The sequence below is a fragment of the Flavobacterium sp. LHD-85 genome (genome assembly GCF_030929595.1).
GTDB lineage: Bacteria > Bacteroidota > Bacteroidia > Flavobacteriales > Flavobacteriaceae > Flavobacterium.
On record NZ_JAVFVR010000015.1, the window covers coordinates 173,015 to 230,685 of the forward strand.

Consider the following 57,671-nt stretch of genomic DNA (forward strand, 5'->3'; position numbering starts at 1 on the left):
TCATTTTAGACATCTGACTAATTTTATAGGATACAAACTTATAAAACATAAATCAGAAATTGCCGTTTGTAGTTTTAAATCTACAGCGTTGTAGGTGTATTGGTACATTCAGAATAGGCTCTATAAGGGTTTGTAACGCTATATTTGTTTAAAAGGTTAACAACAAAGTTCAAAACAGATGAGGATAGGAGTAATTGGTTTATGCAGTTTTACAATGAATTTTGTGAATAGGGCAGTAGAGGCTGGACATCAGGTATTATTAAGTTCCACCCGCGAAAATCGCCAGTTTCAGGACTTGGCTAAAAAAATGGGAGAAAATGTAAAATTGGTAAGCAGAAACGAAGCTGCAAAAGCCAGTATTTTGATATTATTTATTCCCCGTGAAGATGTTGGACTATTCCTAACGGACTTGCCCGATATGAATGAAAAAATAATAATTCACGAGAGCAATCCAATTTTTAGCTTAGAATGCTTGAGGCCAAATGCAAAATCTTCATCAGAAATAATTGCATCGCTATTGCCAGAATCTCATGTTATAAGGGTTCTTAATGTAGTTAATCCAGAAGTGCTTTCTATGATAAACCAAAAGCAGAATGGCAATGAAATATTTTATACAGGATTGGATAAACAGGCAAAAAATAAAGCAAAAGCATTTTTTAAAAGCCTAAATCTTGCTGGAATAGATTTTGAAGAATTGTACCAACTTCCAATGCATTCTTGTTTCATGAATTAGAAAATATATTACGAAACCAGCTTTGAATAATTAGAATTGTTCAATCCTAAATGTTCCCAGAAAAGCTAACTTTCTGGGGCATTTTTTTTGATTTAAATTGCGCAATAGATGGCTTTGCGTTAATTTAGTAATATGAAAATCGAACTGAAACAATCTTCTTTTCTTGATAAGGAAATCAACGAACCGTATTATAACATTTTGATGTTTGATGGGGTAGCCACTTTTTCTGTTGATTTAACCGATTACGAATGCAAAGGAAAAAGTCTTTTGTTTTTAACGCCGTATCAGTTATTGCAATGGAAAAGTTCGACAGCCCCTTTCATAAATATTCTCAGTTTTCATGGAGATTTTTATTGCATTGAATACCATAAAAAAGAAGTGGCTTGCAACGGAATTTTATTCAATGATATTTATAGCGAACCTTTCGTAATTGTTTCCGATTTTATTTACGAAGAAATCACGAGCATTATGGAAAGAATGAAAAGGGTAGAAGATTCTGAACAGGATTATGACAACTCGATTCTAAAATCCTATCTGCAAGTTATTCTCGCCTTGAGCAGTAAAGAAAAACAGCTCAAAATGTCACCTCAGATTCAGGAGTCTATTGGAAATGCCGATATCTTGAAGTTTCAGCATTTGTTAGACACGCATTTTCTAGAAGCAAAAGAAGTCGCTTTTTATGCCTCAAAATACAATTTGAGTGTGAATACTTTCAGTAAAAGAATCAAAAAACATTTCGGAAAATCGCCTTCTCAGCTTATTCAAGATCGCATTGTTTTGGAAGCTAAGAAACAGTTGCATTTAACAACTAAGACCATAAAAGAAATTGCAGACGATCTTAATTTTGAAGACGAATTTTATTTCAGCCGCTATTTCAAGAAAAGCGTAGGCATTTCGCCTAAAGAATTCAGAAAAGAAGTTGGCATTTCTATCGTGGCAAAATAGTCCATGAAAACTCCTTTACGTCCATTTTTATCCAGATAAGCATAAAGTAATTTTGATTTGTATTTAAAACATAATCAAAATGGAAAAATTTATACGATTTATTGCGGGTGGACAAAGCAACTTTATTCATTTTTTAAGAATTGCCATATTTGTTGTAATGGCATGGATTGGCGGATTAAAAGCCTTTAAATATGAAGCAGACGGAATAGTTCCGCTTGTAGCGAATAGTCCGTTTATGAGTTTCTTTTATAAAGATGCCAATAAACAGGTTGTGAATGATGAAGGTAAAACTGTAAAAGCCTACACACTTTACAAAAACGTTGAAGGTAAAACCGTTGAGAAAAACATTAAATGGCACGAAGCCAACGGAACTTATATTTTTTCTTACGGATTGGGAACTGTTATTGTTACAATTGGCTTGTTGGTTCTTTTGGGAATCTGGTTTCCTAAAATGGGTTTTTTGGGTGGACTTCTGACATTCGGAATGGCGTTTGTAACCTTATCATTTTTAATCACAACGCCAGAAGTTTACGTTCCAAATTTGGGCGGAGATTTTCCAACACCAGAGTTTGGGTTTCCGTATCTTTCTGTTGGAGGCCGTTTGGTTCTCAAAGACATTATCATGATGAGTGGCGGATTGATTGTCGCTTCAGACAATGCAAAGAAAATTTTAAACCGTTTTTACGCTTAATTTGTCTTGAAAAAGAAAGACTCAATTAGTAACATAAAATAAAATAGGAACAGAATTAATTCTGTTCCTATTCATTCTGCAGGAATGTCTGATTGGTAGATTTTTTTAATGGATTCACAGAACACGTTCCGTAGGAACGTTTGATTATCTTCACAACATTTATTCCGCAAAACGGGTGTCCCTACAGGACACTATGCAAATACGCAACTTTTTTTTCTACCAACGAGATATTCCTAACGGAATATAATTTTATAAAAAAAAACTGCGCAAGGGCTCAGACTTGCACAGCTTTTTACAAAAACTCAAAACTAATTATTCATATTTTAAATATTTCAGCACATTAATGCAAAGCATGTTAGGTAAGGTTAGTTTCACGCAGATTTTGCTGATTTGGGCAGATTATTTTAAATCTATAATATATCTGCCTAATCAGCTTAAATCTGTAAAATCTGCGTGAAAAAAAAACTAAAAAATGATTATTCATATTTTAAATATTTCAGCACATCTACTTTTGTTGCTTGATATGCTTTTGCTAAAACAATGCATAGCGTTAAAAACAATAAGAGCAAAAAGGAAAGTAGAAACGGCAGTATCGGAATTTGGATTCTAAAGGCAAAATTATTCAGCCATTTCTGCAATAAAACATAGGCAGGAAATACAGCAATAAGAAAACCTATTGCACAATACACTACATATTGTTTAGACAGTTCTTTCAGTAAGATATTGGTCTCTGCGCCCAAAGTTTTTCGAATCGCAATTTCTTTCATTCTTCTTTGAATAGAATAAGATGCGAGAGCAAAAAGTCCAAAAAGGGCAATAAGAATCACAATAATATTGAGCAGAGAAAACAAATTTTTCTGCTTTACATAAGACTCGTAAGTTCGTGCATATTCTTTATCGGCAAAATCATATTGAAAAGGATATTCGGTATCGACTTTTGATTTCCAGAATTTTTCAATTTCAGCAATAGAACTTTGAATTTGATCTGCTTTTAATTTTACGTAAATGCGATTCATTTCATTGGCCATATCTAGAGATTTTATATGATAAAAAGTAACAGGCGGAACATCGACTTCTGGGCTTAAAAGATTAAAATCTTTTACCACGCCAATAATCCTCATTTTCTGATTTCCAATTTTGATCTCTTTACCAATAGGATCTTTTATCTGCATTAAAGCCAATGATTTTTCATTAACTAAAACAGAATTTATAGTGTCTGAAGCTATGTTTGGAGTAAGATTTCTGCCTTTTATTACTTTTATATTTAGCAGATTTAGCATGTCATAATCAAGTCCGATTGCTTTTTGTTTGAAAAGCACATCTCGATACCAAATTGGCCATTGTGAATCATCTTCTCCATCAAAAGAAAGAAGACCAGTTGAAACTTTTTCAACGCCTTTAATTTTTGAAAGTTCCTGTTTTATAGTGTTATATCTTTCAAAAATATTCTTTCCAACATTTTCTCCCTGATAATAGGAAGACGGAAGATTTAACGAAATTGCCATAACCTGATCGCCTTTAAAACCAAGATCTTTATTATTTAAAAATTTAATTTGCTGATAGACAATTACAGAACCAATAATAAAAAAGGAAGCAATGGCAAATTGAAAAATCAGCATTCCATTTCTAAGCCAAATACCGCTTTTACTTCGAGCGTAATTGCCTCTTAAAACTTTTAAAGTCTCAAAATTAGCAACATATAAAGCAGGAAATATTCCAGCAAAAACAATGGTTATAATGAAAACTAGTATTAATTGAAGATAAAATTGACTTTCGATTATCCTTAAATTTTTCTCCAAAAAAGAATTGTAATAAGGAAGAGCAATTTCTACAATCATTAACGCTAATAAAACCGAAAAAGCAGTCATCAAAATGGTTTCAAAAATGAATTGCCAAACAATCTGTTTTTTGGAAGCGCCCAATATTTTACGAACCCCAACTTCTTTAGCTCTTTTAATTGAATTTGCCGTTGCCAAATTGATATAATTGACAATAGACAGAATAAGAATCAAAACAGACAAGCAAGCCATAATTACCAGAAACTGATAATTTCCTCTTCCTTCAGGATAACCGTCGGTTACAGAATGCAGTCTGGCAGATGAAAGCGGTTCCATCAAAACCTTGAAACTTCCCATTTTCTTGACCATTTCTGCTGGTGTAAAACCCGCTTGTTTGGCAGTTCTTACAATAACCTCGTCATAAAATACTTGATCAAGCATTTTCCGAGTTAAGTCTGCTTTGGATGGATCTTTTAATTTTACCAATACTTTTAAAACAAAAAGACCAGGGTTTTTGTCGGGATCTGCCAAGTCTTTCATGCGGTTTATCACTATGTTTGGTGCGATCGATGAATTTCCTGGAATGCGATAAACGCCCGCAATTGTAAACGTAGCATCCAAACATTTGATTTGTTTGCCTATTGGGTTTTTATTTCCAAAAAAACGTTCTGCAAGCTTCTCTGAAATGGCAATACTGTTTTCGTCTTTTATAGCCGATTTTGCATTTCCATGAATAAATTCAAAAGGAAAAAGAGAAAAGAAATCTTTTTCGGCATTTACGATTTTATCTACAAATTCCTTTTGGCCATTGTAAACAACTTTGTCTTTTTGATACCATTCATCTGCATAAACAACAGCTTCTACGTTGGGATCATTTTTTAAATGAGGTTTTAAGCGCACAGGATTATTTGCCGTTACAGGCATATCGCTTAATTGCGCTAAAACCTGATAAACTTTGTCTTTTTCTGGATTCCAAGCATTATAATTATGTTCGTCATTCCAATACAGAAGCGCGAAAATCAAGCCCGAAATTCCTATTGATAATCCGAGAATATTGAGAGCAGTAAATAATTTACTGTGTTTTATTTGATAGATAAATATATTGATCCAGTTTTTTAGCATTTTGTTGGTGGTTTAAATAATATAGAGCATCAGTTTATGCTATGCCTTATACTTAGTGAGGTTAGTTTCACGCAGATTTTACAGATTTTGGCAGATGCATTTTAAATCTAAAAATAGATCTGCCTTATCAGCTTAAATCTGTAAAATCTGCGTGAAATAAAAAAAACAAACTAATTATTCGTATTTCAAATATTTTAAAACGTCTACTTTGGTCACTTGATAGGCTTTCGCTAGAACAATTGTCAGCGTTAAAAATAACAGCGAAACAAAAGCAACTAAGAAAGGCAGAAACGGAATATCGATTCGAGAAGCAAAGTTTTCTAGCCATTTCTGCATTAGTAAATAAGCAGGAACAATTCCGATAAGAAAACCAATTATGCAGAAAAGGACATACTGTTTAGACAATTCTTTTAGCAAAATATTGGTTTCAGCGCCAAGCGTTTTTCTGATGGCAATTTCGCGCAATCTTCTTTCCATAGAAAAAGAAGCCAAAGCAAATAATCCGAAAACGGCAATTAATATTACCACAACATTCAGTAAAGCAAATAAATTTCTTTGGTCTTGATATTTTTTATAAGTTCGAGCAAAGTTTTTATCTACAAAACCATATTCAAAGGGATATTCCTGATCGACCTTAGATTTCCAGAATTTGTCTATAGCAGCGATTGTTTCAGGCATTTGATCGGTAGATATTTTAACCGAAATAAAGCGCATCTCGTTATCTATCCAGTCAAAAGCCTTAATATGGAAAAAAATCATTGGTGCAATATTATATTCCATTCCGATGTAATGGAAGTTTTTGACAATACCTACAACTTTAAATTTTTTTCCTCCAAAAGTGACATCTTGATTTACAGGATCCTTTACCTGAAGCGTTTTTGCAGCGGTTTCATTCAATAAAGCACTCGAAATGCTGTCGGTTGCCAATTCAGGATTCAAATCTTTTCCTTTGATTACTTGGATTCCTAAAAGATTTAATTGTCCAAAATCCATTGGCATTTGCTGTGTTATGACTTCTTTATTGGATTTATAATGAAGACCTTGCCAAGAATTTTCGTTGCTGCCAATAGAGAACATTCCAGCAGAAACAGCTTCAACGCCTTTAATTTTCAACAATTCTTGTTTAATGAGTTTATACCTTTCGTATTGACTTTTTCCTTTTTGAGGTTTAAAAGAAATATCCATAACCTGAGTACCGTTAAAACCTAAATCTTTATCCATCATAAAGTTTACCTGTTTGTAAACAATAAACGACCCGATAATGAAAAGTGTAGCAATAGAAAATTGTAAAACAAGCATTCCGTTACGAATCCAAACACCATTTTTACTTCTAGAAAAATTGCCTTTTAAGACTTTAAGCGTCTCAAAATTCGAAATATAAACTGCCGGAAAAACTCCCGAAACGATAATGACAAAAAAGAAAATTAGAATAAGCTGGGAGTAAAATTGAGTTCCAATTAGCATTAAGTTTTTGTTTAAAAAAGCATTATAAAACGGAAGCGAAAGTTCTACGATCACCATTGCCAACAAAACAGAAAACAAAGTGATGAGAGTGGTTTCAAAAACAAACTGCGTAACAATTTGTGATTTCGTAGCACCGACAATCTTGCGAACCCCAACTTCTTTAGCACGTCTTACCGCATTTGCAGTAGCCATATTGATGTAGTTTACAATCGAAAGTATTAAAATTAAGATAGATAAACCCACTACAATTTTTAAGAACTGCAAATTGGCGTTTTGTTCAGGAAAAGCATAATTTCCCTGATAAAGTCTTGCCTTTGTAAGCGGCAGAAGTCTTGATTTTATAGGATCTCCATATTGTTTTATAAACTGTTCAATAGATAATCCGTCTGCTTTTGCCTGTTTTTTGTAGTTGTCTTCAAGAAATATTTTATCTAAGTTTTGAATGACTGCCGTAGTATCGCTTTGTTTTTTCAGCTTAAGCATTAATCCGTAGCTAAAACCCCAGTTATCCTTATTTTTTTCTAGTTCATCTTCAACTACAGGAGTAATAACCGAAGGCATTATCGATGATTTTTCGGGTGTTTTGTAAATACCGCGAACGACAAAAATTCGATCAGCATATTTAACCTGTTTGCCCATAGGATTTTCATTCTTAAAAATGCGCGAAGCCGTTTCCTGAGAAAGAACCATGCTGTTGCGGTCACTAAAAGCTGTTTTAGCATTTCCTTGTACAAATTCAAAAGGAAAAAAAGAAAAGAAACTTCTTTGAGCCGAAAAAATTTTGTCTACCAATTCTATTTTTCCGTTATATTGAATTGTTTCTTTTGTGTAATACAGTCTATAATAACAGTATTGGTCTAAATAAGAAGTCGTTTCGTTTAACATTCTTCCCGGAATCGGAGAGTTTGATGTCCAAACATTTCCTCCTCCAAAATCGTTCATTACGTTATAAATTTTATCCTTTTCAGGATTCCATTGATCGTAAGCGTGTTCGTCATTCCAGTATAGAATGGCAAATATTAAACCTGCAATTCCTATACTTAATCCCAATATATTTAGGGCTGTAAAGAATTTGTTATTCTTTATATGATAAACAAATATGTTTGTCCAATTTTTAATCATTTTACTCGTATTTTAAGTATTTTAAAACATCGACTTTTGTTACTTGATAGGCTTTTACTAGAACTATGGTCAGCGTGAGAAAAAGCAAAGACACAAAAGCAATAAAAAAGGGTAGTAGAGTAATATCAATTCGGAATGGGAAATTTTCGAGCCATTTTTGCAATAGCAAATAAGCAGGTACAATTCCGATAAAGAAACCAATGATACAGAAAACTACATATTGTTTAGATAGTTCTTTCAGTAAAGTATTGGTTTCAGCGCCAAGTGTTTTTCTTATCGCAATTTCTTTCAGTCTTCTTTCCATCGAAAAAGAAGCTAAGGCAAACAGCCCGAAAACGGCAATTAGAATTACAACAACATTCAATAAAGCAAATAAATTTCTTTGGTCTTCGTATTTTTTATAAGTGCGGGCAAAATTTTTGTCTACAAAACTGTATTCAAATGGATATTCGGAATCTACATTTTTGACCCAAAAATTCTTTAGCGAAGCAATAGTCTGATCCATATTTTTTGGAGAAACTTTAACTGTAATAGATTCGATATTACCTTGTGTCCATTTTTGAGTATTTATATGAAAGAAAATCATAGGAGCAATTTCGGTATCAAGACCAAAATAATGGAAGTCTTTTACAATTCCGACAACCTTATAATCTTGTCCGTTCCATCCAATAGTTTTATCCAAAGGATTTTTCTCACGCATAGTTTTAGCAGCAGTTTCGTTTAGTAAAACATTAGAAATTGTGTCAGAAGCTAGCTTTTTAGAAAGAAATCTTCCTTTCGCTAACTTAATATTCAACATTTCCAACATTCCAAAATCAGAACCTAGTTGATTAACAATAACAACTTCATTATTTTTGTAATGCACGCCACCTCTCGAACACCAGTTATCGCCGATAGAAAACGCTCCAACTGAAACTCCTTCAATATCTTGAATCTTTGAGATTTCTTGTTTTATGCTTTCGTAGCGCTCAAATTGCCCTTTGTCTTTTTGTTCTCTAAATGAAATATTCATTAATTGTGAGCCACTAAACCCCAAATCTTTTTCTACCATAAATTGAACTTGCTGATAGACTACAATAGAACCAATAATGAAGAAAACAGCAATCGAAAATTGTAAAACAAGCATGGTATTTCTAAGCCACAAACCATTTTTACTGTGTGAAAAATTTCCTTTTAAAACTTTAAAATTTGAAATGTAAACCGCTGGAAAAACGCCACTCACAACAACTACAAGACTAAAGATTACAACAAGCTGAAGATAAAACTGAGATCCTGCAAGAACCAATTCTTTGTTTAAAAACTGATTGTAAAAAGGCAAAGAAACTTCCACAATTACAAGTGCTAATAATGTAGCGAAAAGCATGGTCAATGCGGTTTCAAATACAAACTGAAACACAATCTGTCTTTTTGTGGCTCCAATAATTTTTCTCACGCCAACTTCCTTTGCTCGTTTTATGGCATTGGCTGTAACTAAATTGATATAATTTACAATTGAAAGCAATAAAATTAAAATTGACAATCCCATCAAGATTCGTAAAAACTGAAGATTTCCTGTTCCTTCCGGAAATGGATATACTCCTTTATAAAGTCGTGAATTTTCAAAAGGGAGTAATTGGACTTTCATAGGTTCGCCAAATGCCTTAGTATACTCCTTAATTGTCATTCCTTCACGTTTAGCCTGTTTTTTGAAGTTGCTTTCAATAAAAAAATCATCTAGACTTTTAGCTACAAGAGGCAAGTCACTGTTTTGCTTTAACTTTAAAATTAAACCAAAACTGAAGCCCCAGTGATCCTTACGCCCTTCGAGATCTTCTTCGATCATATTGGTAACAGCATTTGGCATTACAACCGATTTTCCAGGTATTCTATATACGCCTCGAACGACAAATATTTTGTCGGCATATTTTACTTGTCTGCCAATTGGATTTTCATTTTTAAATAAACGAAATGCCGTTTCATCAGAGAAAACAATACTTTGTGGTTCTTTAAGAGCAGTTTTCGGATTCCCGTATTTGAATTCAAAAGGAAAAAAAGAAAAGAAACTATTTTGTGCTGAAAAGATTTTATCAATCAATTCTGTTTTGCCATTAAACTGTATGGTTTCTCTACTATAGTAGTCATTGAAATAGCAATAATTTTCTAAATATGGAGTAGATGATTTTAAATATGGCCCAGTCATAGCTGAGTTTGTAGCCCAAACATCTCCTTTTCCTAAATCATTCATTACAATAAATGTTCTATCCTTTTCAGGATTCCATTTATCATAAGAATACTCATCATTCCAGTACAGCGTTGCAAAGATCAAACCTGCAATTCCAATACTCAGACCAAGAATATTCAGAGCCGTGAAAAGCTTGTTATGCTTTAATTGATAAATAAATATATTAATCCAATTCTGAAGCATAAATTAGTTGTTAGCAGTTACTAAAACATCAACATTTCTATGATTCACTTTTTCAGAAAGGATTTCGCCATCTTTCATTAAAATAGTTCTTTGAGAAAAAGAAGCATCATAATCGGAGTGCGTTACCATCAAAATTGTCGATCCGCTGGCATGAAGATCGGTCAACAATTCCATTACTTCATTTCCATTTCGGCTGTCCAAGTTTCCTGTTGGCTCATCGGCCAAAATAATTTTCGGATTATTGATTAAAGCTCTTGCTACAGCCACACGCTGCTGCTGTCCGCCTGAAAGCTGTTGGGGAAAATGCTTCAAACGGTGTGCAATTCCTAAAATTTTTGCCATTTCGTTTACTCGAGATTTTCTTTCGGCAGAAGGAACGTTGTTATAAATTAAAGGCAGTTCGATATTATCAAAAACCGATAATTCGTCAATTAAATTGAAGTTCTGGAAAATGAATCCGATGTTTTCTTTTCTAGCTTGCGATTTTTGTTTTTCCTTTAAACCTACCATTTCCTGATCCAGAAGTTTATAGCTTCCGCTAGAAGCGCTGTCCAGAAGTCCAATGATGTTTAATAAAGTCGATTTTCCGCTTCCTGACGGTCCCATAATAGAAACAAAATCGCCTTGATTGATGGTTAACGAAATTTCACTTAATGCTTTAGTTTCTAATTCCTCAGTTCTAAATACTTTTGAAAGTTTTGTAATGGTAATCATAATTTGACTGTTTTTAATTTTTGATTGATTTTCTTTTAAAATTTTTATGCCTTCGGAAATGACAGAAACAAGTCTGAAAATTAAGATAAATTATTTTTAATTTATCGCTATTTATTTTGTTATTTGTACTTCCGAAAGGGTTTAATTATTAATGATTTACAAGTTCTAATGTGATTTTCGTGCCAGTAAATTAAACCTTGTAAATACCTTGTTTTTAAGGGATTATTTTTCAATAAAATTTTAAACTGTCCATAAGTGGACACCTTTCGTCCAAAACTGAACAATAATGAAAAAGACCAACGCATCTATTTTAATCATCGACGATCAAGAAGACATTCTTTTTGCATCAAAAGTCTACCTGAAAAAGTATTTTGAGAACATTTATACGCTCAATAATCCGAATAATATTGTCGAATTATTGGCAAAAAATGCCATTGATGTTGTACTCTTAGACATGAATTACAGATTAGGATTTGAAGATGGGAGAGAAGGTTTGTATTTATTGAAAGAAATAAAAACGCTTTCGCCAAAAACTGTCGTAATCTTGATGACCGCTTTCGGAAAAGTAGAAACAGCTGTTGAAGGTTTAAAATCGGGTGCTTTTGATTATATTCTGAAACCTTGGGAAAATAAAAAGCTTTTAGAATCGGTAAAACAAGCCGTAGATAAAGCTCGAAAAGAACAGAAGAAAAACAAGGAAGTTGAGATAAAAGAAGAATTCTTTGTCGGCAGTTCTGAAATTATAAAAAAGGCTTATTCTCTAGCAGATAAAGTTGCAAAAACGGATGCTAATGTTTTGATTTTGGGCGAAAACGGAACAGGAAAATTTGTTCTGGCGCATCATATTCATACACAATCCGAAAGAAAAAATCAGCCGTTTATTGCAGTTGATTTGGGTTCTTTGAATTCAAACATTTTCGAAAGCGAATTGTTTGGTTATGCGAAAGGCGCTTTTACCGATGCTAAAACTGATACAGCGGGACGTTTTGAAATGGCACAAAATGGAACTATTTTCTTAGACGAAATAGGAAATGTACCGCTTCATTTACAATCAAAACTTTTGCAAGTTATTCAGACCAAAACGGTAACAAGATTGGGAGAAACAAAAGCAAGACCTTTAAACGTTAGAATTATTACAGCAACCAATTTGAACTTAAAACTAGAAGTTGCCGATAAAAACTTCCGTGAAGACTTGTATTATCGCATCAATACGATGGAAATTGTTTTGCCTCCGTTAAGAGAAAGACATGAAGATAAAATTCCGCTTGCTGAATATCTTTTGGACAAAATGATTGAAAAATATAGCCGTGACGAAATCACTTTTGATAAAAAAGTCTTAGAACAGATTGAAAAACACGCTTGGAATGGAAACATTCGCGAAATGGAAAATAAGATTGAACGTGCGGTTATTCTTTGCGAAAACAACACTATAACGGTTTCTGATTTGGATTTGGAAACGATAACGCCTTACGAGGAAAACTCAGATGATATTCAGCTTTCTTCGGTTGAAAAAGCAACGGTTGAAAAAGCGCTTCTTAAAAACAACAACAATATCAGTAAAACTGCCGAAGAATTGGGATTATCAAGAGGTGCGCTTTACAGACGTTTGGAGAAATTTAATATCAATATCGACTAATTATGCTAAGGACTTTACAAACTTATAAACTCCTTTTTCTGCGATTAATTTTTATCGTGATTGGAATCGAATTGTCGCTGTATTTCTTTAGAATCGGTTTGCTTTTTACGGGAATTTTTGGTCTCTGCATGGTTTTTCTGCTGGGAAGAGAAATGTATTTTTATGTTAGAAATATGGTTTTAATCTATAATAAAACTATTTCTTCGATATTGCAGGATGATTTTAGTTCCGATTTCTCAAAACATAAATTCAATAGTACTTATAACGAGCTTTTCACTTTGTATGAAACTTTAAAAAGTAAACAAAATGAGCAAGTTACGAGAGATATTATTTACCGTTCTATTTTAAACAATATCGAATCGGGCGTTATTATTTTGCAAAAGCAAGAAAACGATTGGAGTATTTTTTTGATGAACGATTATTTTTCGAGTCATTTTAATGTGCCGAAAGTTTCAAAGTGGAAATATCTTAAGAACCAGCTGCCGTCTTTGTGTGAGATTATCGAAGAAGATGATTTTCATGAAATAAAAACTTCAATCGAGCTTAGCATAAACGAACAAAGCAAACAGACGTTTGTTTTGCAGGCTTCTCGTACTGAAATTTTTGGACAGGACTATTTTATTGTTTTGCTCGATTCTATTCAGAATGTGGTAGAGAAAAAAGAAAAAGATGCGTGGATCAATTTGATGAAAGTGATTTCGCATGAATTGCTAAATTCTATAACGCCAATTCGTTCGATCTGCCAAAATCTAGAGGATTTAGTAGAACAAGATTCGCTTTCGACAGAAGACTTAGAAGATATAAAAAACAGTGTGCAGACGATGCTGAGACGAAGCGATCATTTGCAGAAATTTGTTGAAGGATATCGAAAACTGGCTATGTTGCCTTCGCCTAAAAAAGAAAAAGCAGCATTACAGCAGCTGGTTGAAAATTGCATTCAAGTTATGAATCCGTTGTTTCGAAAAAGTAATATCGAAGTCATTAATGTTGTTACCCAAAACTATTTGATAAATGTCGATTCCCAGCAGTTAGAACAGGTATTGATTAATTTATTGACTAATTCTATTAATGCTTTAGATAATAGCAATCATAAGCAAATTTCGATTTCGGCGGAAGCCAAAAACAATCGCATTTTTATAAAAGTTTCGGACTCCGGAAAAGGAATTGAAAAAGAAATTGAAGAAAAAATATTTCTTCCGTTTTTCACCACCCGAACCGAAGGCGCTGGTATTGGTCTGACATTATCTAAAAATATTATTGAAGCACACGGCGGTTATATTTCGCATAAAAATGAAAATGGGAAAACGGTTTTTGAGATATCTTTGATTGAGGATTGATTAGCCTAAATAAAAAAAGGTTTAGATTTTTTCACGCAGATTTTTGCAGATTTAAAAAGATTTATTAGAATAAAAATCTGCGTTGATCTGCTTAAATCTTTTTAAATCTGCGTGAAATATTTTAAAATGTTAATTTTTTCTAATCAACAGTCTTAATCTTTCACTTTTAAAATTGACTTCAGAAATAATAGTGGCAGAAAAAATCAAAGTTCCGCCCAAAAGTAAACGCCACGAAAGATTTTCTCCTAAAATAAAAAAAGCTCCAATTGCGCCAAAAACAGGCTCAAACAAATAAATTACCGCTACACGTTCTGCCGATAAATAGCGTTGTGAAATGTTTGAAACCGTATACATAAAAGCTGTAGAAAATAATGCACAATAAATTACGCCCATCCAGAACGTATTATTTTGCGGAAGCCATTCTGATGTCCTGTCTGTTATCGCGATAAAAAAAGTAAAAAGCGCACAAAATGCAAACATTGGAACAATCGAATACAAAAGGTTTTTGGTGGCCGAATGTTTTTCAACAGCAATCAAATAAACTGCAAAAGCAAAAGCTCCCGCAATGGTAAATAAGTCTCCAAAGTTTATGGTAAACTTATCCTGAATGGCAATAATAAATAACCCAGTTAAAGCTGTCAAAGCGGCAATCCAGATTTTTAGCGAAGCGTTGGTTTTATAAATTGCTAGTTTTAATAACGGAATAATAATTACGGTTAATCCCGCAATAAAAGAGCATTGAGAAGCATCTGTATATATAAGCCCAACAGTTTGAAGCTGAATGCCTAAAAACATTGGTACAGCAAGTAAAAAGCCTGTTTTAATAGCTTCTCGATTAATGTCTTTCACATATTTCCAAAAAATAATACTCAATACCACAACAGCCAGCAGGAAGCGATAAAACAAAAATACGTTTAGCGAATAGTGGCCAATTGCCATTTTAGTAACAGAGTAAGATACTCCCCAAAAGGCAGTGCCAAGAATTAATAAAAACAATAAAAGCTGTCTTCTTTCCATTTTAAATCAAGATTTTTTTCATCATTAAATCGGTTTGTTCGTCGTCTCCTAATCTGAAAATATGCGTGTCAAATTGAACGAAACCATTTTTAGTGTAGAAGCTCACGGCTCTGAAATTCTTTTCCCAAACGCCAAGCCACATGTACGAAGCTTTTATTTTTGCTGCAATTTGTTCTGCTTGAGCATATAATGCCTGCGCGACTTTTTTACCATGAAATTCTTTTGCTACATAAATGCGTTCAATTTCTAAGGCATTTAAATCTTCTTTTTCGGTTTGTGCGTCGGCAGTATTCAGTTTTAGATAACCCACAATTTTTTCGTCTAAAACAGCTAAATAGAAATATGATGAAGGATTTTTCAATTCAACACTCAATTTTTCTGTAGCGAAGCTTTCGTCCAGATATTTTTTCATATTTTCTTCGCTGTTGACATCGGCAAAAGTTTCAGAAAAAGTTTGTCTGCCAATTGATTGAAGTTTTAAAACGTCATCTATTGTGGCTTTGGTTATTTTTAGCGTATTCATTTTTGTTTCTTTAATACGTTAAAAGCTGTTTTTCGTTTGTGATAAATGCGTAAATTGCATCAATGGATTTACAGCAGATTAAATATTTTTTGGCTTTGGCTCGCGAACTTCATTTCTGGAATACCGCCGGAAAAATGAATATTACACAATCAGCACTCAGCCGTCAGATTCAGTCTCTTGAGAATCAGCTTGGCATTCAGTTGTTTGAGCGTAACAAACGCAACGTTAAATTGACTGCCGCTGGCCAGTTCTTAAAAGAAAAATGGGAGGTAGAATTGAGTAAACTCGAATTCATTCATCAATCTGCCCGCCAAATTCAGTTAGGCGAGAGTGGTACGATTACCATTTCTCATCCTGATTCTATTTCGGCTTCTCTAATGCCCGAAATTTTGTCACGTATTTCAGAAGCTTTTCCAAAACTAAAAATCAAACTGGTTCAGGTTCTGTACGAGAATCAGCAGGATTTTCTGCGAAATTATAAAATTGATCTGGCGATTACCAGAGATATTAATAATGCAAAAGATATTCAATCTCAAAAAATATATACCGATCACTTAGCAGTTGTAGTTCCTGAGAATCATCCTTATCAAACGACTGAGGATTTTACTAAAGAAACTCTCGCTTCTCAGAAATTTATTTTGCCAACCAATGATGAAGGAAGCAGTTACAGTGACCTTATTCAGAGATTATTCAATTCTTTGGAGAACGCGCCAGAAGCCTATCTTCATTCTGAATTTGGTTCTTCTATAATTGCTTTAGTTCGAAAAGGACTCGGAATCGCAATTTTACCCGATTCATATGTCTTTCATGAAATCCCAGGAATCCGATTTATCAAATTACCGCTAGAAACCGATCTTTATGTCAATTGGAGAACCGAAGATCATAATCCTGTGTTGGCCAATGTTTTGAAATTGATTATTCCGTAAACCGTTAAGCTCTCAGCATTCCGATATGTGGAATTCCGTCTTCATCATACACTTCACCTTGTTCTACAAATCCTAAAGATTGGTAGAATTTGGATAAATGGTATTGCGCACTAATTCTAATTGGATCTTTTCCAAACTTTTCTTCGCAGCCCGCAATTGAAGCTTCCATTAGTTTTACTCCTAAACCTAATCCGCGATGCGATCTTGCAATTACAACTCTTCCTATTGAAACTTCATCATACGATAGTCCTTTTGGAAGTAAGCGCGTCACACCTGCCAATTCGTTATCAACATAATACAATAAATGAAAACCTTTCTGGTCTTTATTGTCTAAATCGAGATATGGACAGTTTTGTTCTACTACAAAAACATCGCTTCTCAACCGAAGGATATTGTACAATTCGTGATTGGATAATTCGTCAAAAGATTTAATGGAATGGCTGAATGTCATTTTTAATTTTAGGCTTTAATTTTTGACAAAGATAAAAGCCTTAGTAATGATATAAAATGCTATTTTTTTATCAGGTGATGCGAAAAATGCATTAGTTGTTTTTAAATTCCAAGTTTTAAATTCCAAATTCCAAGGTGAAAAAACAAAACTAAAGTGGAAAGTTTGTCAAAGTTCAGGCAACAGTTTGTGTCAACAGTTTATCATTTCGAGGAACGATGAATCTCCGTTAGAAGGCTCCATCAAGATTTTAAAATCATTGTATGAAAAACATAGCCCGTGGTTTCAACCACGGTGATCAATATGGTAATTATGATTGCGTTCCGGTGGTTGAAACCACGGGCTATGTTTAGCGCGATGACGCATTTTTCTATGTAAAAAAACTTTGCCAAAGCCTAAAACTTTGACAAAGTTGAATCCAAATTCGTGTAATATATTTTTAGTGGGATACTGCCTTTAAACCAACAATAGAACCAACCAATGTTGCTAAGAAAAACAATCTCCAGAAAGCAGCTGGTTCTTTAAAAATAAAGATTCCTACCAATACCGTTCCTACCGCGCCAATTCCTGTCCAGACCGCATAAGCAGTTCCTAGCGGAAGTGTTTCTGTAGCTTTCATTAATAAAAGCATACTAATTGTTAAAGATATAAAGAAGCCAATATACCAATAGTACATTTCGGTACCAGTTGTTTCTTTTGCTTTTCCAAGACATGATGCGAAGGCTACTTCAAATAGACCCGCGATGATTAAAATAATCCAGTTCATATAGTTAAAATTTTGTGATGCAAAGTTCTTTTATGGAAATCAGAAAAAAATTAACAAATGATAAAAAATGAAGTTATTTTAATCTGTTTTGCACAACAATTAAAATCTAATTTGATCTGCTAAAATCTTTTAAAAATCTGCCTGAAATACTTTTTGAGTATGATTTTTTCACGCAGATTTGCACAGATTAAAGCAGATTTGTTCAGATTTAAATGTAGTGCTTTAAAAAATAGCTCTTAACTGGTTACTTTATTTCCGCGCGAATTCTGCTTAAACTGACTTGTGTAATTCCTAAATAAGAGGCAATATGTCCTAGCTGAACTCTTTGCAAGAGTTCAGGATGATCTTTCATTAATTCCAAATAGCGTTCAGAAGCATTTTTGAATTGTTTTGAGATGAGTCTTTCTTCTGTTTTAATTAATTCTTTTTCTGCAAATTTACGTCCCCAATTAGCAATGTGAACATCTTCATTAAAGAGTTTTCTTAGATTTTCCGTTTTGAGTTCATACAATTCGCAGTCTTCCAAAAGTTCGATGGTTTCATAACCAGGCTGATCTTCCACATAACTTTTCATCGAAATGATGGTTTCGCCTTCTTTTCCAAACCAAAACGTAACTTCATTATCTCTTTCTACATAAGCTCGCACCAATCCTTTTTTTATAAAATAAATATTTGATTCTACTTTATTGGCTTTTAGCAAAATATGCCCTTTAGCAAAAGCAATTTCGGTGACATTGTTTTGCAAAGCAAGCTTAGATTGCTCAGGAAGTTGGTGTATGTGATCGAGAATTTTGGAAATATCCATCAACGGAATTTTAGTATTTTGGAATAAAGGTAAAAAGTAAACAGTAAAATGAGTGTTTGTTTTATAAAAAAAATCCCGTTTCAAAATAGAAACGGGACTTAAAAATAACCTCTGCGATGAGCTATTATAAACAGAAGCCATTTTTGACCAACATATAAACTAATTTATTCCTCCGCCTAAAGCTTTGTAAAGCAATACTTGTGAGTTTGCATTTCGAAGTTGGATATCAACAAAATCCAGTTCAGCCTGCAATTTATTTTTTTGAGCATTGATGATTTCCAAATAATTGGCATAACCGCTCAAATACAAGTCGTTTGAGACATTTACGGCAATTTCGAGATGATCAATTTCGTTCAATTTATATTTTAAAACATCTTCGTAAGCTTCGTTTCGGTGTAGTAAAGCGCTCAATTCGTTGAAAGCTGTTGTGACAGCATTTTGATATTGAAGAAATGAAATTTCCTGTCTTCTGTTCGAAACATAAAATTCTTGTTTGATTTGTCCTTTATTGAAAACAGGAGCTGTTAATCCCCCCAATAATTGCCAAGCAAAAGAACCTGCATCAAAAAGGGTGTTGAATGAAAATGAGTTGAAACCTGCATAACCGCCCAGATTTACAGTCGGGAAAAAGGCTGCACGAGCCGATTTAGCATCTGCGTTACTTGCTAATAATTCGAAGTAAGCTTCAGAGACATCGGGTCTTTTATGAATGATGGAATCTACACTGATTTTTTGGTTTAAAACCTCTAAATGTCCAGCTAGAAAATCGGTGCTTCTATCGATTTTTCCGCCATATTCACCTAAAAGCGTCAGTAAAGCTTTCTCGGTTTGATCAATGCTTAATTTTAATTCTGAAGCTTCGGCGTGAATGTTATTGTTTTGTGCATTAAACTGCTGTACAGCCAATTCTGTAGCTTTTCCGACAGATCTTTGTGCCGAAACAATATCCAATGCTTTTTCCTGCGTTTTCAAATTGTTATCGTAAATCGACTTTTGTTTGTCTAATGCAACCAGTTTGAAATACAAGTCGGCAACATCACTTAAAAGGCGTGTTTGTAACAGTCGCATTCCTTGCTGAGAAGCAAAAAATCGCTGTTGTGCTGCTTTTTTACGATTGCTTAATTTTCCCCAGATATCCGCTTCCCAAGAAACTTTTGCTCCTAGAAAAAAGTTAGGAGTAACATTCTCGTTGATTTTTTGTTTGTCTGTAATATTCTGCGAGAAGTTAGTATCGTAATTTCCAACACCTTCCATCGTATATTTTCCGTAATGAGTTCCCGAAGCATCGGCAACAAAATCTAAAGAGGGAAGAAGCGCCAGTTTTGCCACTTTTAAATGCGAATTGGCAATTAGGATTCTTTCCTGCATGATTAAATAATCAGGATTCTTGGCAATGGCTTTCTTTAATAAAGCTTCTAATTTTGGATCTTTAAAAAAGGTTTCTGTTTTTAATGGAATAAAAGTCTCGTTTGATGCTTCTTTTCTCTGTGCATCAAAATTTTCAGGAAGCTTTGCAGCGTCTAGTTTAGTACTGACTTTTGGTGCAGAACAAGCTGTCAAAAGTAAAATTCCGGTTATTACAACGGCACTTTTGGTTGTCCTTAGAAACTGCACATCAGCATTTTTATATTGATTTAATATCTCTTTCATTGTTTAATTTTATTTGTTCAATCTTTTGTCTAAATTTTTATTTTAACACATAGAAACATAGATTTTCTTTTTTTGAAAAGGGAGTTGAAAGAAACTAGTTTCTAACACATAGCTGAATGAACATAGTCCAAAGTTTCAACTTTGGGATATGGTGATTGCCATACAGCTATGTTTATTTAAGTTAAGTGAAACGCCTTTAAACGCTTTCCAAATCCTATGATTCTATGTGTTAAAAAAATTATACATTAAGATTTACTCATTCGTTTTTCCAATTTTGCAAACAGTATGTAAAGTCCAGGAATGATTAAAAGACCAAACACAGTTCCGATTAACATTCCTCCTGCAGCTGCTGTACCAATAGAACGGTTACCGATTGCACCTGCACCAGAAGCGATACACAACGGAATCAATCCTGAAATAAAAGCAAATGAGGTCATCAAAATTGGACGGAAACGAAGTCTTGCTCCTTCAATTGCCGCTTCGACAATATCACGTCCGAGTTTGTTCTGTGCCATGGCAAATTCTACAATCAGAATGGCGTTCTTGGCGAGCAGACCAATCAGCATGACGAGTGCTACTTGAGCATAAATGTTATTGTCTAGCCCAACCATTACAAGCGCAAAGTAAGAACCGAAAACTCCAACAGGCAAACTCAATAATACAGGGAATGGAAGCAATAAACTTTCATATTGTGCGGCCAATAATAAGTATACGAAAAGTATACAAAGTGCAAAAATGTAGATGGTTTGGTTTCCTGATAAAATCTCTTCACGTGTCATACCAGACCATTCCAATTCAAAACGGCTTGGGAGTTTTTCTGCAGCAATTTTTTCAACAGCGGCAATGGCATCTCCAGAACTGTAACCTTCGGCAGGTTCACCGTTAATCATAGCGGACATGTACATGTTGTAACGCGTTAAAACTTCTGGTCCATAAACTCTTTCTAATTTGATGAAAGTAGAAAACGGAACCATTTCGCCTGCATCATTCTTCAAATACATATCCAAAATACTTTCTGGATTTTGACGGAATTGCGGACTTGCCTGAACCATTACTTTATACATTTGAGAAAAACGGATAAAATTGGTAGCATAAAACGAACCTAACATGGTTTGCAAAGTAGACATGGCATTGTCTACCGAAATTCCTTTTTTAGCTGCCAAATCGTAATCAATATGAATTAAATACTGCGGGAAAGTGGCATCAAAACTTGAGAAAGAGTTTTGAATTTCTGGTGAAGCATTTAGTTCTTTAATAAACTCTTTGGTGACTTTGTCAGTATTAGTAATGCTTCCACCAGATTTATCCAGCAAACGAAGCTCAAAACCACTGGTGTTACCAAAACCTGGAACAGTTGGCGGTGCAAAAATCTCGATTTGTGCGTCGGAAATGTTTTTGGTTTTTTCTGTAAGTTCCGCCATGAATTCGGTTACCGAAATATCACGTTCGCTCCAGTCTTTTAGGTTAATCATTCCCATTCCGTACGAAGCTCCTGCAATTTCAGTTACAATACTGTATCCTGCAAGAGTCGTTACGTTGTCAACACCTTTAATTCCTTGAGCAATTTTCGTTACTTCATCCAAAGCTTTTTCAGTACGTTCTACAGTTGCTCCTTGTGGCGTTGTAACACTTACGTAAACCATACCTTGATCTTCAGTCGGGATAAATCCTGACGCTAAAAACTTAGTTGTTCCCCAAGTCAACACACAAAATAGTACTAATAATCCAACGGTAACAGTGTTGCGATCAGCAAATTTCACCAATACTTTGATGTATTTTGAAGTAATATTATCAAACCAATGGTTGAATCTGTTGAAGAAACGGTCTAAAAGCGATTTTTTCTCTTTATTCGGATCGTGCGCTTTTAGCATAATCGCACAAAGGGCAGGAGTAAGGGTAAGTGCGTTAATACCAGAAATTACGATACTTATTGCCATTGTTAAAGAGAACTGCCTGTAAAAAACTCCGACTGGACCGCTCAAGAAAGCAACGGGAATAAATACGGCAGCCATTACAATCGTAATCGCGATAACGGCTCCAGTAATTTCTTTCATTGCGCTAATGGTAGCTTCCATTGGCGACATATGTTCTTCGGAGATTTTTACGTGAACGGCTTCTACAACGACAATCGCGTTATCTACTACAATTCCGATGGAAAGTACTAAAGCGAAAAGCGTTAATAAGTTGATTGAGAATCCCATCATCGACATAAAAGTAAACGAACCAATAAGCGCGACAGGAACTGCCAATACAGGAATCAAAGTCGATCTCCAATCCTGAAGGAAAAGGAAAACTACGAACGCTACTAGAATAAAGGCTTCAACCAAAGTTCTCAATACTTCATGAATAGAAGCGTCAAGGAAACGCGAAACGTCGTAGGCAATATTAAATTCCATTCCTGGAGGAAAAGAAGAGACTTTCAATTCAGCCATTTTTTCTTTTACGCTCGCAATTACTTCAGAAGCATTCGAACCTGGACGTTGTTTCAACATGATCGATGCAGAAGGTTTTCCGTCGGTTTTAGAAACCATTCCGTAACTCATCGCACCAAATTCAATTTTCGAAATGTCTTTCAATCTTAAAATTGTTCCATCTGAATTAGCTCTTAACGGAATTTCCTCATATTGTTTTGGTTCAAAGAATTTTCCGCCATACTTAATTACATATTGCAGTTGATTGTTCATTTGTCCTGAACCTTCACCGACTTTACCCGGGGCAGCAGAAATGTTTTGTTTTTGAAGTGAAGCAATAACTTCATTTGCCGAAATATTGTACGAAAGCATCTTTTCTGGATCTAGCCAGACACGCATCGAATATTCTTTCTGACCCATGATTTCTGCACGTCCGACACCATCAATACGTTTTAATTCCTGAAGAATATTAATATCGGTAAAGTTGAAGATAAACTGCTCGTCCTGAGTTTTGTCGGTACTTGTAATGTTCAAATACATCAACATACTGTTTACCTCTTTTTCGGTTGTAACTCCGGCACGAATTACCTCTTCTGGAAGTTCATCGAGAATTGTCGTTACACGGTTCTGTACGTTTACCGCGGCCAAATCGGGATCGGTTCCTACTTCAAAGAAAACCTGAATTAAAGTCAAACCATCGTTGGAAGTTACCGTTGACATATAGGTCATTCCGGGAACTCCATTTATGGCTCTTTCTAACGGAAGGGCGACGGCATTGGCCGAAACTTCTGCGTTTGCTCCTGTATATTTTGCTGTAACGGTTACAGACGGTGGTACAATATCTGGGAATTGGGTAATAGGGAGCTGAAACAACGCCAGCAATCCCAGAAGGACTATCATAACCGAGATGATTAATGACAATATTTTCCTTCTGATAAATAACTCTATCATTTTAAATGTTTTAGATAAATAATTAAATAACTGTTTTACAAGTCGATAACCTACATTTGTTTCATGTTGATTTTATCGCCGTCTCTTAATGATTGTGTACCTTCTTGTACAATCAGGTCGTCGCTTTTTAGACCTTCGTTTAAGATGTACACATCATCTAGAGTCGTTTCGATTGTAACATTCGTCATTTTAACTACTCCATCTTTGTTCACGCGGAAAACGTATTGTTTGTCTTGAATAGAAAAAACTGCTTTCTGCGGAATTAAAATTGCATTGGTTTTTGGTTCTGAAATAATCAATTTTCCAGAAGTTCCGTGCTTGATAAATCCTTGCGGATTATGAAATTTTGCTTTGTATTGAATAGAACCAGTTTGTCTGTCGATTTCTCCGTCAGCGGTTCTTAATTCTCCTTTTTGACCGTAAACTTGTCCATTTGGCAATACCAGTTTAATATCACCCTGAGTGTTTAAGGTTTTGTCTTCCATCATTTGGAAATAGGTGTTCTCAGGAATTGAGAAATAAGCGTACACATCGTCTAATTGAGAAACAGTAGTTAATAATGAACCGTTTTCTACTAAACTTCCTTCTTTAAACGGAATACGGTCAACTGTTCCGTCAAATGGCGCGCGCATCGTGGTGAAGCTAATCTGTTGGTTGATTGCTTTTCTTTCGGCAACTGCGTGAGCTACTTTCGCAGAAGCGGCTTCATATTTGGCTTTAGATAATTCTAATTCTTTATCGGCAATTACTTTTTTATTAAAAAGGGTTTGAGCCTGTTCCAATTCTACCGTTGCAATTCTTAAATCGGCTTTTGCGCTTTTGTAAACTGCTTCAGCTTTTAGAAGCTGAATCTGAAGTTCAACATCGCTTATTTTGAAAAGGATTTGCCCTTTTTTTACTTTTTGTCCTTCGCTAACGTAAACTTTGTCCAGAAGACCAGGTATACGAACGTGAATTTCTACATTATTTTTAGCATGTACATCGGCTACAAATTTGCTCGAAACTATGGTGTCTTTTAGAGTTACCTTATAAACAGGAACCGTTTTTATGTTGTTTGAATCTTTTTTTGCTTTATCTCCGCACGAGACTAAAACGAATAAAGCCAAGGTGCATAAAAGAAATGGATTTTTATAAATGCTCATCATTAGGTTTAAATTTTTGAATAAATAGATGTGCTCCCTTGATACTACATATCGGGAGTCTGAATTTGGATTTTGAAAATAATAAGGTTTACGGATGCTTTTTATTTAAAAAAGTACCGTTTTAGAGAAAAGTTTTTATAGCAATAGCTGCTCAATCACATACGTAAATGAGGTATTGTTCCAGAATACTAGAAAATAAAAACTACGAAATACGGCAGCCTAGAATAACTGGTACAAATGTAAGTGGGGATGTCTTTCAATATGGTATATTGAAGCTATACCATAGATTAAACTTTCTTTATAAAGCTTGAAGTTGACTAAATTGCTGAGATACGGAGCTTTGATCGTACTTTGTTCTAAAGTAGTCGCTCTGCATTTCATTTTCTTTTTGAGCTTATAATGAACTTCTAAATTTTTAGAAGAAGAAAAGTCAGAAGAAAAAATCTGCGTATCGTCTGCCGCAACGCTATCTAAGGTAATACAGTTGCTGAAAGTATAAATCGGCGAATACGTCTCGGTGCCTCTGAAAAAACAAAGCAGCGAAAGTAAAACGATATATATGAACTTAGTGGGTTTCATACAACTACAGCAGGAATTACAATTTTGTTCCTTAGAAAGTGGGATTAATTATTCTTTAAGGTGCGCCAAATATAGTAATTTGAAAAGTAAGGGTTCTTAAAATTTTCTAAAAACTATGAGATTTAAAAATTTGATAATAATTGGGGTTGGTTTTTAGAGGGTTGATTATTTTTGTTTCGCTATAAGTTGTTATGTAAATGATTTATGCTTAATGCATTTTGAAAAAGCTGATATTTGAGTAGTAGATTTTTATATTTAAAATCAATAAAACTTTATACTTGTATTCGTTTTAAAGTCGGAGACTTTTTAGATATTTTTGTGTTTTTAAGAAGTATTTAGGATGGCGCAAAGTCGGAGACATTTGCGCAGCACTAGTAGGGAAGACTTCGGAGAGCTGGGGACATTTGCGTAGCGCTAGCGAGGAAGACTTTGGAGAGCTGGGAGAAATCCAATTTTTAGATAATAATTAATAATATAATATATGAAACTAGGTTTAGCTCAATATACTTCGGCGGAAATAAAAAAAGAAACTAGATTTTTGATAGATTTTTCAGATGAGATGGAAAAATCTTTCACACAAAAAATATATGGAAAAGATTTAATGGAAATTGTAATTGGAATTATATGTGTAAGTCCAATTTTTGAACAATTTTTTAAGCCCAAATTGCCAAAATATACAAAAGATAAAAAATATGTAAAAAGTGAGGGGTTTGAATATGAAGTTGAAAAATGTCTAGAGTATAGCATAAAGTTAGATTTTGAAACAATCAAAAATTTTTCAGAAATTGAAGCTAAAAAATATGTGTCTTTAGAAATTTTGAAATCATTAGAAATAATAGAAACTTTGAGAACTAAAATTAAAGACTTTGATTTGGCAACTTTTAAAAAAGATTTGGAATGTTATTTTAAGGAAAAGGGCTATATGTAAATATCAGCCAAAACAAATTACCCCCTTGCTCCGCAAAGAGTTCCAGATTTAAATCAAAGAGCTGCGCAAATGTTTCTGACTTTGCGCAATTTTTTTTGGTCTTAGAATTTCTAAACGTAATAAAAGTCTCTGACTTTTTACGATTACTTCCTGTTATGGAGCTAAATATTATGAACAAACAGAAATAATTTCTCTTAAATTGGAAAAATTATATAACAAGATAAATGCAGTAGCGGAAAAAAACTGGATTAAATACGGAATAAAAAAGAAATAGATTATGGCAAAAAAAATAAAACGAGGCGATATATTCAAAGTAATTGAGAATGGCGAAGTCCGATATTTCCAATATTTCTATAAAGATCCAAATTATCTGGGAGGCGATTTAATTTGGGTTTTTAATTTAAATAAAGAAACTCAGGATTTTAATGAAATTTTAAATTCAGGATATAGCTTCTATTTTTACACTAAAATTGTAGCTGGAATAAAAATGAAAAAATGGGAGTTTTTAACTAATATTGAAATAGAAGAAAAAATGAATTTTTATCCATCATTTCGCTGGAGAGATATAGAGACTGGATTATGGTATAAGCTGCAATACGATAAAAAGCTTCTTTTGGGAATGACATTGAATGATGAAGAATTGAAAATTCCCGTTGTATCTTTTCAATTTCCTGTTGGAGCAATTGAATTTATTGTTGAAGGTGCTGATTTTTTTACAAAATATACTGTTGAATCTGATACTAAATACTTCGAAATCAATAAGAGGTTCTAACAAACATCACAGTTACGGTAAAATATGATGGAATAGCCCCAACTCTGCATAGAGTGCCATACTTGAATTGAAAAGCTGCGCAAATGTCTCTGACTTTGCGCAATTTTTTTTGGTCTTAGAATTTCTAAACGTAATAAAAGTCTCTGACTTTTTACAATTACATTTCTAAAATGGATTATAAAAAAGTTACTTTGAAAAATCATAAAAACTAAAATCACTCCACAATACTAGAAGAATCCTTAATCGCAAAATCGGCATATTGCCAAGCATTATCAAAAGAGGTTTTAATTTTTAAAGCCTCTTTTTCTTTTTTCTGCGCAACTAAAGAGTTGTAAAGTCCGATAAGGGCGAATCCGTTTTTTGGGAGTGTTTGTAAATCTTGTTTATAGATTTTTTCAGCTTCGGCGTATTTTCCAGCTTTAAGTAAAACTGTGCCTAAATAATGTCTAACAGAGAAAAACCAATCTGGTGGTTCGTTGTAGTTTAATTGATCTTCGATTTCTATCGCTTTATTTAAAAGAGCAATGGATTTATCTAAATTGTTCTTTTTCGCTTCGACTCCTGCTGAAAGCACATTAGCAGCAATCTGAACAAGATCATAAGTGGTATTGATATTCCAGATGGTAACTTCTTTTAAGGTTTTATCTTTAGCTAATTGGTTCAGAGAAGCAAGCTGTTTTTCGGCATTGGCGATATCATTTTTCCCAAGATAAGCCATTCCTTGCGCATAGTGCCAAATTGCATTTGGATATACGAGATCCTTTTCTGGTTGCGGAATCTCAATAATTTTATCCCACATCGAAAATTTTACAGCGATATAATACGGAATGCTATAATAATGCTGTAAAGTTCCCCAGCCCGCTTCACGCATGATTTTAGGAGACATGTGCTGCTGTAATATTTGTGCCGATTCCCAAGCCAACTTTGAATTTCCTTCTAAAGCAGCAGTAGCCACCAAGAAATGATAATTGTGCGGATAATAGGCTAGAGGATAAGCGCCTTGCGCATTACAGGCAGTAGAATACAGACTATCAATTCGAACCGCTTCAATGTTGGAAAGTGTGCCTTCATGATAATCTCCTGTACGAATGTAAATATGAGAAGGCATATGAACCAAATGTCCCGAACCAGGAACTAAAGTTTCTAGTAATTTAGCACTTTTAAGTCCGTTTTCTGGATGAGCAGAAGCTTCTACAGCATGAACCAAAAAATGATGTGCGCCCGGATGCTTCGGATTTTTTTTAATCAATTCGTTTAAAACGGCAAGTATTTCTGGAGTCCATTTTTTAGGTATTCCAGTGCCTTTTTCATACAAATCCCACGGATGCAGATTCATCTGCGATTCCGCGTAAAGCGCGCCAATATCTGGATCTGAAGGAAATTGAGTATATACTTTTTTCATCGCTTCGGCATACGCAATGTCAAGCGGTTTTCTGTCTGCGGGAGGATTTTTAGCATAACGCACCAATAAAGCATCAATCATAGCAATTTCTTTCGGAGAACACTTGGCAGAAAGTTTTTTAGCTTTTTGAACCGCATCATAAGCGCGTTGAAAATTATCTTCTTCCATTCCACCATTATAATTCGGACCTAAAACATACGCAAAACCCCAATATGCCATAGCGCAATTAGGGTCTAAACGTGAGGCTTCATAAAATGATCTTGCAGCTTCGGCATGATTAAATCCGTAGGCCAGCATCATTCCTTGATTGAAATATTCCTGCGCTTCGGAATTATTGGTCGTAATTTTAAAATTCACCCCATCAAGACCTCTAAATTTTGGTGCTTTTTTGTTTTGGGTGTACCAATCTTTATCGTTCGTTTTCGGAATATAACATCCTTGCGAGGCACTGACTTTAACTGATTTGGGCTCTGTGTTTTTTTCTTTACAGGAAATAAAAAGAAGAAAAACCGCAATTAGAAAGTAATTATATTTCATAGCAAAAAGGATTTGATATTATATAATTTAATATTCCGTAGGAATATCTCGTCGGTAGAAAAAAAATATATTGCGTAGCATTGTGTGTCCCATAGGGACACCTGTTTTTTTAGCGAGAATGAGGCATCTGCTTTATTAATCAAACGTTCCTAATGAACGTGTATTTGTAAACTAAATTTAGTTCTACCGATCAAACATTTCTACAGAATGATGCTGTTCGTTAAAACAGAAAAATAATGATAGTTTGAGAAATTGAGCTTATAATCTAATAGACTGAATCGGAGAGTATTTAACAAAATTAAATAAAAAAGAAATAGGTTTTGTAGATATTTGTTTTTTCAATTGTTTGTATTTGTTTAGCTGATCTTTATGTTTCACGCAGATTAAAAAAGTTCTAAGCAGATTCACGCAGATTTTTTTAAAATTAATCTGTTTAGATCTGCATAAATCTGCTAGATCTGCGTGAAAAAAGTATCTATCGAAAAAAGTTTTGCGCTTCTTAGTTGTTTGTGTTTGTTTAGCTGATCTTTATGTTTCACGCAGATTAAAAACGATCTAAGCAGATTCACGCAGATTTTTTTTAAAATTAATCTGTTTAGATCAGCTTAAATCAGCTTAAATCAGCGTGAAAAAAGTATCTATCGAAAAAAGTTTTGCGCTTCTTAGTTGTTTGTGTTTGTTTAACTGGCTATTATGTTTCACACAGATTAAAAAAGTTCTAAGCAGATTCACGCAGATTTTTTTTAAATTAATCTGTTTAGATCTGCATAAATCTGCTAAATCTGCGTGAAAAAAGTATCTATCGAAATAAGTTTTACGCTTCTTAGTTGTTTGTGTTTGTTTAACTGGCTATTATGTTTCACACAGATTAAAAAAGTTCTAAGCAGATTCACGCAGATTTTTTTAAAATTAATCTGTTTAGATCAGCTTAAATCTGCTGAATCTGCGTGAAAAAAGTATCTATCGAAATAAGTTTTGCGCTTCTTAGTTGTTTGTGTTTGTTTAACTGGCTATTATGTTTCACACAGATAAAAAAAGTTCTAAGCAGATTCACACAGATTTTTTTAAAATTAATCTGTTTAGATCTGCATAAATCTGCAAAATCTGCGTGAAATAAATATTATAAATAAAAAAGGTCTACACTTTTCAGCATAGACCTTAAATTATATGGAAATAAATAATTTCTTAGTTTGTTCCGGCAGCTACTTTATCCACCAAAAACAATAATTCACCAGAAACTGGTTTAATCAATTGCATTGGATATAATGTCGGATTGTATTCGCCAGTGGTTACTTCTTTCAAAGCATTGATTTTCTTTTCTCCAAAAGCCACGACAACAATTTTTTCAGCTTTATTGATTAACGGAGCTGTAAGCGTGATACGATACATTTTTTGCGGAGCTAAATAATAAGCGTCAACCCATTTTGTTTGCTCTTCCAGAACAGCTTCACCTGGAAAAAGAGAAGCCGTGTGCCCGTCGTCTCCCATTCCTAATAAGATCAGGTCAAATTTGCCTTCTTCGCCTAAAACTGTTCTGATAGACTTTTCGTATTCAGCTGCATAATCCTCAGGTGTAACACCATCTTTGTACATTTCAAAAATGTTCTCTTGCGGAATAGGAACGTGGCTTAATAAAGTTGAATAAGACATTTTTGCATTACTCAAATCATCGTTTAATGGCACCCATCTTTCATCTCCCCAAAAAATATAGACTTTACTCCAATCTATTTTACTTTTATAAGCATCAGAAGCCAATAATTTATAGATTCCTGCTGGAGAAGAACCTCCGGTAAGAACAGCTGTAAATTTGCCTTTTGCAGCAATCGCTTTCTGAGCCGATTCTACAAAAAGATCTGCTGCTTTAGTATTAATTTCGTCAATGTTATTATATATCTGTACCATCTAAAACTTCTTCTTCTTTTTTAATGTTTTGTATATTCGGAATCCATTTATGCCCTTGGCGCGCCAATAATTCATCGGCTTCTTCTGGACCCCAGCTTCCTGCTTTGTAATTTGGGAAATTGGTTGGAGCAGTAGTTTTCCAAACCTGCTGAATTGTTTCAATCGCATCCCAAGCTTCTTCTACCTGATCCCAACGCATAAATAGAGTAGGATCTCCTGCTAAAGCATCGGCTAACAAAGTTTCGTAAGCTTCTGGCGACATGGTAGAACAAGAGAAATAATCAAAAACCATTTCGGCTGGTCGTAGCGACATTGATAAACCAGGTTTTTTGGTCATGAACTGCAATTTGATGTCCATATCTGGCTGAATGTTAATAATCAGTCGGTTTGGAGTCATGCCTTCTTTTCCGTAAGAAAACGAAGAATGCGGCACTGGTTTGAACTGAATGATGATCGAAGACTGTTTTTCTTCCATTCTTTTTCCAGAACGCAGATAGAACGGAATTCCTTGCCATCTCCAGTTGTCCAGATAAATTTTCATGGCAACATACGTTTCTGTATTAGAATCTGTTGCAATTCCTTTATCCTGGCGGTAACCTGGAACTGGTTTTCCGTTAATAGTTCCAGCGTCATACTGGCCTCTTACAATGTAATGGTCAACTTCTTCCGGTTTAATTCTTCGGATTGATTTCAGCACATCTGCTTTACGATTTCTAATGTCATCTGCCGCCAAAGAAGCAGGCGCTTCCATAGCCGTCATACATAAAATCTGAAACAAGTGATTCTGAATCATGTCTTTCAATGCGCCGACACCTTCATAGAATCCGCCGCGTTCTTCAACGCCAACTTCTTCTGCAACGGTAATTTGCACGAAATCAATAAAATTACGGCTCCATAAAGGTTCAAACATCGAGTTTCCAAAACGGAAAGCCAAGATATTCTGAACGGTTTCTTTTCCTAAATAATGGTCAATTCTATAAATCTGCTCTTCTTTGAAAGTCTGTGAAAGCATTTCATTCAACTCGATTGCAGAAGCTTTATCATAACCAAAAGGTTTTTCAATAATAATGCGATCCTGTTTGGCATTCGCCGCAAGGCCAATTTTCTTGATATTGCTCGAAATGGTCGAAATAAAAGATGGCGTAATCGAAAGGTAGAAAAGACGGTTTGAACGCTCGCCAAACTCCAAGTCTAAACTGTTTATTTTTTCGCTTAATCCCAGATATGATTCTTCTTTGTCGATATCAAGACTGTGATAGCTTATATGCGAAAGAAATTTTTGAGTTTCTGCATCAGAAAGCCCTTTTTTTCTAGAGAAAGTATTTAGGTTTTCTAAAACATAACTGCGAAATTCCTCATCACTTTTTTGAGCTCTACCAAGCGCAATAATCTGAAACTTCTCTGACATGCGGCCATCAAGGTACAGATTCTGAAAAGCCGGAAAGAGCTTTCTCTTTGCCAGATCTCCGGTTCCTCCAAAAATTACAATAATTGTCGGATTTATATTTTTGTTTTTAGTCATTGTGTGTGGTTGTGTTGTTTTTTTAGTTGTCTTATTCAGCCCATTGGGTATGGAAAACGCCTTCTTTGTCGGTGCGCTCATAAGTGTGTGCCCCAAAGAAATCACGTTGTGCCTGAATTAGATTTGTTGGCAGATTTGCAGATCTGTAAGCATCAAAATATGATAACGAATTCATTAATCCTGAAACTGGCAATCCTTTTTGAACCGCAAATTGAATTACAGAACGCATTCCTGATTGGTTTTCGGTTAATTTTGAAGCAATTCCGTTATCCAAAAGCAAGTTTGGCAAATCTGATTTTGTAACGTATGCTTTTCTGAAATCTTCTAAAATGGTAGCACGAATAATACATCCGCCACGCCAGATTTTAGCAACTGTTTCTAAGTTTAATCCATAGTTGTATTCTTTAGAAGCGGTGTGAAGCTGCGCTAAACCTTGAGCATAAGTTACTACGATAGAAAAGAACAAAGCCGATTTTAAAGACGCAATAGCTTCGCTTTGAGAAACGTTTGTTTCATCAGCGTTCCAAACTAATTTTTTAGCAGCTTCAATTCTTTCTGGTTTTGTTTTAGACATATCGCGCATGTTAACCGCTGCGTCGATTGTTGGAACTGGAACTTGTAAGTCCATTGCATTTTGCGAAGTCCATTTTCCTGTTCCTTTAGATCTTGCCCAATCCGAAATTTTATTGATTAAAAGACCTCCGTCTGTATCTTCTTGTTTCAGAATTTTTCCTGTGATTTCAATCAGATATGATCTCAAATCATCGGTTTGATTCCATTCTTCAAAAGTTTTCTGAATCGTTGCATCATCTAGATTATAACCTCTTTTCATTAAGTCATAAATCTCAGAGATTAATTGCATGATTCCGTATTCAATTCCGTTGTGAACCATTTTTACATAGTTTCCAGCAGAACCATTTCCTAAATATTCTACGCAAGGTTCGCCGTCTACTTTTGCTGCAATCGCTTCAAAAATAGGTCGTAATCTTTCATAAGCTTTCTGATCTCCTCCTGGCATCATAGCAGGACCGAAACGAGCGCCTTTTTCACCACCCGAAATTCCCATTCCGAAGAAGTGGATTCCTTTTTCAGACAATTCGATGAATCTTCTGTCAGTATCAGTAAAATAAGTATTTCCACCGTCAATAATAATGTCTCCTTTGTCTAAGTGAGGCAATAAACTAGCGATAGCGCTGTCAACTGGTTTTCCCGCAGGAACCAATAACATAATCGCTCTTGGCGGCTGAATAAGCTCCACAAAATGTTTTACATCTGTAGTTGCTTCAATAGTGTGATTGGCATCGGTTTCTTGTTGAAGAGAATTGACTTTTTCGGTGTCTAAGTCTAAACCTGCAGCCGCAAAGTTATGGCTGGCGATATTTAAAAGTAGGTTACGACCCATTACGCCGAGTCCTACAATTCCAAAATCAAATTTGCTCATAGTTTTCAATTAACTAAATTATTAGAAGAATGTTTTTGCAGCAAAAAGTAAGAGAAAGTTTGGTAATTCTTTTTCATTCAATGTTTTGCCAAAAAACAATGGTTATTTTAATCTTACATTTCAAAATGTAGAGCGCTAAGTTAGAGAAAAATGCTGAAAAATAAGGGGTAAAATCGTTCACTTTTGGTCTTTATTGTGATACTTTTTATGTGTAAAAATTACGCTTATTATAGCTGTTTTTCAACTAAATCGTTGTAATACTGGAAATCATTTTTAAGAGCTCGTGATTTCTTCTCTATGCAATTTTTTCTCAATTGTTTAAACTTTGTCAAAGTTGACTTCGTGTTGAAATAATTTTTAATACATAGAAACATAGTTTAAGATTGTGAGTAAAGGCGTTTCACCGACATCAATTCACATAGTAACGATGTGTTAGAAACTAGCTTCTTTTGTTATTCTTTTTTAAATAGCTATTATAACTATGTTTCTATGTGTTTAGAACTTTACAGTTTCTATAATTAGGAGTTTTGAATAATTTCCTTTCGATGCGATTTTCCCCATTTAATCATTTCTTCAATCACAGGACCAAACGATTTGCAATAAGGAGTCGATTCGTATTTGACCTGAATTTCGGCATCGCGGTCTTCGGTTCTTTTAATGAGCATATTCAATTCCATTTCTTTGAGTTCTCGCGAAAGCATTCTAGTAGTAATTCCCGGAATACTGCGTTCGATTTCCCTGAAACGATGATTTCCGTTGCAGATTGAATTGATGATGGGCAAACGCCACTTTCCGCCCAAAACATGCAATGTGTCCTGAAGTGCCTGTACTTCTTCCTTCTGGTTTCTTTCCATAGTACTCAATTTTTATCAAAGTTTTTCTGCCACGAATTGCTTCGCCTATTCGCTGTCGCTCGAGGCACGAATTTTTTTCAAAGCTTTCCCCACGAATTATATTGATATTCAATCAATCTAATGCGTGTAATTAATCACATTTTTCGACATAGATTATAAAAATAAATTCGTGAATTACTTCGTCTGTCCCTTCGGTCGAGTCGTGGCTATAATTTTTTCCATTGCAAAGGTTAAAATTAGTTTGGTATACTCCATGATACTGGTTACAAAGTTATACCAATTTGAATTTAAATTTGCCAAATAAATTTTAAATAATCAGAAAGATGAAAAATCTAAAAAATAAAACAGCCGTCATCACAGGTGGAAACAGCGGAATAGGTTACGCAACAGCCAAACAATTAAAAGAGCAAGGCGCCAACGTAATTATTACAGGAAGAAGAAAAGAAGCTATAGAAAAAGCAGCCTTAGAACTAGGCGTTACCGCCATCACAGCAGACCAATCTAATATTTCGGATATAGAAAAACTAGCTACTCAAGTAAAAACCGATTTCAGTTCGGTTGATATTTTGTTTATCAATGCGGGAATCGCGGGTTTAGGAACCATCGAACAAACCACAGAAGAATTGTACGACAGCATTATGAATGTGAATCTAAAAGGCGCTTTTTTTACTTTAAGCAAATTCATCCCGATTCTGAAAGACGGCGCTTCAGTAGTATTTCTTTCTTCGAATACTGCAAGTATGCCAGGTCCGGGATCTTCGGTTTATTCAGCGAGTAAAACAGCTTTGAATTCGTTTATGAGATCGGCGGCTTTAGAATTAGCGCCAAGAAAGATTCGTGTCAATTCGGTTAGCCCAGGACCAACCCAAACCGAAGTTATGAACAAAGTAGGCCTAGACGAAACCACCGTAAAAGGGATTATGGATGTCGTAGTAGAAAAAGTCCCACTAAAACAAATGGGAAGGGCAGAAGATGTGGCTAAGATGGTTTCTTATCTAAGTAGTGAGGCTGCGGTTTTTATGACTGGTGCTGATGTTATTATGGATGGGGGGATGAGTTTGGGGTGATATATTCTTTAAATGACAAAAGAGCTTGCAGTCTAGAATGCAAGCTCTTTCTTTTATAAAACTTTATTTTGTACTGGCAAATTGTTTAATAATTCTTCTAATTTCTTCTTGCCATTTTAATACTTCATCTTCTACATTAATCAAAACAACACTGCATATTTTACTATCATGTTTGCCATCTTTTTTTAGATATACTCCCGCTTTACTATTTTTATTATCTCCTGGATAAACTAAAGCTACTTTATTAGCATCATAATATTCATGATAGACATACATTTGTCTTAAGTCATCTGGAGAAGGATTAAAACCATTTAGATTTTTCCATTTTGTATCTAATACAATATTTCCATCATAAGTTTCAATAAAGATATCTGGTTTCATTGCAGTTCTTCTGCCATTTTCAGGTTTCCAAAAAAACTTTGACGATTGCGCTTTTATTTTAATGAAATCAGTTGTATTTTTCTTTAAGCTCGCATATATAAATTGTTCCCATAAAAGATTCATATCAAACATCAGAGCCAAGACATGATTTTTTCCTTTGCTTACATCTGGATGATATTTAAGAAGTAATAACTTTGCAATTTCAATGGCTTTTTGATAATGCTTGTTTTTTCTATTGTATATTAATTTTTCAAAAGTAGAATCTGAAACTTTTATATCTGGCATTTCAGGAAAATTCAATAATAAAACACCAATTCGACTGTGTAAATCATTATTGCTATTGATTTGTTTTAGTAATCTTAAAGCTTTATAAATAATGAAATGTAAAGTGTGTTCAACATCATATATGGAATGACGAACATAAAAACGTTCTTTATGAATTAGATTTTGTTGAATGTGTTTGCTAAACTGTAAACTCCCTTTTAAAGTAGTAATATTTTCTTCTTTTTTTCTATATTTTTTGACCAATCCATTATGGAATAGATATTCTACTTCTTTAATAAATAGTTCAAAATATAAATCAAGAATAGTATTGGGCTTTATTTTTAGGTTGCTGCTACTTGTAGATTTTATATCAAAACTTCCCACAGTCCTTAACATTCCAATTAATAAATTACGCCATTTTTTGTCTTCTTCTTTTGAGTGAGGAATTTTGTCTGCCTTTGGCAATACTTCTATTAATGTATTACCAACTTGAATAACACCAACGTGTTCATTAAATTGAACGCCATTGTAGACCAATTTATAAAAAGGTTTGCCATTACCATAATAACGTTCTAAAGCTTCAAATTGATCTTTGGTGATTTTCTTTTCACCTTTATCAAAACGAAGAGTTTCATGTTCAAATACGACAATATTTTCTTTTATTCCAGCCAAACTATTTATTCATTAGAATTTTAAGAGCTTTTTCAAAACTCATAATTTCTCCATGTTTATCTTTAAATATAATCTCCTCGTCTTTTCTGTAATCAATAATTTCATAAATATTTTTGTTGTCGAAATCGTCTAGAGTATCATAAAAATCAGCAAAAATATTTGTTGAGGCTTTTTCTTCTTCTTGTAAGCGAACAAACCCCTTTCCTAATACTAAACCTAGTTTATTATAATCCCCAAAGAAATATTCTTGTAATAAAGGAATAATATTTTTATAAAAGGATTCTATTATTGAATTCTCATTTTTATTGAGTAAGTAAGAATGTCCTATTCTATGATCTTTGTCTAGTAGTTTTTCAATCCTTAAATTAATCGTTTGAAGTATATCAGAAGCTGAATATCCATAAATACTATTTTGCAAGTCTTTTAAATCGTAAAGAGGAGGCATTTCTTCAAAACAAAAACGTCTTCGTAAAGCGGTGTCCAGAGCTTCAATACTTCTGTCGGCAGTATTCATTGTCCCAATAATAAATAAATTAGGAGGTACTGAAAAATATCTTTCTGAATACGGTAGTTTTACAATTATTTCATCATGGCTTAGTCTTTTTTCTGCTTCGATAAGTGTAATTAATTCGCCAAATATTGATGAAACATTTCCTCTGTTAATTTCGTCAATGAATAATCCAAAAGGCGAAGCACCACTAAATTTTTCTCTTCTTTGTTCTTTAGTGTAATTTAAAATGCAGTCTGACAAACTTGAAAACCCCGCTAATTTAGCAGCTTCATCGCAACATTTGTAAAAAATACCATCTCTCACAAAATAGCTTAAATCAGAATTTTCTTGATCCTCTTCATTTAATCTTGGCTTTATTCCCTCTATAAAATCTTCATATGTAAAGGATTGATGAAAAGTTACAAACTCAAAGTTGTTTTTTGTTTCTCGTTTATTTTTAAAATTTTTAATTTCATTACCTAATTCGCATATATTAGTAATAAGTTCTTTTTTTTCTGGAATTATCTTCCAAAGTGAATTAGAAAATTTATTAAAAATTAGTGGATCTGTACGTTTTGTATAGTCAACAGTTTTAGACTCCTTTATTGTATGCTGCGAAAGTTGTCCCCATAAAGTTTGGTCAATACTTTCAGTATTAGAAGCATTAAGTTTTATTTTTATAAATTGATGTTCTTTGATTTGTGGAACTGACATTAATTTATTTTCCACATATAATGTAAGTGCAATAACTTGCCACCAAGTTAATTTGCTTATTTTTTCTATTAAAAATTCTTCTTTTGAAATAGCTTTACTGTTCTCAATAAATTGAGAACAAAAATCATGCTTTAATTTATGGGTTTTTCCAGTTCCTGGTGGGCCGTAAAGAATTTGATTTAAATTTGCAGACATAATTTTAGTTATATTTGTGCTTGTAATTATATTGTTTTTTAGCTCAAATTGAGTGTCAAAATAGGGTACAAATAATTTGGTATTTGCTTCTTTTACTTCTCTAGCAGGTATAATTATACATGTAGAATTATCATTGGGTGTCCACCATTTTTTATCATCATTATAAGGCTCTTCTTTAATTGCTTCCGAAATAATTTCATAGGAGCGTTGTAGCCAGCCATCATCACCAAAATCTTCATATTCACAATAGGTAGCATCGCTCGTTATTCTGCCTATTACTTCTAAATTGCTGTTACCTCTGCACATATAGAAGTAATCTCCTATTTTCATTTCTTTTTCAAATGTTTCTCCCTGCGTTTGGGAAGAAACTCCTTTTGCTTTGGTTTGACTATGAACTATGATTAAATAGTTGTCGTTAAAGTAAGTAAAGGCCTTATCATCAATATCCTTTGGACTCATTGAAACTTTAAAAATAGATTCATTACCATTTAAATCAACTACATTCAATTTAGATTTCCCTTCTTTTTTCTGATAAACACGTTTGTTGAATAAGGTGTCATGATATGTAAAGAAAGAGGTGAACTTGAATATTCCATTATCATTAATTTCTTTTTTTATTTTCTCTATCCTTGAAACATTGTTCGATTTAAGACTTTTACGCTTATAGTTTTTATTTTTCTGAAGTACTTCATCAATTAAAAGTCCTTCTATGCTGATGTTAATGTCTAATTCTTTTGGAAAGGCAATTAAGCCTTCTTTGGAATTACTTTTGACATTTTGAAAACCAGAATTAACATCTAATATAACAATACGATCATGTTCTTTAAAAGTTTGAGATAGTGCATTATATTTTTCTTGTGATGATAAGATGTAAAAGTTAATGAAATTTTGTTTTTTTACATCGGCTATAAGCTGATTTAGATCTAACTGTAGAGGGTGAATGAAAGGCTGAAAGTTAGCCTTAACCCTTGAAATAAGTTCAGGGTATGCGCTATTTAGTCTTAGAAATTGATCATTTTGGCAATTTATTTCCTCAATATTTATACATAACAAACTCTTTCCAAAGATAACTTCACTTACTTTTCCTATAAGTAATTTATCATTTGAAATAAAAATTGCGTTATCATTTTCTTTTAGTTGTCCATATATATTATCCCAGCGATTACTAGCAGGATCTTCCCACAGGATGGTTCCATTTTTAGAATTATATTGGCTTAAAATACTGATTCTTGTAAGTAAAGTTTTTGTCATTATAAAGATAATTGAAATCGATGTTTACTCTTAAAAAAGATAATTGTTTATACAATAATAATCAATTATTAAAGACTATTTAATTTTCTTTAAAACAGTCAAAAGCTTAGGGATTTTATCAACCTGAGTTTCAGTCCAAAATGTATAATTTAAAATTTTATCATTATCATAGCTATTTAGTTTTATTGTAATTCTTCTGGTTCTTTCATTAACAAAATAATACATTGTCATTTCCTTAGCTTTGAAAATAAATTCAGAAGATTTGCCTTTAAGTTTTAAGTCAAGGTTTGGAATAACATTATCTTCTACAAAATTTATAAATTCTTCAATTTCATCAATGCCAATCCAGGCTGTTTTATAAATGTCTGGGTTTTTAATATACATATCTATTTGCAAAGCATTTACTTTTGTTCCTGCTTTTAAGTCAATAACTTCAATTGGATAAAAGTTTACCACTTCACCAATTCCAGATTTAAATTCGGCTGTTGTGTTCCAATCTTTGTTGATTCGAGTAAATTGAGCTTTATCGATAAATTGTCTTGTTGTGGATTCTATATTCTCTTTTTGGGCATATGAAAAAATAGAAAATAGAATTAAGCTTATTAAAAGTAGGTTTTTCATGTGTAAATGTTTTTATGTTGTTTATGCAAAGATTTTTCTTTTGTGGATATTATTTTTATGGAAATCCGTAAACTGTAATAATAATTTTAGCAATTCTAATAATAATATGAAACAGAATAATGAGTATTTACACGGTATTTTTCCAAACAAAATAAAAAAAACAAAACCCTCAATCTTCTTTTAAAGACCAAGGATTTTAATTTTTTTCAAAAAAGAAACAAACCTTTACTCCAAATACCGATAAGGATCTAAAATTTCGGCTAGTTCATTGAGCCAATAGAAGCTGTCTCCAAGTTTGGCTGTAGCATCATTCAGAATAACCAACACAAAGTTTTTCCTTAGAAACTAAAAATAAAAACACAGTAACTTAGTACCTTAGCATCTCAGTATCTTAGAAACTACAAAACATGACCATTCAGCAATTAAAATATATAGTCGCTTTAGACGAAGAACGGCATTTTGCAAGAGCTGCCGAAGTTTGTATGGTAACGCAGCCCGGACTTACCATTCAGTTAAAAAATCTGGAAGAAGAAATCGGAATTAAGATTTTTGATCGAAATAAAGTGCCGTTGACACCAACCGTTTTAGGAGTTGAAATTATCAATAAAGCAAAAAAGATACTTCGTGAAGTCGATGAAATTCGTGATTTTGTGATAAACGAAAAAAATCTGCTGGAAGGAGAGCTGAAACTTGGCATTATTTCCACTTTATCGCCTTATCTGATTCCGCTGTTTATTCAGGCAATGAAAGAAGTGGCGCCAAAGGTGCATTTTATAATTAAAGAAGGATATACGGGGCATTTAATGCGTGATCTAGAAACGGGTGCAATTGACGTTGCGATTATGGCTACGCCAACAGGAAACCCGAATTTAATTGAACATGTTGTTTTTAAAGAACCGTTTGTTGCCTATTTAAATCAGACGCATCCTATGGCGAATGATGAATTTTACGAAATGCAGCCCGGTGATAAAACCGAACTGTTATTACTGCATCACGAATATTGCTACAACGCTCAATTATTAGACATCTGCGGACTAAAAACATCTGATAAAATAAAGGAACAATTTACGTACGATATCAATTCGATAGAAACTTTAAAAAATCTAGTTCGAGCCCATTTAGGATTTGCGATTATTCCTAAACTTTCCACCTTAAACGAATCAGGCGCACTTTTTAAACCTTTCAAAGAACCTGTTCCCATAAGAGAAATAAGTCTGGTAGTTTCTGATTCTTTCTCTAAGAAATTGTTACTGGAGAAAATGAATGAAGCGATTTGGAACTGCCTTCCCGAATCGCTCAAAAAAGATTTCTCGTATAAGAAAATCCGCTGGAACGATTCGCCTTATTTTATTAAGGAGGTTAGCAAGTATCGTTAGAAATTCCAAAATAAAAATTCCAAATTCCAATTGATTTGGGAGAAATTCCAATACAAAAAATTCCAAATTCCAAGCTATGCAGTAATTGGAATTTGGAATTTTTGCTCACAGTTTGTCATTTCGAGGAACGAGAAATCTTCGCAAGTAGCTCCGTATAGAATGTCGCCAATCTTTGTAGAGTTTCTTGCGGAGATTTCTCCTTTCAGTCGAAATGACAATATTGTGGATAGTTTAGAATTCACCATTCATAATTCACCATTCACAATTATTTACTCGCTTCAATAATCACATTCGCCACTTTCTCTGGCTGAGAAATAAATACCACGTGGCTACCTTTAATTTCGGTGATTTTTGTGTTAGAGCGTTTGTACATGGCGTACTGAATACTTGGAACAATACTTTTATCTTCAGTTGCTACGATTCCGTAAGAAGGTTTAGTTCTCCAAGCGGCTTTAGTTATTGGAGTTAAAAAACCTTGCGCATGAAAAGCACCTTGCGAAGCATACATAAAATCAGCTTGTTCTTTGCTCAAATCTCCTGCAAAACCAGCGTGAAATTTAGCTTTGTCATAATAGGCAATTCCTTTTTCATCTGGAGGCAATACTCCATTTTCTGGAGCAGGAGGAGCAGTTTGCAGCCATTGAACAGAGTTCTCGCCATTATCTGGTTGTAAAGCCGCTACGTAAACCAAAGCCGCTACTTTTGGGTGATTTCCAGCTTCTGTAATTACGGTTCCTCCCCAAGAATGTCCCACCAAAATAGTTGGTCCGTCTTGTTTGTCTAAAGCTAAGTTTGTAGCTTGAACGTCATCTTCCAAAGAACTCAACGGATTCTGAACAATGGTTACACTATAGCCTTTTTTAGTCAAAACCTTGTATAAACCTTGCCATCCAGAACCATCTGCAAAGGCACCGTGAACCAATACGACATTTTTAATTTTTGGAGCTGTTTTTTGTGCATTTACCTGAACTGATGTAAATAATAAACTAAAGATTATTGCTGCGAATGCTAAATAGCTTTTATATAGTGTTTTCATTTTTATTTTAGATTTTAGATTTTAGATTGTTGATTTTAGATTTTAATAGTTTGTGTTGTTTTATTTTAAATTCCAATTATCCGTAATCTTTGTCATTTCGACGAAGGAGACCCGAGCGATAGCGAACTGGCGAAGCAAATCTTCGCAAGTAACTCTACAAAGATTAGTGATATTCTTTTTGGAATTTCTGGCGTGTCCTTCGACTCCGCTCAGGAGGACAAAGCTTTGCGTAAAGCTTTGGAATTTGGACCCGAGCGATAGCGAACTGGCGAAGCAATTCTTCGCAAGAAACTCCACAAAGATTTGGAATTTGGAATTTAAAAGAATTGGAATTTAATTAAGTGTAACTGATAAAGTAATCTCAGTATTCAGCAATTTAGAAATTGGACAAATTTCTTTTGCTTTTTGAGCGGTTTGCTGAAAGTCTTCTGCAGAAATTCCAGGTACTTTTCCAGTCAATTCTAACTGAATTAAAGTAATAGTTCCGTCTTCAAAAGTTACTTTAGCCGTTGTATCTAAATCTTCTGGAACAAAACCCGCTTCAGATAATAAAAAGCTCAACTGCATAGTAAAACATCCAGAATGTGCCGCTGCTATTAATTCTTCAGGATTGGTTCCTACACCTTGCTCAAAACGAGTTTTGAATGATAATTGCGCATTGTCTAAAGTTGTGCTTTGTGTACTAATGGTTCCTTTTCCTTCCATTCCTGTACCTTTCCAGTTTGCGTTTGCTCTTCTTGTAAATTTCATGATTTCTATTTTTTAAGTTATTTTTTAAGATGTTCAAATCATTTCTTTGATTTTGATGAGACAAAGGTATAGGGAAGGTATTTATTAATCAAATTAATAATTTTTAGTATTTATAAAAATAATTTATAAGTGTTGATTGTGTGTAGGTTAGAACACAAAAGACTTTAAATAATAATTTTTCGAAAACTTCCTTTTGAAAATGAATGCCCTAGCCCTGATAGGAGCGGTATCCTTTTGGGGCGGGGTTCGCCACAAAAGATATAGCGGATAGCAGGAAATAGCTCCTAATCAATGTCAATGTTTTGTTTTATCAGACTTATTAAGAAACAGATTTAAAATCTCAGTTCGAGAAAAGAGCGAGCATTTATGTACTTATTTGGTTTCAAATTATAATGTGAAACAAAGTAAGCTGCTGATTTCTAGTTTTATTTATGTGGTGAATCTAATTTTATACGAAACAATTTTATAAGACGATCGAGAAAATAAGTTTTCAATGAATAATCTAACTTTTAAATTTATGAGAAATGCTTTTCTAATACTTGGAGTTTGTTTGAGTGCAGTTTTGTTCTCGTGCAAAAAAGATAAAGATACGGAGCAGTCAAGTTCTGAAACTGGAAAGTCTGAAACTGCCGACTCTACATTAATAGCAGATCGTGGTTGGCCTCGCGAAGCTGAGAATAACGGGACAAAACTGGTTTATTATCAGCCTCAGGTAGACGACTGGAAAGATTTTAAAGAAATTACTGCCCGAATAGCTTTTTCGCTGACTCCAAAAGACGGAAAACAGGTTTTGGGTGTGGCTTCATTAAAAGCAGAAACTTTGGTAGACAAAGACAACCGAAGCGCTTTTATTAAAAATCTTCAGGTAACCGATATACGTTTTCCTGCTCTGGACAAAAAGAAAGTGCCAGAAATGGAAAAGCTCTTTAAAGAAACGCTGCCTCAGAGCGGAGATCCTATTTCGGTAGATCGTATTTTGGCAGATTTAAGTCATACCAAAAGTCCGGCAAAGGGAATTGCGGGTAAAAACGATCCTCCTGCGATTTTTTACAGCACGAATCCGTCGATTTTGCTTATCGTGCAAGGCGAACCAGTTTTGGTGCCTGTAGAAAAGACGGATATTCAATATGTGGTAAATACCAATTGGGATTTGTTTTTTGATAAAACCACAAAAGATTATTATTTGTTGGTGGAGAATATCTGGCTGACTTCGAAAAACGTGGTGGACAAATGGACTAAAACAACCAAATTGCCTGCGGGTTTAAGTAATCTGCCTTCGGGACAGAACTTTGACGATGTTAAGAAAATGATTCCGCCTCCGTCTTCTGGTGGAGCTCCAGAGGTTTTCTACAGTAATAAACCTGCTGAATTGATTGCCATAAACGGAAGTCCAAAATTTGTTAAAATTCCAGGAACCAAATTGTTATACATTGACAATACCGAGAATGATATTTTTGCTGATGAAAATAAAGGTCAGTATTATGTACTATTGTCTGGAAGATGGTTTAAGTCTAAAGAACTAACAGGTCCGTGGAGTTATGCCAGCAATAGTCTTCCTGCTGATTTTGCCAAAATTCCTAAAGATTCTCCGCGTGCGAATGTATTGTCATCTGTGCCAGGAACGTAGGAAGCGAATGATGCTGTAATGTTATCGCAAGTTCCGACAACGGCTATTTTGAAGAAATCGGATGCTGAGGCAAAAGTAAAAGTAGCCTATGATGGTGGAACTCCTCAGTTTAAACCTATTGATGGAACAAAAATGCAATATGCAAGTAATACGCAGGAGAAGATTGTAAAAGTAGGTGATTTGTATTATTTGTGTTTTCAGGCAGTTTGGTTTATGTCGACAAGTCCGAATGGACCTTGGAAAACATGTGATTCTGTTCCGAAAGAAATTTATACGATTCCGCCAAGCTCGCCAGTGTATAATGTTACGTATGTAACGCAAACCACAACCGATACAACAGTTGAAAGTAGTGCAACAGCAGGTTATTTGGGTGCTTTTATTATTGGTGCAACATTCGGCGCTATATTGACTTACGGCACAGGATGGTATTATCCTCCTTATATGTATTATGGCGGAATGTATCCAATTTATCGTCCGTGGCCTTATGCGTACGGGGGTGGAGCGGTTTATAATCCTTGGACAGGAGGCTATGCCGCAGGTAGACGCGTTTACGGACCTTATGGAGCAGCTGGAACTTCGGCTTGGTATAATCCTGCAACGGGAAGATACGGTCGTTCTGCAAGCGTGCAAGGCTGGTACGGCGGGCGTACGGCTGCAAGCACATATAATCCGTGGACGGGAAATTATGCAAGAACCAATCAAGGGCATAACGCGTATGCACAATGGGGACATTCGGCTGCGACAAATGGAAATCAGTGGGCACAAACGGGACATATTACCACAAGACGCGGAACAGCTATTGGTTATGAAACTTCAGGAGGAAATAAAGGTGTAATTACACACAGAAGAGGCGGAGGAACTACGATTCATACCAATAATAATGTTTACGCAGGCCACGACGGACATGTTTATAAAAGAGATGCCAATGGAAATTGGAGCCATTATAATAACGGAAACGGTGGCTGGACGCAAGCAGGAACTTTGGGTTCATCTAAAAAAGCAGGTGAAGGAATTCAGAATAGAGCTAACCAAGGACTTGGAGCAAATGGAGCAGGCGAACGAATTCAACGCGATAATCAAGGGCTTGGTGCAAATGGAGCAGGAGAAAGGATTCAGCGTGATAACAATCAGGGACTTGGAGCAAATGGAGCGGGAGAACGTATGCAGCGTGATAACCAAAATCTAGGTGGTGAAACCCGAATGGGAGACGGAATGCGAGATAATTTCCCGAAAGCAGATCAAACGCTCGGACAGCCAAATAAACCGCTTGGAGAAGCTGGACGTTCAGATATTACAAATGATCTCGATCGTTCGGCTATGTCAAGAGATCGCGGTGAAATGCAAACTCGAAACTTTCAGAATATCCAAAGAAGCGGAGGTTTTAATGGAGGCGGCTTCGGCGGTGGCGGTTTTAGAGGCGGAGGAGGCTTTAGAGGTAGAAGATAAAAAGTCGAAAGTCAAAAGTCGAAAGTTTAAATAAAAGTTAGTTATAATTCAGAAAAATCAGGATGGCGGTAAAATGCTAATCCTGATTTTTTTTTTTGCTCATTTTGCCACAAAGGCGCTAGGGCACTAAGTTTTCTTTTTAAAGTTTTGTGAATTTTTATTTTATTCAAAAGATTTATTTCACGCAGATTTTAAATAATTTAAGCAGATAAAGGCAAATTGTTTTCTAAAATCTCAAAAATTAAATCTGCTAAAATCTGCTGGATCTGCGTGAAACAAAAATCCTTTTAATCCTTTTAATCTGGGGCAAAAAAATAAAGACAAACTTTGCGATTTCATGTCTTTTCGAGATTAAAAAGACTTAGCTCCCGATAGCTATCGGGATTGCGTAAGTACTAGCGTGCTTTGTGGTTAAACCTCAAACATTTCACATCTTACAAATCACAACTTACGCGTTGTCCAGTTCACCTTAGAGTTTGTCCGTTTCACCTATTTTCTGATTTCGTATGAAGGGGTATCGAAATACTTTTGACAAAGAAATTAACGAAAACAAATAATTTAAATCAGAAGTTATGGAAACGAAAAAACAAAAAACATGGGTTATAATCGCAATTATTGTTTTAGGAATTATTGCCTTTTTAGTTCCGAATCAGATTGCAGCACAAGGAGTAAAACGCATTGATTTGCAAAAACATGATCTAAGTACTCCAGGAAAAGAAATGGTTCAAGCACGAATCGATTTTGATGGACATTCAGCTTTCGGCAAACATTCTCATCCAGGCGAAGAAGTCATTTACGTCGTTGAAGGTTCGCTGGAATATCAGATCGAAGGAGAAAAGCCTGTAACATTAAAAGCTGGGGAAGTGCTTTTTATTCCGGCGGGCGTGGTGCATTCCGCTAAAAATAATACAGATGTGAAAGCATCAGAGCTAGCAACTTATATCGTGGAAAAAGGGAAACCGATACTTGTAATGAAAAAATAGTTCCAAGTTTAAGGTTCTAGCCGCGAAGACTCGAAGACTTAAAGATTTATTTTATCACAAAGTCCACAAAGATTTTTATTGTAAATACCTTAATAGTAATTATTCTTTATAAAAAGAAACTTAGTGCCTTCGTGTCTTTGTGGCAAAATCCTTCCCTGTCCATTTCACCCTCAACTTTGTCCACTTCACCTTTTTTTACCTTTTAAAACAAACATTGTCAAAATACCTTTGACGAAGAAATTAACTGATAATCAACTAATCAAAAAATAAAAATTATGAAAACACTATCCAATATTCTAATCGCTATTCTTTTTATGAATGCAGCTTTTATTCAAGCACAGACTTCAACACAAAAAACAATTGAAGTAAATAGTTCTATAGGAACTTTAAAACAAATCAATGCTGGATTATTAAATGTAGGTTATACCGAAGCAGGTCCGTCAAACGGAACTCCAGTAATCTTGCTTCACGGCTGGCCATATGATATTTACAGTTACAACGAAGTCGTTCCGATTTTGGTAGCAAAAGGATACCACGTTTTTACACCTTATTTACGCGGATTCGGGACAACGACTTTCCTTTCTAAAGATACTTTCAGAAACGGCCAGCAGGCAGCATTAGCAAGTGATATTATTGCTTTTATGGATGCGCTAAAAATTGACAAAGCCGTTATTGCAGGTTTCGATTGGGGCGCAAGAACAGCAGTGGTAGTATCTGCACTTTGGCCAGAACGTGTAAAAGGTTTGGTTTCGGTAAGTGGTTATTTGGTGGTGAACTTAGAAGCAAACTTAAAACCTCTTCCTCCAACAGCTGAGTTAGGATGGTGGTACCAATATTATTTCGCAACCGAAAGAGGAAAACAAGGTTACACTCAAAACACGTACGATTTTAATAAACTAATCTGGAAAATCGCTTCTCCGCTATGGAATTTTGACAAAGCAACTTACGATCAAACAGCTCAGTCTTTTGATAATCCAGATCACGTAGCGATTGTGATTCACAATTATAGATGGAGACAATCTCTTGAGGCGGGAGAAGCAAAATATGATAATCTAGAAAAACGTTTGGCAACAAAACCAGAGATTAAAGTTCCAACTATTACAATAGGAAGTGATTTTGACGGCGCTTTCGCAGATGGAAAAGCCTACGCAAACAAATTTACAGGTAAATACGAACACAGAATTTTAAAAGGAATCGGACACAACGTTCCGCAAGAAGATCCAAAGGCATTTGCACAAGCGATAATTGATGTTTCTAAATAAATTCCAATTTTTTGAAATTCCAAATTCCAAATTCAATATCAAAAAATAGTAACAATAAACATTTCACTTTTTACAAATAACATTTTACACAAAAAATCATGAGCACAAAAATTTTATACACAGGAAAAACACACACAACAGGCGGTAGAGAAGGAGCTTCTCAAAGTTCAGACGAACAATTGAACATCAAATTAAGTACACCGGGATCTTCGCGTCCAGGAACAAATCCAGAACAGTTGTTTGCTGCGGGATGGTCGGCTTGTTTTATTGGAGCTTTAGGAATTGCAGCTTCTAAACTTGGCGTTAGACTTCCAGCAGAAACCGCTGTAGATGCCGAAGTAGATTTGTGCGTAACAGAAGGAGAATATTCTCTTCAGGCAAGATTAAATATAAGTCTTCCTGGAATTGACACTTCAACAGCAGAAGCTTTGGCGGCTCAAGCGCATCAGACTTGTCCATATTCTAAAGCAACAAGAGGAAATATAAACGTTGAGATTAATATTCTTTAAAAGAGTTTTAAGTTATGAATTATGAGTTATGAGTTGATTCGAGAACTCAACTCTCAACTAACCTGACAGGTTTTTAAAACCTGTCAGGTTTAATAAATGCAATTTATGAAAAAGATAAAATTATTAAGTAGCTTTTTAATGTTATTTCTTTTAGTTGGAAATAGCGTTTTCAGTCAGAACTCAGATAAAAAAGGTTTTGCGCTTTTAGAATTATACACTTCAGAAGGCTGTTCGAGCTGTCCGCCAGCAGATGAATTGTTAGGACGAATTCAGAATGAATACCACGATAAAAATGTTTATGTATTGGCTTATCATGTAGATTATTGGGACAAACAAGGCTGGAAAGACATTTTCAGTAATCCTGATTTTACCAAAAGACAATACGATTACGCCCAATTTATAGGAAAAGAACCAATCTACACGCCTCAAGTAATCATTAACGGAAAAACAGATTATATCGGTTCTCAGGAAACGAGTTTGCGAAACGGAATTAAATCGGCACTTTCTAAACCAGCTTCAGCAAGTTTAAATTTAGACGCCAATCAAAATGAAAGTTCAATTTCTATAAATTATAATGTAGAAGGCACTTCAAAAAACAGTCGTTTATTAATTGCTGTTGTTCAGAAAGAAGCTAAAAGCAATGTAAAAAGAGGCGAGAATGCTCACAGGGTTTTATCGCATTATCAAATTGTTCGTAATCTGCAATCTGTAGATTTAAATAAAATAAAAAAAGGAACAGCATCTATTCATCTTCCTAAAAATTATAATGCACAGGATTTCGAAATTATTGGATTTGTTCAAGATATGAATTCAGGTGCTATTTTGGGAGTTAAGAGAGCTTAGTTTTAGTATTAAAATATTCTCTCGCAGATTTTGGAGATTATGCAGATAAAAAATCCGCTAGATCTGCTAAATCTGCGAGAGAAATTTTCTCATTTCACAAAAAAAGAGGATAAAAACTTTGCGACTCTGCGTCTTTGCGAGATTAAAAAAGGAAATCGAAATTATCTGCAAAATCTGCTAAAATCCTATAAAATCTGCATGAAATCTTTTTCAAATAAACCTATCTTTGATTCTCAGGATAACAAACCAATTACAATATGGAAAAAACAAAACGTTTTCAGGTTTCGCTCAAAGTTATTTGGGGAAGTTCGGTTGCATTGGCAGTTATGGCTTCGATACCTAAATTATTTGATGCCGATTCTACACCTGGAGACCTTATTATAAATTCTTCGATTACGCTGTTGTTTTCCCTTTTTATATGGTATTACAATATTTACAGTTTGCCAAAATTTTCTGCTAATCATGCCAATAAAAGTCTCTTTAATTGGAAACTTTTATTGAGTGTTATTCTAGGGATTGTTTTAATGGTGATTCTTGTAATCGCGCATCAAGAACTATTTCAGGTTTCAAAAATGGATGCGCCAATCATGTTTGAGCTTCGCGGAGTTTTAATCAACTTGATTGTGTATATGTTTCTGCATTTGCTTTTTCAAAATTATCAGACACAGCAAATGGGAGTAGAACTAGAACGTACAAAAGCCGTAAATCTCGGCGCTCAATACGAATTATTGAAACAGCAGGTTAATCCGCATTTTTTGTTTAATAGTTTGAATACGCTGAAATCTATGGTCGATATCCAAGATCCGCAGAGTTCAGATTTTATTTTGAAATTATCAGACTTTTATCGTTTTACGCTTGAAAGCAGAAAAATGGATTTGATTCCGCTAAGCGAAGAACTTCAGATTCTAGATTCGTACGTTTACCTGTTGAAAGCACGTTTTGAAGACGGATTTGTTTTAGAAAACGAAGTAAATCCAAAACAGTACGATTCGGCAATTCCGCCTTTCACTTTGCAATTATTGATTGAAAATTGCATCAAGCACAATGTCGTTTCTTTAGACAAACCTTTAAAAATAAAACTTTATACAGAAAATGAGTTTTTGGTTGTTGAAAATAAAATTCAGCTCAAAAGAGGCGCCGTGTCTACAGGTGTTGGTTTAGATAATATCAACCAGCGTTTTATGCACCTGATTCACAAAGAAATTGAAATTGACAAAGACGAAACTACCTTTAAAGTAAAAATACCACTTAATTATGACTATCATAATAATTGAAGATGAAGTAAAAACGGCCAAAGCACTTGGTCAGCTAATTCTGAGCATCAGACCCGATGTTCAGATTTTGTCGTATATACAAAGCATTGATGGAGCAGTAGATTATCTTTTAGCAAACGATCAGCCAGATCTTATTTTTATGGATATTCAGCTGGCAGACGGTCAGTGTTTTGAGATTTTTAAGAATGTTGAGGTTTTATCGCCTGTTATTTTCTGTACCGCTTTTGATGATTATGCGATCGACGCTTTTAAGTCAAACGGAATTGATTATGTTTTAAAGCCTTTTTCAAGAGATAGCATTTCGCAAGCTTTGAAGAAAGCGGGTGAACTGAAAAACTTCTTTCAGAGAAATAAAAAAGCGATGTCCGATTTTGATTATTTGCTTACGCGAAATGGAGAAAACAAAGGAAAAAGCAGTTTTTTAGTTTTCAAAAACAACAAATATCAAACGGTTTTAACGGAGAATATTGCGTTTTTTTTCATTAAAAACGAAACGCCAACAATTATGACTTTAGATAAAAACGAATATCCGTTAACGCAGTCGTTAGATGAAATTCATAAGCTTTTATCGCCAATTCAGTTCTTTAGAGTCAATAGACAATATTTGGTTAATTTCTCGGCCATTCGCGAAGCTGAACATTATTTTTCACGTAAAATAATCGTAAAACTGAGTGTTCCAACTGAAGAAAAATTATTAGTTGGAAAAGAAAAAGCAACCGCTTTTTTAAGCTGGTTAGAAAACCGATAAAACCAATTAATTTATCGTTTTCTGAGATAAACTAATTGGCTTGATTTTACAATCCGGGAAACATAAAACAGCTTATAAAAAACAAAGCCGAAAGTATAAAACAGAGAATTAGAATGATCTTTTTCATTGTAAAAAATTAAATTTAAAGTTTGTAGAGAACATATCAAAAGTATAGTTTCTCTTTTTTAAGCTTCAGAGAAGCGAAATATTTATAGAAAAAAGTATGCAGTTACAATTTAAAGCTCCGGAGGAGTGACATATTTTTTTAGGCTATGATATATGTCGCTCCGCTGGAGCTTCTTTCATGTGTCTAATTGAAATTCTATAAATATTTTACCCCGCTGGGGTATAAGTTGCAGTGTATAATTTTCTATACATAGCATACGTTACGCTTACCATTACAAAGGCAACAATCGCATCGGTTGCAGCACCAAAACCTAATACAGCAATTTTTGAAAAGAATGCAAAGATGATATCGAAAAATACGCCTGCGAAAACCCATTCTTTCAATCGTAATAATTTGTTCGGAATTAAAAGCGTAATAACACCAGCTACTTTAAAAACGCCAAGGATATAAATAAAATGTGCAGGATAACCCAATTGTTGTGTGATTCCCCAAACTAATGGATTATTTGTTAATTCGAAGAAACCACTTGCGCCAAACCATAAAGAAGTTAATACTGCGCCTGTCCAATAGATAATTTTTGTTGTTTTTGAGTTCATGATTTTGATATTTAAAGTTATTTAACGGTACAAATGTGCGCTGAAAGCCTTAAAAACGAAATCGGAATTTTGGTGAAACGGACAAACTTTGGGGTGAACTGGACGCTGCTGGGCTTGGTGTTTTTTAACGCAAAGTTCGCTAAGGTTCTTTTTCTCTTTGATTGTGTTCTAAGTTCGCAAAGCTTTGTGTGGAAATATTGTGGTTTTTAATCTCGCAAAGTCGTAGAGGCGCAAAGGTTTATTTCACGCAGATTTTAAATGATTTATGCAGATAAGCGCAGATTTTTTTAAGGCTTAAAAATTAAAATCTGCTAAAATCTGCTAAAATCTGCAGAATCTGCGTGAAACAAAATCTTTTTAATCTAATTAATCTGTGGTCTTAAAAATGTAATCCTTAGCGACTTCGCGACTTTGCGAGCAATTTAAACCAGCTTTATACAAACAGCTTTGCGACCTTTACGTTTTTATAAATCCCAAAGAGTAAAAATCCTTGCGTACTTCGCGGTTAAATCACAACTGCATTTTATCGCATTTAAAGTAAGAAACAAAAAAGGAAAGCCTGTTTTTTCAGGAATGATATTTTACGGTTGGGTCGTAAAAAATGATTATTCAGTGATATAAAAATGGTTTAAAGCATTTAAATGAGCAATTTTGCAAGAAAGCTTAATTTCTATTTTATGATTTCACCTCTTACTATAATCGCCGCGACTAATTTTTCTGATATTGCAAATAATGCCGTTGCTTATGCAGCAGGGCTTGCAAGAGCTACTGGCGCAAAATTGGTTTTGTTTAATTCATTTTCTTTGAGTGTGCACAGCGCAAACTCGCATATAACCGCAGACGCAATGCAAAAGCAGATTGATAGAGCAATTGCTAGGTTGGAAAATTTGGCAAAAGAAACAGGCGATTTGTTTAGAATTGAAACTGCAGCAATCTGTACCTATTCTTTTTTAGAAGACGAACTTCCAAGAATTATTGAGGAAACCAATGCAGATGTTGTGGTAATGGGAATGGCGGAGCGTTCTTTTGAACAAGAATTATTAGGAAATTCAACGACCACGGCGATTAAAAATTTGCAGATTCCAGTTTTAGCCGTGCCGCAAAATGCACGTTTTCTTAACATAAGAAAGGTTTTATATGCTTGCGACAGTTTAAGTTTTTCGGCTATTAAAAAATTTAGCTGGATAAAAAATGCTTTAGGAGATTTTGAAGCCGAAATTGAATTTTTTACTGTAGACGATAAGTTGGATGATTTGAAAGAAGAACAGCATAGAATTTTGATGAATTCGAATCTCGAAAAAGAATTTGAAGACGTTAAATATCTGTATAAAACGGTAAGATCGAACGCTGTTATTAACGAAATCAGGAAAGAAATTAAGAATTACAAGGCTGATTTGCTGATTATGGTGCCTCAAAAATACGGTTTTTGGGATTCTTTGGTTCACAGAAGTAAAACTAGGGTTCTGGCAGCAGGACTTGAGATCCCATTATTGTCGTTTCCGAATTATTAAAGATTGATTTGATTTAAAAATAATGATATAAAAATTAAGAGGTTTTTTTGAAGAAATAGTATCAAAATAAAATTTAACAGATTTTTTTTGATTTTAGGGATTCTATAATTTTTGGAGCTAGTTGCAGAATTTCAAAATTATATCTTAACATTTCGGGCAGTTTTGTTAATTATTCTTAATTGTCTGCTGGTTTCAGATATTTTTAAATTAATTTTGTGGCACTCTAAAAACTTAATGCAGATAGGTTTTTTTATCAGTATGGCAACAGCTATAATTGAGAATTATCTACAAACTGAAATAGCATTATATGATTTTAAAAATAAGATAAATTAAAGATTTTATTCCACGTAATACCGAGAGAACACTTGGTGTAGATTTTTAATTTATTTTAATTGGATTTTGTATAATATTTTTAGCTTGTTCAGATTTTAAAAAATAATATTTCTCATAAAAAAGTATTGTCAGCAGATTTAATCGGCTTTTTAAGGAATACATTACGTTTCCTGCATAGTTCTAAATAAACTGTGAAAAGAAGAGAAAAGTAGTAAGCATTGGGTTCTAAGAGTACAAAGCTTAAAAAAAAATAAAAACAATGAGCGCAGTTATTACAGCAATAGGTGGTTTCGTGCCATCATCAATTTTGACCAATAAAAAGATTTCAGAAACAGTTGATACATCGGAGGAATGGATCATTAAAAGAACTGGAATTAGAGAACGCAGAATCGCAGACGACGACACGGCAACATCTGATCTTGCCGCAGCAGCGATTGAAAATCTTTTAGAAAATTATAAGGTAGATCGTAATGAGATTGAAGCGTTGTTGGTAGCAACAGCAACTCCAGATCACATTTTAGCGCCAACTGCTAGTATTGTTTGCGATAAAAGCGGACTTACAAATGCTTTTGGAATTGACATGAATGCAGCTTGCAGCGGATTTTTGTATGCACTAGAAATGGGAGCAAACATGATTGAAAGCGGTCGCTACAAAAAATTAATCGTCGTTGGAGCTGACAAAATGAGTTCTATCGTAGATTATGAAGATCGTAATACTTGTATTCTTTTCGGAGATGGAGCAGGAGCAGTTTTATTAGAAAAAACTGAATCTGATGCTGGATTAATGAAAACGATTTTGAAAACAGACGGAAGTGGAGTTTCTTCTTTGGCTGTACCAGCTGGAGGCTCTAGAAATCCAACTTCTATGCAGAGTCTTTTGCACAGAACACACTATTTAAAACAAGACGGTGCTTTTGTATTTAAAAGAGCGGTGGCTGCAATGAGCCAAGTTTCGCAAGATGCTTTGGCAAAAAACGAATTAGAATCTGACCAAATTGACTGGGTAGTTCCACATCAGGCTAATTTAAGAATTATCACTGCTGTAGGCGAAAGTTTAGGCATTGATTTTGAAAAAGTAAAAGTAAATATTGACCGTTACGGCAATACAACATCTGCAACAGTTCCGCTGTGTTTATGGGATTTCAAAGACGATTTTAAAGAAGGACAAAATGTATTGATCACTACTTTTGGAGCAGGATTTTCTTGGGGTGCAACGTGCTTAAAATGGGGCGTTATGCGTGAGAAAAATCCAGTTGCTACTATAAAAGCAGGCAAAAAAGAAGAAGGCGTTCTAGTAGAACACTAAGATAGGATTTTTCAATTTTACAGTTGAGGGAATAAATGGGTAGAAGGAACCAAAATAAAAAATCAGGCAAGAATTTTTTCTATAAATACTACAGGATTATAGTAATTCCAGCCGTTTTTCTGGTCTATCTTTCGTCTTATTATTTTCTAAATCCGTATAGAAATTTTGAAGAAGAAGGTTTGCTCGACTTAGATCAGACCTTCGATATCTTCATTATTTTGTTGTATTGCGCCATACTTACGGAACTGACTTTGTTTGTTGGCCGAAAATTAAACTATTATATAAGTTGGGAACAAAATCCAGCTTTTAGGGCCATTGCCCAATTTATCTGCTTAATTGCAGGAAATATTCTTTTAAACTATTTTTTTTCTTGGCTTTGGGACTATTTATATCCATGTACAGCTCTAGAAGTAAATGATTTGGTTACCATTTGGCAGTCTAAGATTATGGCAGCCATTATATCATTGTTTATAAGCGCTATTCATACCGGAATATTTTTGCTAAACAGATGGCGTTTGAATGCTATAGAAACGGCTGAATTAAAAGTTAGAGCATCGGAATTGCAGGAAGCGGTAACGCGTTCAAAATTAGAATCGTTAAAAATGCAGTTAGATCCGCATTTTGTGTTCAATAATTTCAGCACTTTGACCGAATTGATTTATGAAGATCAGAAAGAAGCGGCTTCCTTCTTAGAAAATATAACGAGAGTATATCGTTATATGATTTCAAATTCAAATAAAGATACCATTACGGTAAAAGAAGAAATTGAATTCCTAAATGCTTATTTTTATTTATTGAAGAAAAGACTGGGAGATAAAATTGCTTTAAAAATTGAAGTTGATCCTGCTTCTTTAGCGCTTCATTTGCCACCTTTGACTTTGCAGTTATTGGTAGAAAATGCTGTGAAACACAATATGGCAACGTTAGCCAATCCGCTTACCATTACTGTTTTTTCCGATTCAGATGATATTATTGTTCGAAATAACTTGCAGAGAACCGCTGGAAAAACTTTGGTTTCAACGGGAATTGGAAATAAAAATATCAAATTTCGTTATAAGATTCTATCTCAGAGAATGCCAATTTTCACTGAATCAGATGGTTATTATGACGTGCGCCTGCCATTAATTTAATAGTTATGAAAATTTTAATTGTAGAAGATGAAAGTATTAACGCCAGCCGATTAAAAAGGCTGTTGGAAGAATTGGAGCCCAATTGTGAGATTCTAGGCATTATTGATACTGTTGTAGATACTGTAGCATGGTTAAATTCAAATCCGACTCCCGATTTAATTACGATGGACATTCGTTTAGCCGACGGACTGAGTTTTGCCATTTTTGATGAAATTAATATCACTTGTCCAGTCATTTTTACTACAGCGTATGACGAATATGCAATTCGTGCTTTTAAGGTAAACAGCATCGATTATTTGATGAAACCTATCGAAAAGACGGAATTGGAATTTGCATTAACCAAATTCAAATCTTTAAATAAAAACGAATCCAACGTAACCAATATCGCTGGAATTCTAAAAGAACTGATTGAAAAGCCAGTTTTTAGAATGCGCTTTTTAGTAACCTATCGTGACGGTTATAAAAGCGTAGACGTTTCCGATATTGACTTTATATATTCTGAATTTAAAACCAGCAATTTATTTCTTAAATCTGGTGTAATTATCTCTATTCCGCAAACCATGGAAGAACTGGAGCAGGAATTAGATCCAAATATCTTTTTCCGTGCCAATCGCCAGTTTTTCATTCGTGCAGAAAG

46 protein-coding genes (2 of these 46 running past the window's edge) are annotated in these 57,671 nt (G+C 34.4%); 22 read left to right on the forward strand and 24 right to left on the reverse strand.

Features of this window, described 5'->3' with window-relative positions; translation table 11 throughout:
* Positions 1-13: the 5' end (the start) of a two-component regulator propeller domain-containing protein gene (locus RB618_RS19845; protein ID WP_308070366.1), read on the reverse strand. Its footprint begins 3,005 nt before the window's first position; the window shows 13 of its 3,018 coding nt (coding positions 1-13); the start codon lies at positions 11-13; its stop codon lies off the left edge, out of view.
* Positions 14-178: 165 nt separating this feature from the next.
* Here RB618_RS19845 and RB618_RS19850 point away from each other — a divergent pair, with 165 nt between their 5' ends.
* The 3 genes from RB618_RS19850 to RB618_RS19860 all read left to right on the forward strand — a co-directional run bounded on the left by RB618_RS19850 (position 179) and on the right by RB618_RS19860 (position 2,369).
* Positions 179-733, forward strand: coding sequence for an NAD(P)-binding domain-containing protein (locus RB618_RS19850; protein ID WP_308070367.1), 555 nt, complete (start codon positions 179-181; stop codon positions 731-733).
* Between the two features lie 132 nt (positions 734-865).
* Positions 866-1,678 carry an AraC family transcriptional regulator gene (locus RB618_RS19855; RefSeq protein WP_308070368.1) on the forward strand — a complete coding sequence of 271 codons (813 nt, stop codon included), beginning with the start codon at positions 866-868 and terminating at the stop codon, positions 1,676-1,678.
* Between the two features lie 79 nt (positions 1,679-1,757).
* Positions 1,758-2,369, forward strand: a complete 612-nt coding sequence (locus RB618_RS19860) for a DUF417 family protein (protein ID WP_308070369.1) — start codon at positions 1,758-1,760, stop codon at positions 2,367-2,369.
* Positions 2,370-2,845: 476 nt separating this feature from the next.
* Here RB618_RS19860 and RB618_RS19865 read toward each other — a convergent pair whose 3' ends face one another.
* The 4 genes from RB618_RS19865 to RB618_RS19880 form a co-directional block, all read right to left on the reverse strand.
* Positions 2,846-5,269: an ABC transporter permease gene (locus RB618_RS19865; RefSeq protein ID WP_308070370.1), complete on the reverse strand. Its 2,424-nt coding sequence runs from the start codon at positions 5,267-5,269 to the stop codon at positions 2,846-2,848.
* A gap of 174 nt (positions 5,270-5,443) precedes the next feature.
* A complete protein-coding gene (locus RB618_RS19870; RefSeq protein ID WP_308070371.1) occupies positions 5,444-7,855 on the reverse strand; it encodes an ABC transporter permease in 2,412 nt (803 codons plus the stop codon).
* A 1-nt stretch (position 7,856) separates the two neighbouring features.
* Entirely contained in the window at positions 7,857-10,259 is a 2,403-nt protein-coding gene (locus RB618_RS19875) for an ABC transporter permease (RefSeq protein WP_308070372.1), read from the reverse strand.
* A gap of 3 nt (positions 10,260-10,262) precedes the next feature.
* Entirely contained in the window at positions 10,263-10,973 is a 711-nt protein-coding gene (locus RB618_RS19880; protein WP_274256425.1) for an ABC transporter ATP-binding protein, read from the reverse strand.
* A gap of 286 nt (positions 10,974-11,259) precedes the next feature.
* Here RB618_RS19880 and RB618_RS19885 point away from each other — a divergent pair, with 286 nt between their 5' ends.
* Together RB618_RS19885 and RB618_RS19890 are read left to right on the forward strand one after the other, a co-directional pair.
* Positions 11,260-12,609 carry a sigma-54 dependent transcriptional regulator gene (locus RB618_RS19885; protein ID WP_308070373.1) on the forward strand — a complete coding sequence of 450 codons (1,350 nt, stop codon included), beginning with the start codon at positions 11,260-11,262 and terminating at the stop codon, positions 12,607-12,609.
* A gap of 2 nt (positions 12,610-12,611) precedes the next feature.
* A complete protein-coding gene (locus RB618_RS19890; protein ID WP_308070374.1) occupies positions 12,612-13,946 on the forward strand; it encodes a HAMP domain-containing sensor histidine kinase in 1,335 nt (444 codons plus the stop codon).
* Positions 13,947-14,075: 129 nt separating this feature from the next.
* Here RB618_RS19890 and RB618_RS19895 read toward each other — a convergent pair whose 3' ends face one another.
* Positions 14,076-14,963 (reverse strand): DMT family transporter, encoded by an 888-nt coding sequence (locus tag RB618_RS19895; RefSeq protein ID WP_308070375.1) that lies wholly within the window; start codon positions 14,961-14,963, stop codon positions 14,076-14,078.
* Position 14,964: 1 nt separating this feature from the next.
* Entirely contained in the window at positions 14,965-15,486 is a 522-nt protein-coding gene (locus RB618_RS19900; RefSeq protein WP_308070376.1) for a GNAT family N-acetyltransferase, read from the reverse strand.
* A 62-nt stretch (positions 15,487-15,548) separates the two neighbouring features.
* Here RB618_RS19900 and RB618_RS19905 point away from each other — a divergent pair, with 62 nt between their 5' ends.
* Positions 15,549-16,412, forward strand: a complete 864-nt coding sequence (locus tag RB618_RS19905; protein WP_308070377.1) for a LysR family transcriptional regulator — start codon at positions 15,549-15,551, stop codon at positions 16,410-16,412.
* Positions 16,413-16,416: 4 nt separating this feature from the next.
* Here the strand turns inward: RB618_RS19905 and RB618_RS19910 are convergent, their stop codons facing one another.
* The 6 genes from RB618_RS19910 to RB618_RS19935 all read right to left on the reverse strand — a co-directional run bounded on the left by RB618_RS19910 (position 16,417) and on the right by RB618_RS19935 (position 24,588).
* Positions 16,417-16,863 carry a GNAT family N-acetyltransferase gene (locus RB618_RS19910; RefSeq protein ID WP_308070378.1) on the reverse strand — a complete coding sequence of 149 codons (447 nt, stop codon included), beginning with the start codon at positions 16,861-16,863 and terminating at the stop codon, positions 16,417-16,419.
* Positions 16,864-17,299: 436 nt separating this feature from the next.
* A complete protein-coding gene (locus RB618_RS19915) occupies positions 17,300-17,626 on the reverse strand; it encodes a multidrug efflux SMR transporter (protein WP_308070379.1) in 327 nt (108 codons plus the stop codon).
* Positions 17,627-17,870: 244 nt separating this feature from the next.
* On the reverse strand, positions 17,871-18,431 hold the full coding sequence (locus RB618_RS19920; RefSeq protein ID WP_308070380.1) for a Crp/Fnr family transcriptional regulator: 561 nt from the start codon (positions 18,429-18,431) through the stop codon (positions 17,871-17,873).
* A gap of 159 nt (positions 18,432-18,590) precedes the next feature.
* The gene (locus tag RB618_RS19925; RefSeq protein ID WP_308070381.1) at positions 18,591-20,081 is read right to left on the reverse strand and encodes a TolC family protein; all 1,491 of its coding nucleotides are present in this window, start codon (positions 20,079-20,081) and stop codon (positions 18,591-18,593) included.
* Between the two features lie 245 nt (positions 20,082-20,326).
* Positions 20,327-23,443 carry an efflux RND transporter permease subunit gene (locus tag RB618_RS19930; RefSeq protein ID WP_308070382.1) on the reverse strand — a complete coding sequence of 1,039 codons (3,117 nt, stop codon included), beginning with the start codon at positions 23,441-23,443 and terminating at the stop codon, positions 20,327-20,329.
* Between the two features lie 50 nt (positions 23,444-23,493).
* Positions 23,494-24,588, reverse strand: coding sequence for an efflux RND transporter periplasmic adaptor subunit (locus RB618_RS19935; RefSeq protein WP_308070383.1), 1,095 nt, complete (start codon positions 24,586-24,588; stop codon positions 23,494-23,496).
* 1,057 nt (positions 24,589-25,645) lie between these two features.
* On the opposite strand from RB618_RS19935, the gene RB618_RS19940 reads away from it, so the two are divergent.
* Both RB618_RS19940 and RB618_RS19945 read left to right on the forward strand, forming a co-directional pair.
* Complete coding sequence (locus tag RB618_RS19940; protein ID WP_111376430.1) at positions 25,646-26,092, forward strand: hypothetical protein; 447 nt, start codon at positions 25,646-25,648, stop codon at positions 26,090-26,092.
* A gap of 277 nt (positions 26,093-26,369) precedes the next feature.
* On the forward strand, positions 26,370-26,864 hold the full coding sequence (locus RB618_RS19945) for a hypothetical protein (RefSeq protein ID WP_308070384.1): 495 nt from the start codon (positions 26,370-26,372) through the stop codon (positions 26,862-26,864).
* A gap of 214 nt (positions 26,865-27,078) precedes the next feature.
* Here RB618_RS19945 and RB618_RS19950 read toward each other — a convergent pair whose 3' ends face one another.
* From RB618_RS19950 to RB618_RS19970, 5 genes are all read right to left on the reverse strand, one after another.
* On the reverse strand, positions 27,079-28,803 hold the full coding sequence (locus RB618_RS19950) for a hypothetical protein (RefSeq protein WP_308070385.1): 1,725 nt from the start codon (positions 28,801-28,803) through the stop codon (positions 27,079-27,081).
* Positions 28,804-29,988: 1,185 nt separating this feature from the next.
* The gene (pgl, locus tag RB618_RS19955) at positions 29,989-30,705 is read right to left on the reverse strand and encodes a 6-phosphogluconolactonase (protein WP_308070386.1); all 717 of its coding nucleotides are present in this window, start codon (positions 30,703-30,705) and stop codon (positions 29,989-29,991) included.
* Positions 30,689-32,227, reverse strand: a complete 1,539-nt coding sequence (gene zwf / locus RB618_RS19960) for a glucose-6-phosphate dehydrogenase (protein WP_308070387.1) — start codon at positions 32,225-32,227, stop codon at positions 30,689-30,691. The genes pgl and zwf overlap by 17 nt, the downstream gene beginning before the upstream one ends.
* A 31-nt stretch (positions 32,228-32,258) precedes the next feature.
* On the reverse strand, positions 32,259-33,668 hold the full coding sequence (gene gndA / locus RB618_RS19965; RefSeq protein ID WP_308070388.1) for an NADP-dependent phosphogluconate dehydrogenase: 1,410 nt from the start codon (positions 33,666-33,668) through the stop codon (positions 32,259-32,261).
* Positions 33,669-34,186: 518 nt separating this feature from the next.
* Positions 34,187-34,522 carry a helix-turn-helix domain-containing protein gene (locus RB618_RS19970; RefSeq protein WP_308070389.1) on the reverse strand — a complete coding sequence of 112 codons (336 nt, stop codon included), beginning with the start codon at positions 34,520-34,522 and terminating at the stop codon, positions 34,187-34,189.
* A gap of 323 nt (positions 34,523-34,845) precedes the next feature.
* On the opposite strand from RB618_RS19970, the gene RB618_RS19975 reads away from it, so the two are divergent.
* Positions 34,846-35,589 (forward strand): SDR family oxidoreductase, encoded by a 744-nt coding sequence (locus RB618_RS19975; RefSeq protein WP_308070390.1) that lies wholly within the window; start codon positions 34,846-34,848, stop codon positions 35,587-35,589.
* Between the two features lie 63 nt (positions 35,590-35,652).
* Here RB618_RS19975 and RB618_RS19980 read toward each other — a convergent pair whose 3' ends face one another.
* The 3 genes from RB618_RS19980 to RB618_RS19990 form a co-directional block, all read right to left on the reverse strand.
* The gene (locus tag RB618_RS19980; RefSeq protein WP_308070391.1) at positions 35,653-36,906 is read right to left on the reverse strand and encodes a restriction endonuclease; all 1,254 of its coding nucleotides are present in this window, start codon (positions 36,904-36,906) and stop codon (positions 35,653-35,655) included.
* A gap of 1 nt (position 36,907) precedes the next feature.
* The gene (locus RB618_RS19985; RefSeq protein WP_308070392.1) at positions 36,908-39,556 is read right to left on the reverse strand and encodes an AAA family ATPase; all 2,649 of its coding nucleotides are present in this window, start codon (positions 39,554-39,556) and stop codon (positions 36,908-36,910) included.
* Positions 39,557-39,631: 75 nt separating this feature from the next.
* Positions 39,632-40,177 carry a hypothetical protein gene (locus RB618_RS19990; RefSeq protein WP_308070393.1) on the reverse strand — a complete coding sequence of 182 codons (546 nt, stop codon included), beginning with the start codon at positions 40,175-40,177 and terminating at the stop codon, positions 39,632-39,634.
* A gap of 407 nt (positions 40,178-40,584) precedes the next feature.
* Here RB618_RS19990 and RB618_RS19995 point away from each other — a divergent pair, with 407 nt between their 5' ends.
* Positions 40,585-41,553, forward strand: a complete 969-nt coding sequence (locus tag RB618_RS19995; protein ID WP_308070394.1) for a LysR substrate-binding domain-containing protein — start codon at positions 40,585-40,587, stop codon at positions 41,551-41,553.
* A gap of 265 nt (positions 41,554-41,818) precedes the next feature.
* Here the strand turns inward: RB618_RS19995 and RB618_RS20000 are convergent, their stop codons facing one another.
* Positions 41,819-42,589: an alpha/beta hydrolase gene (locus RB618_RS20000; protein ID WP_308070395.1), complete on the reverse strand. Its 771-nt coding sequence runs from the start codon at positions 42,587-42,589 to the stop codon at positions 41,819-41,821.
* A 333-nt stretch (positions 42,590-42,922) separates the two neighbouring features.
* Positions 42,923-43,339 carry an OsmC family protein gene (locus RB618_RS20005; RefSeq protein WP_308070396.1) on the reverse strand — a complete coding sequence of 139 codons (417 nt, stop codon included), beginning with the start codon at positions 43,337-43,339 and terminating at the stop codon, positions 42,923-42,925.
* 493 nt (positions 43,340-43,832) lie between these two features.
* Between RB618_RS20005 and RB618_RS20010 the strand changes: the two genes are divergently transcribed.
* The 8 genes from RB618_RS20010 to RB618_RS20045 all read left to right on the forward strand — a co-directional run bounded on the left by RB618_RS20010 (position 43,833) and on the right by RB618_RS20045 (position 52,031).
* Positions 43,833-44,966 carry a hypothetical protein gene (locus RB618_RS20010; protein ID WP_308070397.1) on the forward strand — a complete coding sequence of 378 codons (1,134 nt, stop codon included), beginning with the start codon at positions 43,833-43,835 and terminating at the stop codon, positions 44,964-44,966.
* 18 nt (positions 44,967-44,984) lie between these two features.
* Positions 44,985-46,412: a hypothetical protein gene (locus tag RB618_RS20015; RefSeq protein WP_308070398.1), complete on the forward strand. Its 1,428-nt coding sequence runs from the start codon at positions 44,985-44,987 to the stop codon at positions 46,410-46,412.
* 572 nt (positions 46,413-46,984) lie between these two features.
* Positions 46,985-47,395, forward strand: coding sequence for a cupin domain-containing protein (locus RB618_RS20020; protein WP_308070399.1), 411 nt, complete (start codon positions 46,985-46,987; stop codon positions 47,393-47,395).
* 275 nt (positions 47,396-47,670) lie between these two features.
* Positions 47,671-48,657, forward strand: coding sequence for an alpha/beta hydrolase (locus RB618_RS20025; protein ID WP_308070400.1), 987 nt, complete (start codon positions 47,671-47,673; stop codon positions 48,655-48,657).
* A gap of 98 nt (positions 48,658-48,755) precedes the next feature.
* Positions 48,756-49,166 carry an organic hydroperoxide resistance protein gene (locus RB618_RS20030; RefSeq protein ID WP_308070401.1) on the forward strand — a complete coding sequence of 137 codons (411 nt, stop codon included), beginning with the start codon at positions 48,756-48,758 and terminating at the stop codon, positions 49,164-49,166.
* A 105-nt stretch (positions 49,167-49,271) separates the two neighbouring features.
* Entirely contained in the window at positions 49,272-50,009 is a 738-nt protein-coding gene (locus tag RB618_RS20035) for a DUF1223 domain-containing protein (protein WP_308070402.1), read from the forward strand.
* Between the two features lie 257 nt (positions 50,010-50,266).
* A complete protein-coding gene (locus RB618_RS20040) occupies positions 50,267-51,283 on the forward strand; it encodes a histidine kinase (protein ID WP_308070403.1) in 1,017 nt (338 codons plus the stop codon).
* On the forward strand, positions 51,264-52,031 hold the full coding sequence (locus RB618_RS20045; protein WP_308070404.1) for a LytTR family DNA-binding domain-containing protein: 768 nt from the start codon (positions 51,264-51,266) through the stop codon (positions 52,029-52,031). Before RB618_RS20040 ends, RB618_RS20045 begins: the two co-directional genes overlap by 20 nt.
* A gap of 333 nt (positions 52,032-52,364) precedes the next feature.
* On the opposite strand, the gene RB618_RS20050 is transcribed toward RB618_RS20045, so the two are convergent.
* Positions 52,365-52,754, reverse strand: coding sequence for a DoxX family protein (locus RB618_RS20050; RefSeq protein ID WP_308070405.1), 390 nt, complete (start codon positions 52,752-52,754; stop codon positions 52,365-52,367).
* A gap of 677 nt (positions 52,755-53,431) precedes the next feature.
* On the opposite strand from RB618_RS20050, the gene RB618_RS20055 reads away from it, so the two are divergent.
* From RB618_RS20055 to RB618_RS20070, 4 genes are all read left to right on the forward strand, one after another.
* The gene (locus RB618_RS20055; protein ID WP_308070406.1) at positions 53,432-54,265 is read left to right on the forward strand and encodes a universal stress protein; all 834 of its coding nucleotides are present in this window, start codon (positions 53,432-53,434) and stop codon (positions 54,263-54,265) included.
* A gap of 592 nt (positions 54,266-54,857) precedes the next feature.
* A complete protein-coding gene (locus tag RB618_RS20060) occupies positions 54,858-55,904 on the forward strand; it encodes a beta-ketoacyl-ACP synthase III (RefSeq protein WP_308070407.1) in 1,047 nt (348 codons plus the stop codon).
* A 35-nt stretch (positions 55,905-55,939) separates the two neighbouring features.
* The gene (locus RB618_RS20065; RefSeq protein ID WP_308070408.1) at positions 55,940-57,034 is read left to right on the forward strand and encodes a histidine kinase; all 1,095 of its coding nucleotides are present in this window, start codon (positions 55,940-55,942) and stop codon (positions 57,032-57,034) included.
* A gap of 5 nt (positions 57,035-57,039) precedes the next feature.
* Positions 57,040-57,671, forward strand: the 5' portion of a protein-coding gene (locus tag RB618_RS20070) for a LytTR family DNA-binding domain-containing protein (RefSeq protein ID WP_308070409.1). It continues 124 nt past the right edge of the window; the window shows 632 of its 756 coding nt (coding positions 1-632); its start codon is at positions 57,040-57,042; the stop codon falls past the right edge of the window.

What these genes read in the sequence shown, in the direction of transcription:
- RB618_RS19950 (WP_308070385.1), bottom strand. Translation starts at nt 28,803, where the DNA reads ATGAAATATAATTACTTTCTAATTGCGGTTTTTCTTCTTTTTATTTCC.
- RB618_RS20010 (WP_308070397.1), top strand. Translation starts at nt 43,833, where the DNA reads ATGAATAATCTAACTTTTAAATTTATGAGAAATGCTTTTCTAATACTT.
- RB618_RS19905 (WP_308070377.1), top strand. Translation starts at nt 15,549, where the DNA reads ATGGATTTACAGCAGATTAAATATTTTTTGGCTTTGGCTCGCGAACTT.
- RB618_RS19870 (WP_308070371.1), bottom strand. Translation starts at nt 7,855, where the DNA reads ATGATTAAAAATTGGACAAACATATTTGTTTATCATATAAAGAATAAC.
- RB618_RS20005 (WP_308070396.1), bottom strand. Translation starts at nt 43,339, where the DNA reads ATGAAATTTACAAGAAGAGCAAACGCAAACTGGAAAGGTACAGGAATG.
- RB618_RS19970 (WP_308070389.1), bottom strand. Translation starts at nt 34,522, where the DNA reads ATGGAAAGAAACCAGAAGGAAGAAGTACAGGCACTTCAGGACACATTG.
- RB618_RS19865 (WP_308070370.1), bottom strand. Translation starts at nt 5,269, where the DNA reads ATGCTAAAAAACTGGATCAATATATTTATCTATCAAATAAAACACAGT.
- RB618_RS19880 (WP_274256425.1), bottom strand. Translation starts at nt 10,973, where the DNA reads ATGATTACCATTACAAAACTTTCAAAAGTATTTAGAACTGAGGAATTA.
- RB618_RS20000 (WP_308070395.1), bottom strand. Translation starts at nt 42,589, where the DNA reads ATGAAAACACTATATAAAAGCTATTTAGCATTCGCAGCAATAATCTTT.
- RB618_RS19995 (WP_308070394.1), top strand. Translation starts at nt 40,585, where the DNA reads ATGACCATTCAGCAATTAAAATATATAGTCGCTTTAGACGAAGAACGG.
- RB618_RS19900 (WP_308070376.1), bottom strand. Translation starts at nt 15,486, where the DNA reads ATGAATACGCTAAAAATAACCAAAGCCACAATAGATGACGTTTTAAAA.
- RB618_RS20060 (WP_308070407.1), top strand. Translation starts at nt 54,858, where the DNA reads ATGAGCGCAGTTATTACAGCAATAGGTGGTTTCGTGCCATCATCAATT.
- RB618_RS20045 (WP_308070404.1), top strand. Translation starts at nt 51,264, where the DNA reads ATGACTATCATAATAATTGAAGATGAAGTAAAAACGGCCAAAGCACTT.
- RB618_RS19890 (WP_308070374.1), top strand. Translation starts at nt 12,612, where the DNA reads ATGCTAAGGACTTTACAAACTTATAAACTCCTTTTTCTGCGATTAATT.
- RB618_RS20050 (WP_308070405.1), bottom strand. Translation starts at nt 52,754, where the DNA reads ATGAACTCAAAAACAACAAAAATTATCTATTGGACAGGCGCAGTATTA.
- RB618_RS19990 (WP_308070393.1), bottom strand. Translation starts at nt 40,177, where the DNA reads ATGAAAAACCTACTTTTAATAAGCTTAATTCTATTTTCTATTTTTTCA.
- RB618_RS19920 (WP_308070380.1), bottom strand. Translation starts at nt 18,431, where the DNA reads ATGGATATTTCCAAAATTCTCGATCACATACACCAACTTCCTGAGCAA.
- RB618_RS19910 (WP_308070378.1), bottom strand. Translation starts at nt 16,863, where the DNA reads ATGACATTCAGCCATTCCATTAAATCTTTTGACGAATTATCCAATCAC.
- RB618_RS19930 (WP_308070382.1), bottom strand. Translation starts at nt 23,443, where the DNA reads ATGATAGAGTTATTTATCAGAAGGAAAATATTGTCATTAATCATCTCG.
- RB618_RS19850 (WP_308070367.1), top strand. Translation starts at nt 179, where the DNA reads ATGAGGATAGGAGTAATTGGTTTATGCAGTTTTACAATGAATTTTGTG.
- RB618_RS20030 (WP_308070401.1), top strand. Translation starts at nt 48,756, where the DNA reads ATGAGCACAAAAATTTTATACACAGGAAAAACACACACAACAGGCGGT.
- RB618_RS19975 (WP_308070390.1), top strand. Translation starts at nt 34,846, where the DNA reads ATGAAAAATCTAAAAAATAAAACAGCCGTCATCACAGGTGGAAACAGC.
- RB618_RS20065 (WP_308070408.1), top strand. Translation starts at nt 55,940, where the DNA reads ATGGGTAGAAGGAACCAAAATAAAAAATCAGGCAAGAATTTTTTCTAT.
- RB618_RS20025 (WP_308070400.1), top strand. Translation starts at nt 47,671, where the DNA reads ATGAAAACACTATCCAATATTCTAATCGCTATTCTTTTTATGAATGCA.
- RB618_RS19860 (WP_308070369.1), top strand. Translation starts at nt 1,758, where the DNA reads ATGGAAAAATTTATACGATTTATTGCGGGTGGACAAAGCAACTTTATT.
- RB618_RS19885 (WP_308070373.1), top strand. Translation starts at nt 11,260, where the DNA reads ATGAAAAAGACCAACGCATCTATTTTAATCATCGACGATCAAGAAGAC.
- RB618_RS19940 (WP_111376430.1), top strand. Translation starts at nt 25,646, where the DNA reads ATGAAACTAGGTTTAGCTCAATATACTTCGGCGGAAATAAAAAAAGAA.
- RB618_RS19875 (WP_308070372.1), bottom strand. Translation starts at nt 10,259, where the DNA reads ATGCTTCAGAATTGGATTAATATATTTATTTATCAATTAAAGCATAAC.
- gndA (WP_308070388.1), bottom strand. Translation starts at nt 33,668, where the DNA reads ATGAGCAAATTTGATTTTGGAATTGTAGGACTCGGCGTAATGGGTCGT.
- RB618_RS19945 (WP_308070384.1), top strand. Translation starts at nt 26,370, where the DNA reads ATGGCAAAAAAAATAAAACGAGGCGATATATTCAAAGTAATTGAGAAT.
- RB618_RS19915 (WP_308070379.1), bottom strand. Translation starts at nt 17,626, where the DNA reads ATGAACTGGATTATTTTAATCATCGCGGGTCTATTTGAAGTAGCCTTC.
- RB618_RS20020 (WP_308070399.1), top strand. Translation starts at nt 46,985, where the DNA reads ATGGAAACGAAAAAACAAAAAACATGGGTTATAATCGCAATTATTGTT.
- RB618_RS19895 (WP_308070375.1), bottom strand. Translation starts at nt 14,963, where the DNA reads ATGGAAAGAAGACAGCTTTTATTGTTTTTATTAATTCTTGGCACTGCC.
- RB618_RS19985 (WP_308070392.1), bottom strand. Translation starts at nt 39,556, where the DNA reads ATGACAAAAACTTTACTTACAAGAATCAGTATTTTAAGCCAATATAAT.
- RB618_RS20040 (WP_308070403.1), top strand. Translation starts at nt 50,267, where the DNA reads ATGGAAAAAACAAAACGTTTTCAGGTTTCGCTCAAAGTTATTTGGGGA.
- RB618_RS19935 (WP_308070383.1), bottom strand. Translation starts at nt 24,588, where the DNA reads ATGATGAGCATTTATAAAAATCCATTTCTTTTATGCACCTTGGCTTTA.
- RB618_RS20035 (WP_308070402.1), top strand. Translation starts at nt 49,272, where the DNA reads ATGAAAAAGATAAAATTATTAAGTAGCTTTTTAATGTTATTTCTTTTA.
- pgl (WP_308070386.1), bottom strand. Translation starts at nt 30,705, where the DNA reads ATGGTACAGATATATAATAACATTGACGAAATTAATACTAAAGCAGCA.
- RB618_RS20055 (WP_308070406.1), top strand. Translation starts at nt 53,432, where the DNA reads ATGATTTCACCTCTTACTATAATCGCCGCGACTAATTTTTCTGATATT.
- RB618_RS20015 (WP_308070398.1), top strand. Translation starts at nt 44,985, where the DNA reads ATGTTATCGCAAGTTCCGACAACGGCTATTTTGAAGAAATCGGATGCT.
- RB618_RS19855 (WP_308070368.1), top strand. Translation starts at nt 866, where the DNA reads ATGAAAATCGAACTGAAACAATCTTCTTTTCTTGATAAGGAAATCAAC.
- zwf (WP_308070387.1), bottom strand. Translation starts at nt 32,227, where the DNA reads ATGACTAAAAACAAAAATATAAATCCGACAATTATTGTAATTTTTGGA.
- RB618_RS19925 (WP_308070381.1), bottom strand. Translation starts at nt 20,081, where the DNA reads ATGAAAGAGATATTAAATCAATATAAAAATGCTGATGTGCAGTTTCTA.